The 56,504-nt window shown below is 70.6% G+C and carries 52 protein-coding genes (2 of these 52 running past the window's edge); 31 read left to right on the top strand and 21 right to left on the bottom strand.

Annotated features, from left to right (window positions below; all coding sequences use genetic code 11):
• Positions 1-275, bottom strand: partial view of a pirin family protein gene (locus HRC28_RS01830; protein WP_182378408.1) — the 5' portion only. The gene continues 415 nt to the left of window position 1, outside the view; 275 of the gene's 690 nt are visible here — the first part of the coding sequence; it begins with the start codon at positions 273-275; the stop codon falls past the left edge of the window.
• Positions 276-291: 16 nt separating this feature from the next.
• On the opposite strand from HRC28_RS01830, the gene HRC28_RS01825 reads away from it, so the two are divergent.
• Positions 292-1,707, top strand: coding sequence for a family 1 glycosylhydrolase (locus HRC28_RS01825; RefSeq protein ID WP_182378406.1), 1,416 nt, complete (start codon positions 292-294; stop codon positions 1,705-1,707).
• A 64-nt stretch (positions 1,708-1,771) separates the two neighbouring features.
• A complete protein-coding gene (locus tag HRC28_RS01820; RefSeq protein ID WP_182378405.1) occupies positions 1,772-3,127 on the top strand; it encodes a GH1 family beta-glucosidase in 1,356 nt (451 codons plus the stop codon).
• Positions 3,128-3,140: 13 nt separating this feature from the next.
• Here HRC28_RS01820 and HRC28_RS01815 read toward each other — a convergent pair whose 3' ends face one another.
• Positions 3,141-4,706, bottom strand: a complete 1,566-nt coding sequence (locus HRC28_RS01815; RefSeq protein WP_182378403.1) for a hypothetical protein — start codon at positions 4,704-4,706, stop codon at positions 3,141-3,143.
• An 82-nt stretch (positions 4,707-4,788) separates the two neighbouring features.
• Between HRC28_RS01815 and HRC28_RS01810 the strand changes: the two genes are divergently transcribed.
• Positions 4,789-5,757, top strand: coding sequence for an NADPH:quinone oxidoreductase family protein (locus HRC28_RS01810; protein ID WP_182378401.1), 969 nt, complete (start codon positions 4,789-4,791; stop codon positions 5,755-5,757).
• Between the two features lie 19 nt (positions 5,758-5,776).
• On the opposite strand, the gene HRC28_RS01805 is transcribed toward HRC28_RS01810, so the two are convergent.
• From HRC28_RS01805 to HRC28_RS01795, 3 genes are all read right to left on the bottom strand, one after another.
• Positions 5,777-6,292 (bottom strand): CAP domain-containing protein, encoded by a 516-nt coding sequence (locus HRC28_RS01805; protein WP_182378398.1) that lies wholly within the window; start codon positions 6,290-6,292, stop codon positions 5,777-5,779.
• A 49-nt stretch (positions 6,293-6,341) separates the two neighbouring features.
• Positions 6,342-6,881, bottom strand: coding sequence for a CAP domain-containing protein (locus HRC28_RS01800; RefSeq protein ID WP_182378396.1), 540 nt, complete (start codon positions 6,879-6,881; stop codon positions 6,342-6,344).
• 124 nt (positions 6,882-7,005) lie between these two features.
• On the bottom strand, positions 7,006-7,542 hold the full coding sequence (locus HRC28_RS01795; protein WP_182378394.1) for a CAP domain-containing protein: 537 nt from the start codon (positions 7,540-7,542) through the stop codon (positions 7,006-7,008).
• Between the two features lie 103 nt (positions 7,543-7,645).
• Between HRC28_RS01795 and HRC28_RS01790 the strand changes: the two genes are divergently transcribed.
• Both HRC28_RS01790 and HRC28_RS01785 read left to right on the top strand, forming a co-directional pair.
• The gene (locus tag HRC28_RS01790) at positions 7,646-9,631 is read left to right on the top strand and encodes a M13-type metalloendopeptidase (protein WP_272902658.1); all 1,986 of its coding nucleotides are present in this window, start codon (positions 7,646-7,648) and stop codon (positions 9,629-9,631) included.
• Positions 9,628-10,440, top strand: a complete 813-nt coding sequence (locus tag HRC28_RS01785) for a hypothetical protein (RefSeq protein ID WP_182378392.1) — start codon at positions 9,628-9,630, stop codon at positions 10,438-10,440. The genes HRC28_RS01790 and HRC28_RS01785 overlap by 4 nt, the downstream gene beginning before the upstream one ends.
• A gap of 1 nt (position 10,441) precedes the next feature.
• Here HRC28_RS01785 and HRC28_RS01780 read toward each other — a convergent pair whose 3' ends face one another.
• Positions 10,442-11,017, bottom strand: a complete 576-nt coding sequence (locus HRC28_RS01780) for a hypothetical protein (protein WP_182378390.1) — start codon at positions 11,015-11,017, stop codon at positions 10,442-10,444.
• 98 nt (positions 11,018-11,115) lie between these two features.
• Between HRC28_RS01780 and HRC28_RS01775 the strand changes: the two genes are divergently transcribed.
• The 6 genes from HRC28_RS01775 to HRC28_RS01750 all read left to right on the top strand — a co-directional run bounded on the left by HRC28_RS01775 (position 11,116) and on the right by HRC28_RS01750 (position 20,197).
• Positions 11,116-12,753 (top strand): helix-turn-helix transcriptional regulator, encoded by a 1,638-nt coding sequence (locus tag HRC28_RS01775; RefSeq protein WP_182378388.1) that lies wholly within the window; start codon positions 11,116-11,118, stop codon positions 12,751-12,753.
• A gap of 181 nt (positions 12,754-12,934) precedes the next feature.
• Positions 12,935-14,563, top strand: a complete 1,629-nt coding sequence (locus HRC28_RS01770) for a helix-turn-helix transcriptional regulator (protein ID WP_182378386.1) — start codon at positions 12,935-12,937, stop codon at positions 14,561-14,563.
• A 425-nt stretch (positions 14,564-14,988) separates the two neighbouring features.
• The gene (locus HRC28_RS01765) at positions 14,989-17,124 is read left to right on the top strand and encodes a DEAD/DEAH box helicase (protein ID WP_182378384.1); all 2,136 of its coding nucleotides are present in this window, start codon (positions 14,989-14,991) and stop codon (positions 17,122-17,124) included.
• Positions 17,125-17,173: 49 nt separating this feature from the next.
• Positions 17,174-18,232: a dihydrodipicolinate reductase gene (locus tag HRC28_RS01760; RefSeq protein ID WP_182378382.1), complete on the top strand. Its 1,059-nt coding sequence runs from the start codon at positions 17,174-17,176 to the stop codon at positions 18,230-18,232.
• Between the two features lie 58 nt (positions 18,233-18,290).
• Complete coding sequence (locus tag HRC28_RS01755) at positions 18,291-19,601, top strand: hypothetical protein (RefSeq protein WP_182378381.1); 1,311 nt, start codon at positions 18,291-18,293, stop codon at positions 19,599-19,601.
• Positions 19,598-20,197, top strand: coding sequence for a DUF998 domain-containing protein (locus HRC28_RS01750; protein WP_182378378.1), 600 nt, complete (start codon positions 19,598-19,600; stop codon positions 20,195-20,197). The genes HRC28_RS01755 and HRC28_RS01750 overlap by 4 nt, the downstream gene beginning before the upstream one ends.
• On the opposite strand, the gene HRC28_RS01745 is transcribed toward HRC28_RS01750, so the two are convergent.
• On the bottom strand, positions 20,198-20,941 hold the full coding sequence (locus HRC28_RS01745; RefSeq protein WP_202033195.1) for a TetR family transcriptional regulator: 744 nt from the start codon (positions 20,939-20,941) through the stop codon (positions 20,198-20,200). It lies immediately after the preceding gene.
• Positions 20,942-20,997: 56 nt separating this feature from the next.
• On the opposite strand from HRC28_RS01745, the gene HRC28_RS01740 reads away from it, so the two are divergent.
• The 3 genes from HRC28_RS01740 to HRC28_RS01730 are packed head-to-tail and all read left to right on the top strand — an operon-like array spanning position 20,998 to position 24,967.
• On the top strand, positions 20,998-21,387 hold the full coding sequence (locus tag HRC28_RS01740; protein ID WP_182378375.1) for a VOC family protein: 390 nt from the start codon (positions 20,998-21,000) through the stop codon (positions 21,385-21,387).
• Between the two features lie 44 nt (positions 21,388-21,431).
• Entirely contained in the window at positions 21,432-24,284 is a 2,853-nt protein-coding gene (locus HRC28_RS01735) for a DEAD/DEAH box helicase (protein WP_182378374.1), read from the top strand.
• A complete protein-coding gene (locus tag HRC28_RS01730; RefSeq protein WP_182378372.1) occupies positions 24,284-24,967 on the top strand; it encodes an SWIM zinc finger family protein in 684 nt (227 codons plus the stop codon). Before HRC28_RS01735 ends, HRC28_RS01730 begins: the two co-directional genes overlap by 1 nt.
• Positions 24,968-24,977: 10 nt before the next feature.
• On the opposite strand, the gene HRC28_RS01725 is transcribed toward HRC28_RS01730, so the two are convergent.
• On the bottom strand, positions 24,978-25,706 hold the full coding sequence (locus HRC28_RS01725; RefSeq protein ID WP_182378371.1) for a PaaX family transcriptional regulator C-terminal domain-containing protein: 729 nt from the start codon (positions 25,704-25,706) through the stop codon (positions 24,978-24,980).
• A gap of 75 nt (positions 25,707-25,781) precedes the next feature.
• On the opposite strand from HRC28_RS01725, the gene HRC28_RS01720 reads away from it, so the two are divergent.
• Both HRC28_RS01720 and HRC28_RS01715 read left to right on the top strand, forming a co-directional pair.
• The gene (locus HRC28_RS01720; RefSeq protein WP_182378370.1) at positions 25,782-26,804 is read left to right on the top strand and encodes a crotonase/enoyl-CoA hydratase family protein; all 1,023 of its coding nucleotides are present in this window, start codon (positions 25,782-25,784) and stop codon (positions 26,802-26,804) included.
• 5 nt (positions 26,805-26,809) lie between these two features.
• Positions 26,810-28,435 carry an acyl-CoA dehydrogenase family protein gene (locus tag HRC28_RS01715; protein ID WP_182378369.1) on the top strand — a complete coding sequence of 542 codons (1,626 nt, stop codon included), beginning with the start codon at positions 26,810-26,812 and terminating at the stop codon, positions 28,433-28,435.
• A 7-nt stretch (positions 28,436-28,442) separates the two neighbouring features.
• Here the strand turns inward: HRC28_RS01715 and HRC28_RS01710 are convergent, their stop codons facing one another.
• A complete protein-coding gene (locus HRC28_RS01710; RefSeq protein WP_182378368.1) occupies positions 28,443-29,006 on the bottom strand; it encodes a TetR/AcrR family transcriptional regulator in 564 nt (187 codons plus the stop codon).
• Positions 29,007-29,026: 20 nt separating this feature from the next.
• Positions 29,027-29,401 (bottom strand): hypothetical protein, encoded by a 375-nt coding sequence (locus HRC28_RS01705; RefSeq protein WP_182378367.1) that lies wholly within the window; start codon positions 29,399-29,401, stop codon positions 29,027-29,029.
• Between the two features lie 81 nt (positions 29,402-29,482).
• Between HRC28_RS01705 and HRC28_RS01700 the strand changes: the two genes are divergently transcribed.
• The 5 genes from HRC28_RS01700 (at position 29,483) to HRC28_RS01680 (ending at position 36,324) form a co-directional block, all read left to right on the top strand.
• Positions 29,483-31,045: a carboxyl transferase domain-containing protein gene (locus HRC28_RS01700; RefSeq protein ID WP_237111656.1), complete on the top strand. Its 1,563-nt coding sequence runs from the start codon at positions 29,483-29,485 to the stop codon at positions 31,043-31,045.
• A gap of 5 nt (positions 31,046-31,050) precedes the next feature.
• The gene (locus tag HRC28_RS01695; protein WP_182378365.1) at positions 31,051-32,907 is read left to right on the top strand and encodes a biotin carboxylase N-terminal domain-containing protein; all 1,857 of its coding nucleotides are present in this window, start codon (positions 31,051-31,053) and stop codon (positions 32,905-32,907) included.
• Positions 32,904-33,842, top strand: a complete 939-nt coding sequence (locus tag HRC28_RS01690) for a hydroxymethylglutaryl-CoA lyase (protein ID WP_182378364.1) — start codon at positions 32,904-32,906, stop codon at positions 33,840-33,842. The genes HRC28_RS01695 and HRC28_RS01690 overlap by 4 nt, the downstream gene beginning before the upstream one ends.
• Positions 33,843-33,949: 107 nt before the next feature.
• Positions 33,950-35,101, top strand: coding sequence for a hypothetical protein (locus HRC28_RS01685; protein WP_182378363.1), 1,152 nt, complete (start codon positions 33,950-33,952; stop codon positions 35,099-35,101).
• Positions 35,098-36,324: a hypothetical protein gene (locus HRC28_RS01680; protein WP_182378362.1), complete on the top strand. Its 1,227-nt coding sequence runs from the start codon at positions 35,098-35,100 to the stop codon at positions 36,322-36,324. Before HRC28_RS01685 ends, HRC28_RS01680 begins: the two co-directional genes overlap by 4 nt.
• On the opposite strand, the gene HRC28_RS01675 is transcribed toward HRC28_RS01680, so the two are convergent.
• The gene (locus HRC28_RS01675) at positions 36,285-36,983 is read right to left on the bottom strand and encodes an EcsC family protein (RefSeq protein WP_182378361.1); all 699 of its coding nucleotides are present in this window, start codon (positions 36,981-36,983) and stop codon (positions 36,285-36,287) included. The two genes, HRC28_RS01680 and HRC28_RS01675, sit on opposite strands and share 40 nt — an antisense overlap.
• Before the next feature lie 57 nt (positions 36,984-37,040).
• Here HRC28_RS01675 and aat point away from each other — a divergent pair, with 57 nt between their 5' ends.
• The 3 genes from aat to HRC28_RS01660 all read left to right on the top strand — a co-directional run bounded on the left by aat (position 37,041) and on the right by HRC28_RS01660 (position 38,984).
• Complete coding sequence (gene aat, locus HRC28_RS01670) at positions 37,041-37,769, top strand: leucyl/phenylalanyl-tRNA--protein transferase (protein WP_182378360.1); 729 nt, start codon at positions 37,041-37,043, stop codon at positions 37,767-37,769.
• Positions 37,766-38,200, top strand: coding sequence for a hypothetical protein (locus HRC28_RS01665; RefSeq protein WP_182378359.1), 435 nt, complete (start codon positions 37,766-37,768; stop codon positions 38,198-38,200). Before aat ends, HRC28_RS01665 begins: the two co-directional genes overlap by 4 nt.
• A 196-nt stretch (positions 38,201-38,396) precedes the next feature.
• Positions 38,397-38,984, top strand: coding sequence for a hypothetical protein (locus tag HRC28_RS01660; RefSeq protein WP_182378358.1), 588 nt, complete (start codon positions 38,397-38,399; stop codon positions 38,982-38,984).
• A gap of 6 nt (positions 38,985-38,990) precedes the next feature.
• Here the strand turns inward: HRC28_RS01660 and HRC28_RS01655 are convergent, their stop codons facing one another.
• Both HRC28_RS01655 and HRC28_RS01650 read right to left on the bottom strand, forming a co-directional pair.
• Entirely contained in the window at positions 38,991-39,329 is a 339-nt protein-coding gene (locus tag HRC28_RS01655; RefSeq protein WP_182378357.1) for a rhodanese-like domain-containing protein, read from the bottom strand.
• Between the two features lie 9 nt (positions 39,330-39,338).
• On the bottom strand, positions 39,339-40,217 hold the full coding sequence (locus tag HRC28_RS01650; RefSeq protein ID WP_182378356.1) for an Fpg/Nei family DNA glycosylase: 879 nt from the start codon (positions 40,215-40,217) through the stop codon (positions 39,339-39,341).
• A 145-nt stretch (positions 40,218-40,362) separates the two neighbouring features.
• Between HRC28_RS01650 and HRC28_RS01645 the strand changes: the two genes are divergently transcribed.
• From HRC28_RS01645 to HRC28_RS01635, 3 genes are all read left to right on the top strand, one after another.
• Positions 40,363-41,631 (top strand): LPXTG cell wall anchor domain-containing protein, encoded by a 1,269-nt coding sequence (locus HRC28_RS01645; RefSeq protein WP_182378355.1) that lies wholly within the window; start codon positions 40,363-40,365, stop codon positions 41,629-41,631.
• A gap of 78 nt (positions 41,632-41,709) precedes the next feature.
• Positions 41,710-42,906, top strand: coding sequence for an ATP-binding protein (locus HRC28_RS01640; RefSeq protein ID WP_182378354.1), 1,197 nt, complete (start codon positions 41,710-41,712; stop codon positions 42,904-42,906).
• A gap of 90 nt (positions 42,907-42,996) precedes the next feature.
• Entirely contained in the window at positions 42,997-43,650 is a 654-nt protein-coding gene (locus HRC28_RS01635; protein ID WP_182378353.1) for an SHOCT domain-containing protein, read from the top strand.
• A gap of 12 nt (positions 43,651-43,662) precedes the next feature.
• Here HRC28_RS01635 and HRC28_RS01630 read toward each other — a convergent pair whose 3' ends face one another.
• Genes HRC28_RS01630 through HRC28_RS01610 form a run of 5 tightly spaced genes read right to left on the bottom strand, consistent with a single transcriptional unit; the run spans position 43,663 to position 48,404 of the window.
• Positions 43,663-45,150, bottom strand: a complete 1,488-nt coding sequence (locus tag HRC28_RS01630; protein WP_182378352.1) for an NAD(P)/FAD-dependent oxidoreductase — start codon at positions 45,148-45,150, stop codon at positions 43,663-43,665.
• Positions 45,147-45,644: an FAD-dependent oxidoreductase gene (locus HRC28_RS01625; protein WP_182378351.1), complete on the bottom strand. Its 498-nt coding sequence runs from the start codon at positions 45,642-45,644 to the stop codon at positions 45,147-45,149. Before HRC28_RS01625 ends, HRC28_RS01630 begins: the two co-directional genes overlap by 4 nt.
• Entirely contained in the window at positions 45,641-46,579 is a 939-nt protein-coding gene (locus tag HRC28_RS01620; RefSeq protein WP_182378350.1) for a ferritin-like domain-containing protein, read from the bottom strand. Before HRC28_RS01620 ends, HRC28_RS01625 begins: the two co-directional genes overlap by 4 nt.
• A gap of 8 nt (positions 46,580-46,587) precedes the next feature.
• Positions 46,588-47,409: an SDR family NAD(P)-dependent oxidoreductase gene (locus tag HRC28_RS01615; protein WP_182378349.1), complete on the bottom strand. Its 822-nt coding sequence runs from the start codon at positions 47,407-47,409 to the stop codon at positions 46,588-46,590.
• Positions 47,409-48,404, bottom strand: coding sequence for an alpha/beta hydrolase (locus HRC28_RS01610; RefSeq protein ID WP_202033193.1), 996 nt, complete (start codon positions 48,402-48,404; stop codon positions 47,409-47,411). Before HRC28_RS01610 ends, HRC28_RS01615 begins: the two co-directional genes overlap by 1 nt.
• A 45-nt stretch (positions 48,405-48,449) precedes the next feature.
• Between HRC28_RS01610 and HRC28_RS01605 the strand changes: the two genes are divergently transcribed.
• Entirely contained in the window at positions 48,450-49,094 is a 645-nt protein-coding gene (locus HRC28_RS01605) for a TetR/AcrR family transcriptional regulator (RefSeq protein WP_182378348.1), read from the top strand.
• A 92-nt stretch (positions 49,095-49,186) separates the two neighbouring features.
• Positions 49,187-50,305 (top strand): hypothetical protein, encoded by a 1,119-nt coding sequence (locus HRC28_RS01600; RefSeq protein ID WP_182378347.1) that lies wholly within the window; start codon positions 49,187-49,189, stop codon positions 50,303-50,305.
• Between the two features lie 4 nt (positions 50,306-50,309).
• Here HRC28_RS01600 and HRC28_RS01595 read toward each other — a convergent pair whose 3' ends face one another.
• Positions 50,310-51,182, bottom strand: coding sequence for an Ig-like domain-containing protein (locus HRC28_RS01595; RefSeq protein ID WP_182378346.1), 873 nt, complete (start codon positions 51,180-51,182; stop codon positions 50,310-50,312).
• Positions 51,183-51,304: 122 nt separating this feature from the next.
• On the opposite strand from HRC28_RS01595, the gene HRC28_RS01590 reads away from it, so the two are divergent.
• Positions 51,305-54,226, top strand: coding sequence for a hypothetical protein (locus HRC28_RS01590; RefSeq protein ID WP_182378345.1), 2,922 nt, complete (start codon positions 51,305-51,307; stop codon positions 54,224-54,226).
• On the opposite strand, the gene HRC28_RS01585 is transcribed toward HRC28_RS01590, so the two are convergent.
• Complete coding sequence (locus HRC28_RS01585; RefSeq protein ID WP_182378344.1) at positions 54,207-54,713, bottom strand: hypothetical protein; 507 nt, start codon at positions 54,711-54,713, stop codon at positions 54,207-54,209. The two genes, HRC28_RS01590 and HRC28_RS01585, sit on opposite strands and share 20 nt — an antisense overlap.
• A gap of 104 nt (positions 54,714-54,817) precedes the next feature.
• Positions 54,818-55,375: a sigma-70 family RNA polymerase sigma factor gene (locus HRC28_RS01580; RefSeq protein ID WP_182378343.1), complete on the bottom strand. Its 558-nt coding sequence runs from the start codon at positions 55,373-55,375 to the stop codon at positions 54,818-54,820.
• A 58-nt stretch (positions 55,376-55,433) separates the two neighbouring features.
• Here HRC28_RS01580 and HRC28_RS01575 point away from each other — a divergent pair, with 58 nt between their 5' ends.
• Positions 55,434-56,504 carry the 5' portion of a serine/threonine-protein kinase gene (locus HRC28_RS01575; RefSeq protein ID WP_182378342.1) on the top strand. The gene runs 531 nt beyond the window's last position, so only the first 1,071 of its 1,602 coding nucleotides appear in the window; its start codon is at positions 55,434-55,436; its stop codon lies off the right edge, out of view.

Genomic DNA, 56,504 nt, shown 5'->3' with positions numbered 1-56,504 from the left:
CCGCACTCGCCTGCGCCGAGCGTCACCGAGGCACCGGTGCCGTCGGTGTGCACCACGGACCCGGACACCACCCACGTGATGATGTCGATGGCCTCGTGGGCGTGCTCCTCGAATCCGAGGCCGGGACCGAGCACGTGGTCGTCGTGGCAGACCATCGGCCCGAACGCCAGGCGTTCGGGGTCGAAGTGCGGCCCGAACGAGAAGCCATGCCTGCTGAGCCGCCCGCGCTCGCGCTCGACGAACCGGACTGAACCCCTGCGGATCTCCACGTTCACGTGACAGATTGTGCCGGTGTCCGACGCCGACCTCGCAGCGCGGCTCCCTGCGGGCTTCCGGTTCGGCACGGTGAGTGCTGCCGCCCAGATCGAGGGCGCCGCTGCGAGCGATGGTCGCGGGCCGAGCATTCTCGACACCTTCGCCGCCGTACCCGGCCGGATCCTCGACGGTTCCACGCCCGCGATCGCCTGCGACCACTACCACCGCTTCCGCGAGGACGTCGCGCTCCTGGGCCAGCTCGGTGCGCCGGGCTACCGGTTCAGCATCTCGTGGTCGCGGGTCCAGCCGACCGGCCGCGGTGCGGTCAACGCGCCGGGCCTCGACTTCTACGACCAACTGGTCGACGGCCTGCTCGAGGCGGGCATCGAGCCGATGGTCACGTTGCTGCACGGCGACCTGCCCCAGGGCCTCGAGGACGATGGCGGCTGGCTCAACCGCGACACGGCGGACCGGTTCGGGGAGTACGCAACGATCGTCGGCGACCGCCTCGCGGACCGGGTGAAGGAATGGATCCCGGTCGCCGAGCCAGCGGTCACCGCCTACCTCGGCTACGGCACCGGTGAGCGCGCGCCGGGGCGCCGCCTGCTCTTCGACGCGCTGCCCGCTGCCCACCACCTGTTGCTCGGACACGGCCGCGCCGCCGCCGCCCTGCGGGCCGCAGGAGCCGAACGGATCGGGTGCGCCAACAACCACGCGCCGATGTGGCCGGCCTCCGAGGACCCCGCCGACGTGGGCGCCACCAAGCTCTTCGACGCGCTGTGGAACGGGCTCTTCCTCGAGGGCATGCTGCTCGGTCGCCAACCCCCGGACATCGCCCCGCTGCTGGAGGGCATCGCGCTGCCCGGGGACCACCTGGTGATCCGCCAGCCCCTCGACTTCTACGGCGTCAACTACTACACGCCGCTCCGGGTCGGTGCCGCGTTCGACGATGACGGCGAGGACGTCAACGAGTACGACGGTGGCGAGTACGACGGCGGCGACGACGAGTCACCCTTCCGCTTCCTCGACATCCTCGGTCGGCCGCAGACCGAGACCGGCTGGGCCGTCGTACCCGAGGCCCTCCAGGAGTGGCTGATCATGACGCGTGCCCGCTACCGCGCAGCCCTGCCGCCGCTGGTGATCACCGAGGCGGGTGCGGCCTACACCGTGGCACCCGGCACGGACGGAACCATCGACGACGCCGAGCGGATCGCCTACCTGACCCGCCACCTGGACGCCGTGTCCAACGCGATCGCCCAGGGGGTCGACGTCCGCGGCTTCTACGTCTGGTCGCTCCTCGACACCTGGGAGGGCGGGGACGGGTTCGTGCCCCGCTACGGGTTCGTCGACGTCGACCACGTGACCCAGGCCCGGACCCCCAAGCGGTCCTTCGGTTGGTACGCCGATCTGGTGGCGGCTCACCGAAAAGTGCACGCCGACCGGCCCGCCTGACCGCTGTTCGGAATCCCTTTCCGAACAGCAGACTGGAACAGGTTCCTCATGGGAAAGTGAGCCCATGGCGGACCGGGAGAGGGACCTGGCCGACCGGCTCCCGAAGGAATTCGTCTTCGGAACGAGTACGGCGGCCTACCAGATCGAGGGGGCCGTCGACGCCGACGGACGCGGCCGATCGGTGTGGGACACCTTCACCGCCGAGCCCGGCCGGATCGCCGACGGGTCCACGGGCGCGGAGGCCTGCGACCACTACCACCGCTTCCCCGAGGACATCGCCCTGATGAAGGAGCTCGGTGCTCCGGGGTACCGCTTCTCCATCGCCTGGCCACGCATCCAGCCGACCGGCAGTGGGCCGGCGAACGCTGCGGGTCTCGACTTCTACGACCGCCTCGTCGACGGCCTGCTCGAGGCCGGCCTCCGCCCGATGGCCACGCTCTTCCACTGGGACCTGCCCCAGGCGCTGGAGGACGACGGCGGCTGGCTCAACCGCGTCACGATCGACCGGTTCGCCGACTACGCCGCGATCGTCGGCGAGCGCCTCGGCGACCGGGTCGCCGACTGGGTGCCCGTCAACGAGCCGAATGTCGTCACCCTGATGGGGTACGGCGTCGGGATCCACGCGCCCGGCAAGGAACTCATGTTCGACGCGATGGGCGTCGGCCACCATCTCCTGGTGGCGCACGGACGGGCGGCGATCGCACTGCGCGCTGCCGGGGCGACCAGCGTCGGCTGTGCCAACAACCATGCGCCGATCTGGCCAGCGAGCGACGACCCCGCCGACGTCGGCGCCGCCAAGATCTTCGACCTGATCTGGAACGGGCACTACCTCGAGGGCATGCTGCTCGGCCGCTACTCCGACGACCTGATGATGCTGTGCGAGGACCACGTGCGCGACGGCGACTTCGCGACGATGCGCCAGCCGCTCGACTTCTACGGCATCAACTACTACAACCCGATGCGGATCGGCGCGGCCTCCGAGGACGCGGAGCTCCCGTTCGACTTCCGTGAGGTGCTCGGCTATCCCGTCACCGACTTCGGCTGGCCGGTGGTCCCGGATGCCCTGCGCGAGTGGCTGATCATGTTCCGTGCACGGCTCCGGGCCGCCGTACCCCCGATCGTGATCACGGAGTCCGGGTGCGCCTACAACATGGGACCCGACGAGCAGGGCGTCATCGACGACCAGCCGCGCATCGACTACCACCAGGCCCACCTCACCGCCGTCGCAGAGGCGACGGAGCGCGGCGTCGACGTGCGCGGCTACTACGCGTGGTCGACCATGGACAACTTCGAGTGGGCCGAGGGCTACACCAAGCGGTTCGGCTTCGTGCACGTCGACTACGAGACGCAGGTGCGCACCCCCAAGCGGTCCTTCGGTTGGTACGCCGACCTGGTGGCCCGGCACGCACAGCGCGCCTGACCCCGACGGTCGGTCAGACCCGCTGCTGGAGCGTGTCCCGGACTGCCGAGAGGTGCTCCTGGGCAGCGGCCGCCGCCGTCACGCCGCGGGCCTTGTCGGCCCGGAGCGTCTCGGCCGCGACGGCGAGGTCGCGTTCCGTGGACCGGAGGGTCCGTTCCTTCTCCTCGGCGAGGTCGGTACGTTCGCGGAAGGAGGCGAACAGGGCGCCCGCGCCGCCGAGGATCCCGGCGATGGCCAGCACCAGCCAGCCCGTGGCCACGAAGGTCAGCCCGGCGAACACCAGGCCGAGCATGATCAGGCCCGCACCGATCGGCAGGAGGAAGGGGTTGATCGGATTGCGTCGCGTGACCGCCTCGAGGACGCCCGCCTGCCATGCGGCGGTGGCTCCGGTCGTGTCGACCGTGGCGATCCCGCCGGCGACCTTCACCGGGCGCGTGTCCTCCACGGGCACGGCCGCCTGACGCGCGAGCTGGTCGGCGAGCGGGAGCAGGGTCGGTGTGAGGACCTGGCGCGCGACGGCGAAGCGCGGTGAGTCGGCATCCTCCAGGTCGGACAGGAGCAGGGCGACGACGTCGCCCACGGGCGAGGACCAGTCCGCTGTCATGGTCGCGGTGCGTTCGTCGAGGAAGCCGAGGTCGACGCGCACGGTCGCCATCCGGTCGAGGATGTCGCCCTCAGCAGGAGAACCTTCGTCGACGAGGGAGCGCAGGCAGTCGGCCAGCGGGTCCTCCGACGTGGCGACGGGCGCGGGTTCGGCGGAGCGATCGGCGCGCAGGACCGCCGCGATCATGGAGTCGGGTTCCACGGCGCCGCGGTCACTGCGCGCACCGGAGGCGAGCACCTGGCGCAGGGTGTTCAACTGGGTGGCGGCCTGCTCGGCGGCCAGTGCATCCCGGGTGGTGCCGGCCTCGGCCTGCAGCCACGTTGCCACCTGGTCGGCAGCGTCGGCCTGGGCGGCGACCTGCTGCGTCAGGGCAGCCACGAGCTCGGCGACGGCGTCCGTGTGGGTGGGTGCGAGGCGTCCGTCGGCGATCGCGAGCCAGATCTCGCGCTGCGCGACGGAGATGGCGGGCTGGTCCGGCAGGACCCGCTCCAGCGGGCTCGTCGCCCAGCGCGGGTCGCGGGTCTGGGCGCTCAGCAGGCTCAGGAAGAGAGCGGCCCGCTGGGGATCGCGGTGTCCGGCCTCGGTGAGCAGGGCATCGCCACCGGCATCGCCTCGCGCGGTCGCTGCCACGCCCCGCGCTGCTGCCGCGAGCCAGTAGCCGGGTACGTCGGCCGGGTCGACCGCGCCCCGCAACGCGGCTCCGCCGGTGACGATCACGGTCGACACCACCTCGCGCGCGTAGCGTCGGCAGCCGGCCGCGTCGGCGTACTGACCCAACTCGGCACGGATGTCCTCGTGCTCGACCAGGGCCACCAGGGCGCGGGTGAGCCGGTCGATCTGGCCCTGCAGGTTGCCCTGCTGCGTGCGCATCTGTTCGCTGAGACGGTTGCGGGCGCGGCGTTCGAGGGCGAGCTGTTCCTCCGCTGCGTCGATCCGCTTGTTCTGCTGCCAGTCGGCCCAGTAGTTGTCGCTCACGGGAGTGATGTGCCCGGGGCCGGGCCATGCAAACGCCAAACGCCCGGGGCCGCGCGCTGGCGCCGACCACTAGCCTGCCGGTATGCGTGCCATCCAGGTCCTCACCACCACCGGTCCAGCCGACGTCATCGTCCGCGACGTCGCCGACCCCACCCCCGGCCCGGACGACGTGCTCATCGAGGTGCATGCGGTCGGAGTGTCGTTCCCGGACCTGCTGCTGAGCCGCGGCGAGTACCAGTTGCGTCCCGAGCCGCCCTTCAGCCTCGGCGTCGACTACGCCGGCGTCGTCGTCTCCGGACCCGGCTTCGAGCCGGGCCAGCGCGTCGCGGGCGTCGGTGGGTACGGCGGCGCGGCCGAGCTGGTCATCGGCTCGAGCGAGAACGTGTTCGCCCTGCCCGACTCGATCACCTTCGACGAGGCCGCCGCGCTGCCGATGAACTACCTCACTGCACTGTTCGCACTGGACGAGCGCGGCGGGTTGCGCGCGGGCGACACGGTCCTCGTCCACGGCGCTGCCGGTGGCGTCGGTACGGCGACCCTGCAGGTGGCCAAGGGGCTCGGTGCGCGCACCATCGCCGTGGCGAGCACCGAGGAGAAGCGGCAGTTCGCCCTGGCCGCGGGCGCCGACGAGGCGATCGCCGTCGAGGGCTTCAAGGACGCTGCCCGGGTGCTCACCGGAGGCAAGGGTGTCGACATCGTCCTCGATGTCGTGGGCGGCAGCCTGTTCACCGACTCGTTGCGCTCGCTGGGCAGCCAGGGCCGGGTGCTGGTCGTGGGGTTCGCGGCCGGTGAGGGCATTCCCGAGGTCAAGGTCAACCGGTTGCTCCTCAACAACACCGACGTGCGCGGTGTCGGCTGGGGCGAGTACGCGTTCTCGCACCCGGGCTACATGAACCAGCAGTGGAACCAGTTGCTGCCGATGATCGAGTCCGGTGCGGTGAAGCCGCCGATCGGGAAGGTCTACGGCATCGACGAGTTCGGCCAGGCGCTGGCCGACATGGACGCGCGAGCGACCCTCGGCAAGTCCGTCGTGCGCATCCGCTCGCATTGAATGGCCGAGCGGCTCAGCGTCAGCGACGACCCAAGTCGATGGTCCACCAGCGGTTGCCGTCCGCACTGAGGGCGTACCCGGCACCCACGGCGCGGAACCGGCAGTCGAGCAGCAGCGCCCGGTGAGTCGAGCTGTTCATCCACTTCCGCACGGCCGAGGCGGGCGTCGTCGGTCCGGCGGCCAGAACCTCGCCGAGCATCCGGGCGTTGGTGTAGCCCGCGGCCGAGACCCGGTTGCGCAGCGTCGGCTCGCCCGGCAACCGGTGGGACAGTCGCCGCGCTCGCGCCATCAGCGCGTCGTGCCGCCCCGAGGAGTTCTGCAGTGACGACAGGACGCGCAGGCCGACGCAGCCCTTGCGGGCCCGCGCCCGGTTGATCAGGGTGACGACGTCCCGCTCCATCAGCGCGGCCGTACTGGCCCGGGCCGGCCCCGCCACGGCCGACGCCGCTCCCGGGGGAGCGGCGTTGGCGGACGGTCCGGCGAGCAGTCCCGCAAGGACGGCCGTCGTACCGATCAAGGTAAAGAGCGCGCGCACGGAGACATCATGGTGGCGCGTTGTGCCCTTTCGGGCGACAACAGGAAAATCAGCGTCGGCCGAAGTCCTGGGTCCACCAGATGCGGCCGCCGTAGGGAACGACGCCGATGCCGATCTCGCGCAGCGAGCAGTCGGTGATGTTGCGGCGGTGCGACGGACTGTTCCACCACGCCCGGACGACGAGGCGAGCGGTGCTGAACCCGGCGGCGATGTTCTCGGCGACCTTGCGCCAGCCGGTGTAGCCGGCCAGCGTGACCCGTCGGCCCAGGCGGGGCTCGCCCGACAACTGGTGGGACATGACGCGGTTGCGGCCCATCAGGTACGAGTGCTTGCGGGCGGCCTGGCGCAGGTCGAGGTTGAGCCTCAGCGGCCGGCAGCCGACGGCGACCCGCTTGACGTTGGTGAGCGTCAGGACGGCGCCCTCGAGCACGGCGTTGACCGTGAAGCGCCCGGCGAGCGGTGCGCTCATGACGCTCGTGGTCGGTGCCGGAGCAGCGGTTGCTGCGGTGGTTCCAGCGGTAGATGTGAAGGCGGCTCCGATGACGACGAGCAGGCCGATGACAGTGTTTTTGATCCCCCAGTGACGCATGTGTCAATCGTCACTTCGGGGTACCCCTCGGCACACCGGTGGCGCGTTCGGTCTGCGCTAGTCCGATCGGACTAGCGTTACCCGGCTAACGGCCATCCTGTCGGTATGGGCCCGTCGGTAGGGGTCAGCGACGGCCGAAGTTCTGGGTCCACCACAGTTGGCCGTTGTGCAGGACCACGCCGACACCGAGGTCGCGCAACCGGCAGTTGAGCATGTTGCGGCGGTGGCCGGGGCTCTTCATCCAGGCCTGTACGACGGCGGCGGGGCCGCTGAACCCGCGAGCGACGTTCTCCGCCACCAGCCGCCACCGGGTGTAGCCAGCGCGGGTGATCCGGGTCGAGAACTTCACCTCGCCCGGAAGCTGGTGCGACATCACGCCACGCGTCGCCATGGTCACCGTGTGGCCACGAGCCGCCTTGCGCAGGGCCGCGGAGCCACGGAGCGCGCGGCAGCCGTGGGCGCGCCGCTGGCGGTTGGTCAGGACCAGGACCCGATCCTCCAGGACCCGCTGGACCAGGCCGACCCGGAGCGCGCCGTGGGCAGCGCCCGGCGTCAGGTGTGCTGCGGCCGTCGGGCCGGGCGATGCGTCGGCCGGTGCACCAGCCACGCTGAGCACCAGCCCCAGCACGAGGCAGGGCAGGAGTCCGATCTTCTTCGCCATGGACCACCCATCGACGCCGGGCTCTCCGGATTGAGGTCGACGCGGAAAATCAGGACGATGGTCCTGACTGCTCGCCGTTGCGTCGAGGTCCTAGGCTCGGTCTGTGAGCATCCTTGATGACGCCCGTCCGGGCATGGACCTCGGAACCCGCCCGCAGGACGACCTCTTCGGTCACGTCAACGGCACCTGGCTGACCGAGACGGAGATCCCCGCCGACCGGTCGAGTTGGGGGCCGTTCGTCCAGCTGGCCGACCAGGCCGAGGAGGACGTGCGCGCGATCATCACCGAGCTGGCGGTCTCGACGGACTCGACCACCGGCGCAGGATCGACCACGTCGACCGAGGACGCCCGCAAGATCGCCGATCTCTACAACTCGTTCATGGCCACCGACCGGGTGGAGGCGGCCGGGCTCGCTCCCGTGCAGCACCTCGTCGACGCGGTCGCCGGCCTGCGCGACGTCCGGGATGTCGCCGCCTTCCTGGGCGAGTTCGAGCGGATCGGTGGCTACGGCCTCTTCGGGTCCTACGTCGACACCGACGACCGCCAGTCCGACCGCTACCTGTTCCACCTCGTCCAGGGCGGCCTGGGCCTGCCCGACGAGTCGTACTACCGCGAGGAGAAGTTCGCCGAGATCCGCGAGGCCTACCTCGCCTACCTCGACCGGCTGCTCACCCTCGGCGGTCACACCGATGCCGCCGATGCCGCGCAGCGGATCCTCGACCTCGACACCGCGCTCGCCCTGGGCCACTGGGAGCGTTCCGAGACGCGCGACGTGCAGAAGACCTACAACCGGCTGACCGGCGACGAGCTCCGCGCCCTGTGCCCCGCGTTCGACTGGAACGCCTATGTCACGAACCTCGGCGGGCAGCTCACCGGTCCGCAGGCCACGATTGCCGAGGTCGTGGTCCGCCAGCCGTCGTACCTCGAGCACCTCTCGAAGGTCCTCGACGAGACGCCGATCGAGACCTGGCGCGACTGGTTCACCTCGCGCGTGCTGCGCTCCGCGGCGCCGTACCTCTCGGACGACTTCGTGCAGACCAACTTCGACTTCTACGGCCGCACGCTGTCCGGGACCCCCGAGCTGCGGGCCCGCTGGAAGCGCGCCGTGTCGTTCGTCGAGGGTGCGATGGGTGAGGCCGTCGGCAAGGAGTACGTCGACCGGCACTTCCCGCCGACGTCGAAGGCGATGATGGACGACCTCGTCGTCAACCTGCTGGCGGCGTACAAGACGTCCATCGGCAAGCTCGACTGGATGACCGAGGAGACCAAGCAGAAGGCGTACGACAAGATCGCGACCTTCCGCCCGAAGATCGGTTACCCGACGAAGTTCCGCGACTACAGCGCACTGACCGTGGTCGGCGACGACCTGGTCGCCAATGCGCAGTCCTCGGCCGGTTTCGAGACCGACCGCCAGCTCGCGAAGATCGGTGCGCCGGTCGACCGCGACGAGTGGTTCATGCTGCCGCAGACGGTCAACGCCTACTACAACCCGGGCACCAACGAGATCTGCTTCCCGGCCGGCATCCTGCAGAAGCCGTTCTTCAGCCCCGACGCCCTCCCGGCCGAGAACTACGGCGGCATCGGCGCCGTGATCGGCCACGAGGTCGGCCACGGCTTCGACGACCAGGGTGCGCAGTACGACGGCGAGGGCAACCTCAACGACTGGTGGACCGCCGACGACAAGGCCGCCTTCGAGGTGAAGTCGAAGGCGCTCATCGAGCAGTACGACGCCTTCTCCCCGCGCAACCTGCCCGACGAGAAGGTCAACGGCGCGCTCACGGTCGGCGAGAACATCGGCGACCTCGGTGGCCTGACCATCGCGCACACCGCGTTCCTGATCGCGGCCGAGGCCGCCGGCACCGAGGCAACGCTGGAGGACCGCAAGACGCTGTTCTTCAACTGGGCCTACGTGTGGCGCACCAAGCGCCGGATCGAGCAGGAGACGCAGTACCTCACCATCGACCCGCACAGCCCGCCGGAGTTCCGCGCGAACATCGTGCGCAACCTGGATGAGTTCCACGAGGTCTTCGCGACCACGCCCGGCGACGGGCTGTGGCTGGAGCCCGAGGCGCGCGTCCGGATCTGGTGAGCGGCGAGGACCTCGGCCCGATCTCGGCACGTTCGGAGAGGTGGCCTCGGTACCTCCGGCCCGGCCGGGACGAGGTGCTGGAGGAGCATCTCGACGGGGACGGCCTGTCGCTGCCGGTCGAGGGCGAGATCGACCCGGTGGCCGAAGAGGCCGTACGTCGCGGCCAGGAACGACGTACGCGGAACAAGTGGATCCGGCTGGGCGTCTTCGTTGCGGCGGTCTCGGTCTGGGGTGCGGTGGACCGTCCGGGTGGCGAGGACGCGCCCGGGCTGCTGCCGTCGGAGCAGCGGTACGAACCGATCGCGACCCCTCAGGGGCTCGCCGATCTCCGGGCAGCCCTGACGGACGCAACGGGTGCCACCCGCGTCCTCATGCTGCGCACCTACGGCGTCGACGAAGCCCAGGTGACGGTCCCACCCGCCGAGCCGGGTGATCTCGCCGAGGTGTGGCGGTGGGATGGCGAGGTCCTGGAGAAGTGGATGGGCGAGACGGTCCGTGACCGCCTCGCCTTCGATCTGACGCAGGTGGACGCTGGTGTGCTGGTCGCCGTCGACGAGGAGGCCCGGCGGCGCAGCGATGGCCGCATCAGCGACAGCCGGATCACTGTCACGAGGCCGGCGGATGCCGGCGGCTCCTGGCTTCAGGCGCACGTGGACGAGGTCGACCGCGGCGGCGTGACCCTGTGGTCTGACCTCGACGGCAGTGTCGAGTCGGAGCTGGTCAATGAGAGCTCGGCCGACTCGAACGGGCGAGAGCAACGTGGGGGTCGCTCTCACCCGCACGACTCGACCAGAGCGGATGCCCGATGAATCAGGCGGCGTCGACCAGCAGCTTCAGCAGCTTCTCGGCGATGGCGACGAGTTCGCCGTCCGTCATGCCGGACGCCTGTGACAGGTTCACGGTGTAGACCGTGCCGCCCACCAGGACGCCCCCTGCGGTCTGCAGGCTCTCGCCGCCGCCGAAGGTGCCGGTGGTGACGAAGGCGTCGTCGCCGAGACCGTCGATGGGATGATTGGTCAGGTTGCCGAGGGACGCGCTGATTCCGGACTGATAGCCCTCGAAGCCGCCGTTGCCGGTGTCGACCTCGACCGCGCCCACGGACCCGCTGACGGCGCGGGGGTCTTCCTGATCGAACTCGCAGGCGTCGAACGGCCCGGTGACCAGGGTGACCGCAGCCCCCACAGCCGCGGCCACCTGATCAGTCGTGAGGAGGTCGCAGAACTTCGGCAGCTCGGCGGCGTCGGTGCCCTCCGAGTCGTCCCCGTTCGACTCCGCTGCGCTCGTGTTGTCGCCGGCATCCCCGGCGTCGTTGCTGTCGCCGTCGCCCCCGCAGCCTGCTGCGAGTGCACCGACGACCATCAGGCCAGCCAACCAAGCGCGCTTCATGCACGTCCCCCTCATAGGTAACGCCCGACTTTCCCGTGCGGCGGCGGGACGCGGTAGTAGGGGATCGTCGTAATCGCGGATCGACTAGGTTGCCCACCATGGATCGGGCCGGCTGGGTGGGCGAGGTGTTTGCCCATCTCGGCCACGGCACGGCCCCCGTTGCGGCCACCGAGTGCGCTGCCGCGTGGGACGCGGACCGTGATCCGGTGGCGGCCGCCCTCGCCGCCGTCTGCGGGTTCTGGCAGGGCGACTTCGCCGGCGCGACCGCCTGGGCCGAACGCGCCCTGGCCGAGTCGGGGGACGACGAGACGCGGGCACTGGCGCTGGCGGCCGCAGCACTTGCCTCGGCCGGCGACCCGGACGCCCGTCCGGAGCCGGCCTGGAGTACGGCGTGGGCACTCCTCGAAGCCGCCCCTGACGCGGACTCGGCGTGGTGGACGTCGATTCGCTACCTGCTGGCGGAGTCCGCACTGGTCGGCGCCCGGTTGGCCGATGCGCAACGCGTGGTGGCCTCGGGTCCGATGGTGGGTACGGCGTGGGCCGGCCACCCGTTCGCCGCGATGATGGTGGCCTGCGCGGTGCGGACAGCCGTGTTCTCCGGGCAGATCGACCGGGCCACTGCCCTGATCGAGCCGATGCGTGCGGCGACCGAACCCGGGTCGCGTCTCGAGGGCGTCGTGGAAGCGGTGGCGGGCCTGGTCCTCGGCAACGCCGACGACGCCAGCGGGGTGTCGCGGAGCCGTGAACTGACGCCCGTCGTGGGCGACGGCGACCGCGACTTCGTCGACCGCGGAGTGCTGCTCCTCCTCGCCTTCGGTGCGATCGCGATCGGCGACATACCGACGGCCGCACGCCTGGTCTTCCAGGCCGGCGACGACGGCGACCTCGGCGCCTGCACGATCATCGACCGGGCGCTGGGGCTGGAGATGCTCGTCGTCGCCGCGCTCGCCGAGGAGGACCTGCCAGCGGCGGAGACCTGGCTCGCGAACCTGATGACCCTGGCCGAGCACCCGACGTCGGCGCCGACGGTCGACCGGGTGCGCAGTCGCTATCTGCTCGTCGTCGGTGACGTGGAGGCGGCCGTGGCCGCGGCCACGGCGAGCATCGAGGCGTGTCGCGCGCAGGGCCGGGGAATCGAAGCAGCGGAGGGCGAGATCGTGCTCGCCCGGGCCCGGATCGCCGGCAACGACGTCGCCGGCGCGAGCCGCGACCTCCGGGCCCTGGTCAACGCATCGGACGCCAGCGGCCACCGCGCCGTACGACGATCGGCAGCCTCGACGCTCCAGCCGGCCCGGCGTCGCCTGCCCCCCGTCGCCGGTGGCGGCTGGGAGGCGTTGTCCGAGCGGGAGCGGGAGATCGCGCGGTGCGTGCTGGACGGCCTCGAGGTCGACCAGATCGCCACGGACCTGTTCCTGTCACCAGCCACGGTGCGGACCCACGTCTCCCGCGTGCTCTGCGCGTTCGGCGTACCGACCCGGATCGGCTTGCTGGCTGCCGTGGGGGAGGGCCGGGTCGCACCTGCGAGCGTCCCGACGCCGCTGAGCCCCCGCCAGTCCGAGGTCGCACGGCTGGTCGCGGGTGGGGCGAGCAACCAGCAGGTGGCCGACGAGCTGGGCATCTCGGTCAAGGGCGTCGAGAAGCACGTGGGCGACATCCTGGAGCGGTGGAACGCCGGGTCGCGGTTCGAGGTGGCCCGTATCTGGTGGGGCTCCGGCGCGGGCCAGCGCGGCGCGTAGCGCCGGACAAGAAGACGGGCGGGTCCGTCCCGGGTGTTGAACCACCGCAACCCCCACAATTGCGGCACCCGGTGACGCGACCGGCCACGCGTCAACTGTCCCGGTTCTGCCCCGGGGGCGGCGATGGGGTTTTGGCATAATTTTCCCCTCGGAGTCGGGCCGTCGTGGCACGCTGCTCGCCATGGACCGGGGGGCCTTGATGGCGGACGTGCTCGACCACCTTGCTGCGGGGACGGCCGAGGTGGCGATCGATGAGTGTGTCGCCGCGTGGGATGCGCACGGAGATCCGGCTGCGCTCGGCCTGGCCGGTCTCGCGGGGTTCTGGCGGGGCGACTTCGCCGATGCCACGGCACGCGCGGCTGAGGGACTGGCGGCGGCGGGCGACGACGACGCCCGGGCGGTGTGCGCTGCCGCGCTGTCGCTCGCTGCTACCGGTGACGAGTTCACCGACCCGGGTGACGCCTGGGACGTGGCCCGCGGCCTGGCCGCCGCAGCCACGGAGCCGGAGTCGCGGTGGTCGTCCTGTGTCCGTTACGTCGTCGCGGAGGCCGCCATGGTCAGCGTCCGCATCGACGACACCGCTGCCGTCCACCGGAGCGGCCCGGCGCCGGCCGCGGCCTGGGCGGGCCATCCCTTCGCTCCGCTGATGGTGATCTGCCAGGTGCGGGAGGCCGCCTTCTCCGGCCGCGTCGACGATGCCCTCCGGTTGCTCGGGCCGATGATGGCCTCGGTGGTCCCGGGCACTCGTGTCGAGAGCGTCATCGGTTCGGTCGCCGCACTCGTCCACGGCTTCGCCGGTGACAACGCGGGTGTCGAGGTCTCGCTTCCCGCGGCCCGGCACGTGCCCGAGACGCCCCACGACTACATCGACCGCGGTGCCCTGATGCTGATGGCCTACGGTGCGATGGCGGTCGGCGACGCGACCACGGCCGCCGCGATGACCTTCCGGGCGGGGGCCGACGAGGACCTCAGCCGGTGCACGGTCATCGACCGCGCGCTCGGTCTGGAGATCCTGCTGATCGCCGCTCTCGAAGAGGGTGACGACGAGGCAGCCGCCGCCTGGCTCGTCGGACTCGGACGCCTCGCGGGCCATCCGATTGCGGACACCGTCGTGTTGCGGGGGCAGGCCCGGCACGCGCTGGCGAGTGGTGACCCCGATGCGGCGATCGGGTTCGCGAAGCGCAGTGTCGAGTTGTCCGTGGCCGCGGGCCGGCAGTTCGAGGTGGCCGACGGAGACCTCCTGATCGCGCGCGCCCAACTGGCCCGGAGCGACGTCGGAGCGGCGTCGCGCACCCTCCGGAACCTGGTCGCCGAGAGCGACCGCACCGGCTACGCCGCCGTACGCCGCTCGGCGACCGCCGCGCTCGCCGCCTCGGGGCGCCGCCTTCCCCCGATCGCCGGCGGCGGCTGGACCGCCCTGTCGGCACGCGAGGCGGAGGTGGCGCGGGCGATCCTCGCCGGTCAGGGCGTCGAGGAGATCGCCGCGTCGTTGTACGTCTCGCCGGGCACCGTCCGGTTGCACATCTCCCGCGTGCTGTGCGCCTTCGGCGTCGCGACCCGCGTGGGCCTGCTCGCCGCCGTCGGCCAGGTCGAGGGCGCTCCGCCTCCGCCCAGCCAGGCGCTGAGTCCCCGCCAGGCGGAGGTGGCGGCCCTGGTCGCCGCCGGTCGCACGAACAAGCAGGTCGCCGAGGAGCTGGGCATCGCCGTGAAGAGCGTGGAGAAGCACGTCGGCGACATCCTGTTGCGCTGGGGAGCCGCCTCCCGGTTCGACGTGGCCCGGATCTGGTGGGGCACCGAAGCAGCGCAGTAGGCGTCTCGATACACCGCTCGTTCCTCGCGGCACTCGACGAACCTGGGCCGGCGAAGCCAACGCCCAAAAGTCTTGCCGCCCGACCAACCCAGCGAACGCAAGACCCAGGCGAACTGGCTTGCCGCCAGACCAAACCCAGCGAACGCAAGACCCAGGCGAACTGGCTTGCCGCCAGACCAAAGCCAACCGGAGCGCAAGCCAACTGCGCGCGCGGCAGCGCGGCGAGAGCTGTACTCCGGCGAGCTTGCTCGCCCGCAGCGTCAGCGGAGACGCGATCGCGCCAGACAAAAAAGGTGCAGCCGCAAGAGTCTCGGGTCTCCTGCGGCTGCAATCAGAAGATTAGCGGGAGGGTGGTGGGCTGTCCTGCGATTGTCCAGATTCGTTGAGGAAAATGTCTGGTCGGTCCTCGCTGGTAGACACGACCCATGACGTCACCGACCGCGGCCGTGCCCGGGACCGACCCGCGGGAGCGGGCCGAGGAGCACCTGCGCGCGCTGGTGGGGCGCCCCGATGCCACCTTGTACGACGACCAGTGGGCCGCGATCGCGGCGCTGGTCGAGGACCGCCGTCGTGCGCTGGTCGTGCAGCGCACGGGCTGGGGGAAGTCGGCGGTCTATTTCGTGGCGACGTTGTTGTTGCGCGAGCGGGGGGCCGGTCCGACGGTGATCATCTCGCCGCTGCTGGCGCTGATGCGCAACCAGATCGCCGCCGCGGAGCGGGCCGGGATCCGGGCGGTCACGGTCAACTCCACGAACGTGGAGCAGTGGGACCAGGTGCACCAGGCGATCCAGGCCGGGGAGATCGACGTACTGCTGGTGAGTCCCGAGCGGCTCAACAACCCGGGCTTCCGCGACGAGGTGCTGCCGCGGCTGGCGGCGACGTGTGGCCTGTTGGTGATCGACGAGGCGCACTGCATCTCGGACTGGGGTCACGACTTCCGGCCTGACTACCGCCGGATCCGCACGCTGCTGCAGGACCTGCCGACCGGCATTCCCGTCCTGGCGACCACCGCGACCGCCAACCAGCGCGTGACCGACGACGTGTCCGAGCAGCTCGGTGCAGACACCTTGGTGCTGCGTGGGTCCCTCGACCGCGAGTCGCTCCGCCTCGGCGTCGTACGCCTCAAGACCGCGGAGCAGCGGCTCGCGTGGCTGGCCGACCACCTGTCGGAGCAGCCGGGCAGCGGGATCGTCTACACGCTGACGGTCGCTGCGACCCAGGAAGTGGCGGGCTATCTCCGTTCGCGCGGGCACAACGTGGCGGCGTACTCCGGACAGACCGAACAGACCGAGCGCCTGGCGCTCGAGCAGGCGCTGCTCGACGGTGAGGTCAAGGCCCTGGTGGCGACCAGCGCCCTCGGCATGGGGTTCGACGCGTCGCTGGGGTTCGTGGTCAATCTCGGGGCGCCGAGTAGTCCGGTCGCCTACTACCAGCAGGTCGGCCGTGCCGGCCGTGGCGTGAACCTGCCCCCCGAGGGTGCCTCGGTGGTGCTGCTGCCGGCGATCGAGGACCGTGACATCTGGGCGTACTTCGCTTCGCTGGCCTTCCCGCGTGAGGAACTGGTGCGCGAGACGCTTGCCGTCCTTGCCGAGGAGGGCCGGGCGCTGAGCACCGCCGCGATCGAGCCGCGGGTCGACCTGTCCCGCACCCGGTTGGAGACGATGCTCAAGGTGCTGGACGTCGACGGGGCCGTTCGCCGCGTGCGCGGCGGCTGGGAGTCAACGGGCCAGGAGTGGTCCTACGACGCCGACCGCTATGCGCGGGTGGCAGCTTCCCGGGCGGCCGAGCAGCAGGCGATGCTCGACTACCTCGGCTCGGACGAGTGCCGGATGCGGTTCCTGCGCGGACAACTGGACGACCCCGAAGTGGTGGCCGACCCGGCCTGGCGCTGCGGACGCTGCGACAACTGTGGCGGCCTGTCCCTGTCGACGGACGTGTCCGAGGCAGCCGTCGAGGAGGCTGCCGATCGGCTCGCCCGCCCGGGCGTTGCGATGGAGCCGCGCAAGCTCTGGCCGACGGGTCTGTCGGCCATCGGCGTCAGCTTCTCCGGCAAGATCCGCCAGCCGGCCGAGACGGGCCGGGCGATCGCGCGGGCGACCGACCTGGGCCACGGTGCCGCGCTGCGGGGACTCTTCGCGATCGACGCCGAGGACGGTCCGGTCCCCGTCTCGCTGGCCCGCGCGATGGTGACGATGCTGCAGGACTGGCAGCCCAAGGTCGACGCGATCGTGGTCAGCGAGTCGGAGCGTCGTCCGCAGTTGACCGCGGACCTGGCCAGCGGGCTGTCCCGCTTCCTCCAGATCCCGGTCGTCGGTCGTTGGGCGATCGTCGACCTCTCCGTCGGCCCCGACCGCGGTGCCACCAACTCTGCCCAGCGGGTCGCCGCGGTGTCCCGGCGCTGCGCGCTGCAACTCGACGATCCCGCGGCCGTCCGTGACGCCCGGGTCCTGCTCGTCGACGACCGGAGCGTGACCGGGTGGTCGGTGACCCTCGGTGCGGCGGCGTTGTACGACGCGGGGGCGGCGGCCGTCGTACCGCTGGTGCTCGGGCTGACCAACTGAGGCGCGTCTCCCCCTCGACAGAAACTAGAACGCGTTCTACTGTCGCGCCATGAGTGTGCCCCGCTTCGATCGTCCCCTCAAGGTCATCCAGTGGACGACCGGCAACATCGGCCGCAGGTCAGCGCACGCCATCCTCAGTCGCCCCGACCTTGAGCTCGTCGGTGTCTATGCGCACGGCGCGGACAAGGTCGGCAAGGACGCGGCCGAGCTGTGTGACTGGCCCGAGCCGACCGGGGTGATCGCCACCAACGACATCGCTGCCCTGCTCGCGCTGAAGCCCGATGCGTGTTGCTACAACCCGCTCTGGCCGGACATCGATGAACTGGTCGCGCTCCTGGAGGCGGGGGTCAACGTGTGCACGAGCGCCGCCTGGATCACCGGCGGCAAGCAGTCACCGGAGGACCGGGCTCGCATCGAGAAGGCCTGCGTCGAGGGCAACGCAACGATCTTCGGCAGCGGCGCGCACCCGGGCATGACCAACGTGATCGCGATGACGCTCAGCGGATCGTGCGAGCAGGTCGACGAGGTCCGGATCACCGAGTCCGTCGACTGCTCGACCTATGAGTCCGCCGAGACCCAGACCGCGATGGGCTTCTCGCAGGACCCGGCGACGCCCGGCCTCGCCGAGAACGTGCGCCGCGAGAGCGAGGTCTTCGCCGAGTCCGCCGCGATGATGGCCGACGCGATGGGCGTGACCCTGGACCGGATGACGTTCGACGTCACCTTCACGGCCGCGACCGGTGACTCCGACCTCGGCTTCATGCAGATCCCCGAGGGCACCGTTGCCGGGGTGCTCGGCTACCACCGCGGCTGGGTCGGCGACCGCAATGTCGTCAGCGTCGGCTTCAACTGGACGATGGGCAGCCACGTCGCGCCCCCGAAGCCGCTCGCCCACGGCCACGTGATCCAGGTCTTCGGCGTCCCCAACATGCGCACCGTCCTGCACTGCCTGCCCCCGGAAGGATGGACCGAAGAGGGCTTCATGGGGCTCGGCATGATCTACACGGCGCTCCCCGTGACCAACGCCGTGCCGTACGTCGTCTCTGCCGCACCCGGCATCGTCACGCTCGCCGACCTGCCGCCGATCACCGGGCGGATGCGCGCCTGATCGCGTCCGGGCCGCAGCGTCCCCCGATCGACGCCTCCTCGCGCCTAGATTGGCGAGCATGAACGACGACGCTCCCACTCCTGGCACGCCGGATCCCGCAGCGGACTCGAGCGCCGCGCCGCCGCCTCCGCCACCGGCGCCGCCGGTCCCGCCGCAGTTCCAGCCCGACAAGACCGTGATGCGGCCCGCGGACCCCCAGCCCGACGAGACCGTGCTGGTGACGCCCGGAGCGCACGACGGCGGACACGGCGGAGCGCACGCAGGCCCGCCCGCCCCCGAGTCGCCCGACGACACCGGCCTGCTCCCGTTCGGTGCGTTCGAGGGCCCAGACGCAGCGGCCCAGCCCGGCGGGCCGATCCACCCGGAGTTCCCGACCAAGGCCTCGAAGGCCGGCAGTACGGGTGCGCTGATCGCCGTCGGGACCGGCCTCCTCGGCGCGGCCGTCGGCATCTCCGCGATCCGCAGTCGCGACACCGATGACGGCTCCCTCGACTGGTCCAACTTCGGCGTCGGCCTCGGCGCCACCGCGGTGCTGCTGCTCGTGGCCATCCTCGGCGCGGTCGTGGCCCGTCGTCGTACGGGCGGGCGGGCGCGCGAAGAGGTCGTCACCTGGCCGGGCGTGATCGGGATCCTCGCCACCGCTGTGGTCCTCAACGTCGGCATCGACAGCGACGACACCTGGATGGGCTACCTCACCGGCGCCGTCCTCGTCGTGCTCGCGATCATCGGGTACGTCGCCGCGAGGCGGGCCGCGTTCGTGGTCGTCGCCATCGCGGGTCTGGCGATCATCTATGCCCTGGCCTTCGATGACTTCGTCGCCGACAGCGTTGATGGGAACGAGCAGGTCATCGGGGCAGTCCTGGTCGCCGTGTTCGTCGTGTCCGTCACCCTGCTCGGTTGGGCGCTCCCGAGCCGGGCCGTGAGTGGTGTCGCTGTCGGCGTGGCCGGTCTGGTCGGCTTCGTCGGGATCATGGCGACGTTCGTGGTGACCCGTCTCCTCGGCGACTTCTTCGGCAGCATGTTCGGTGGCTACCAGGACATGGACATGTATGACGACGTCGAGTCCTCCGAGAGCTACCTGACCGTCGAGGAGGTGGGCTTCCACGAGTCCGACGTGTGGTGGGTCCTGGCCTTCGCTGCGCTCCTCACGGTGCTGTGGGCCCTCGCTGCGGCCATCTCGAACCACTCCGGCTTCTCGCTCCTGGCGATCGCGATGCCGATGCTCATGGTGCCGCTGGCTTCCGTCGCGCTGGCGGCCGAGCGCCCCAGTCAGTGGTCGGGTGCGCTGGCCGCCTCCGGCGCCGTACTCCTTCTCGGTGGGGTGGGGTTGACCCGCCTGCGCGGCAAGAAGGTCGCCAAGGCGATGTGATCAACCCACGACCGTTCCCGGCGACGACGTGGCTCCTCCAGGGGTGCTACGTCGTCGCCGAGGTCGTGATCGGCCTGAACGTCACCGGCTACTCATTCGTCGACGACACGATCAGTGATCTCGGTGCGACGACGTCGCCCGGTCACGCCGCGATGAACGTGGTGTTCGTGGTCTTCGGTGTCTCGCTCGGACTGGGCGCGTGGTTGCTGCGGGACTCCCGGCCGCCGGGGCGCCTCGCGACGGCGTCGCTGGTGCTGTGGATCGTGGCCGGCATCAGCTCGGTGGCCGTCGGGCTGACGCCGAACAACCTCCATCCCGGCCTGCACGGTGGCGTCGCGGCGTGGGTCTTCGTCGCCCAGCCCCTGGCCCTGGTCCTCCTTGGTCTGAGCCTGCGCGAGCGGCACCGTCGTTTCGCTGCGGCCACCGTGGCGGTGGGCGTCGCCAGCTTCGTCGGCTCGCTCGGCTTCCTGGTCCTGCTCAACGCCGACCACGGGGCAGGGGCGTTCGAGCGCCTTGCGCTGTGGCCGGGCTATCTCTGGGTCACGGTCCTCGCGTGGTCCGCGTGGTCCGCGTGGACGGTGGAACCGCAGGACTGATCAGGGGCGCAGTGCGGCCAGTGCGTCCAGCACCCTGGCCAGTCCGAAGTCCCAGGCGTGCAACGGGCTGGAGGCCGCCCCCATCGCCTCGCCGGCGGCGGCGCCCACGGTCTGCGCCAACGGGAAGTCGTCGCCGAGGTAGGCGCCGAGTCGCCCGCTCCACTCCGGCCAGTGCTCGGCCATCTCGCCGGCACGCGGGTCGGGCCGCAGCGCACGCGCAGAAGCCCTGACGAAGTCGAGGGCGAAGGTCAGGGCGGCGTCGCAGGTCACCGGGTCGAGGCCGAGCGGCACCAGTGCGGCCAGTTCGTGGTCGTACTTCGCGATCGTGCCGGGGCCCAGCGCCGTCCGGTCGTCGTCGATGTCGTGCAGCCACGGGCGTCCGCGGAGGAGGGCCAGGTTCGCCTCGGCCACCCGTTGCACGCGGCTGCGCCAGCCGAGGCGTCCGTACGACGGCCGCTCCATCTGGGCATGCGCGGCGTCGGCCATCAGTACGAGCAGGTCGTCGCGGCCATTGACGTGCGTGTAGATCGACATCGTCGACACGTCGAGGGCCTCGGCGAGCCGCCGGATCGTGACGGCCGCCAGCCCGGAGGCGTCGGCCAGTTGCATCGCCGTTTCGACGACGTCCCCGGTCGAGACGCGCGCCCGTGGTCCGCGGATGCCTCCGGTCGGGGCGTCGGGGTGGTCCCGCCAGAGCAGGTCGATCAGCGAGCGCGGCAACTTTTCCTCCTGGTGGGGAATCATCTTATAACACTGTACGTTGTACGTCGTACAAGGTTAAACGCACAGAGGAGTTCCCGATGCAGGTCACATCCACCGCCATCTCCCTCAACGTCCCCGACGTCGAGGCATCCGCCCGCTTCGCCACCGACCACTTCGGCTTCACCGAGGCCATGTCGGCCGACGGCTTCGTGTCGCTGGAGCACCCGTCCGCTGCGCTCAACGTGATCTTCCTGCGTACCGGACTGGAGACCTTCCGGCCTGCAGAGATCGCCGGGTCCGCCGGGCAGGGGCTCCTGCTGGTGTTGGTCGTCGAGGACCTCGACGACCAGTTCGCCCGGATCTCCGCCGCCGGGGCGAAGGTCGTCACGCCGCCCGAGACCGAGCCGTGGGGCGAGCGGTACTGCCAGTTCGCAGACGGCAACGGCCTCGTCTGGCAGCTCGTGCAGTGGATGGTGACGCCTGAGTGACCGCCCGCGAACAGCTGTCGGCCCCGGGGATTACTGTCGCTCCGGTGAGCTTCGTTCCCGTCACCGGCCCGGCAACATTCCGGGCCGGCGACCCACCGACGATCGAGTTCACCGACAAGGTCCCCGGCGCCCGAACGATCGCGCTCCCGGTCAACGCCGCGTTGCCCGTGCTCAGCCGGGCGCACACCCGCGACGACGCCCATCCCAGTGTCGCCCTGCTGAGCGGCGCGGCCCTGCTGGCGTTGCGCTTCGTCGCCGCCGGCAAGGTCGCGCCGGCGCCCGACGGAGCCACCGGGTGGCGGGTGGACGGCCTCGACGAACGCGACCACGACGCCGTACGACGCCTCGCCGAGGCCCGGTCGTACGACGACCTGCCGGCCGCCGACGCGGTCGGAATCGTCCGCCAGGTGCTCGATGCCGTCGCCGACACGATGCCGCGCGCTGCGCCAGCAGTGCGGGCGCGTCCGAAGCCGGTCGAGGGAGACGCACCGCGCGAGCCGGAGGCCTTCGCCGAGCGGGTGCGCCAGCGCCTGGCCGAGCGAACAGCTCGCCAGCGGACCGCCAACACCGAGGCGGGGCTGGCCGAGGACGGCACGCCCCTGCCCGAGCTCGTGCGGATCTCGCTCCGCGTGGAGGCGGCCGAGGAAGAACTCGTCGCGGGTGCCGTCCGGGTGGTGCTGCAGGTCCACGACGAACGCGATCCGCTGCACGTCGCCGACGCGGCGCTGTTGTGGACCACCGGCGCTGCCGAACACGGCTTCGGGGCCCGGGCGCGGATCCACGCGAGCATCGCACTCCGGGCCGCGGCGGACGTGTGGCCGACCCTTGACCGGTTGCTCGCGCTGTCCGTGCCCGACCAGTTGACGCTCGACGGCGAGGAGATCTCCAGCCTGCTCGACCACGTCGGGCCGCTGCGCAGCGCCCGCGTCGACGTCCACTGGCCGCGCGCCCTCGGTCCCGAGCTGACCGCGCGCGCGGTGCTCGACCGGCGCCCCGACGCTGCGGACAAGGGGGGCAGGGGCGGCAAGATCGAGCGCAACCCCGAGTTGCCGCTCCAGGACAGCCCGTTCTCGACCGAGGGCCTGTTCTCGTTCTCCTGGCAGATCGCCCTGCACGGCGACCCCCTCACCGAGGACGAGATGACCGAACTGGCCGCCGCGGCCAGCCCGATCATCAAGCTCCGCGGCGCCTGGACCGTGGTCGATCCGACGACCGCACAGCGCGCCCGCAAGCGACTGATCCGCAAGGCCACTGGTGCCCAGGCGCTGGCCGCTGCGCTCACCGGCGTCACGGACCTCCCCGCCACCGAGGCCACGGCCACCCAGCCGGCCGAGCCCGCGACCGCACAGGTCATCGTCGGAGCCTCGCTGCTCAAGGTGCGCGAGCAGGTGCTGGCGGCTGCAACCCGCGATCCGCTGGCCGCACCGGAGGGTCTGGACGCGACGCTGCGTGACTACCAGCGCCACGGGCTGACCTGGCTGGCCGACCTGACCGGGCTCGGCCTCGGCGCGTGCCTCGCCGACGACATGGGGCTCGGCAAGACGATCACCTTGATCTCGTTGCACCTGCACCGCCTCGAGAGCGGCGCCTCGGCAGGTGGTCCGACCCTCGTCGTGTGCCCGGCCAGCCTGCTCGGCAACTGGCAGAGCGAGATCCAGCGGTTCGCGCCCGGTCTTGCGGTGCGCCGGTTCCACGGCGGAGCGCGTTCACTCGAGGGTCTCGACGGTGGGTTCGTGCTGACGACGTACGGCACGCTCCGGAGCGATCCCGCCAGCCTGGCCGCGATCGAGTGGGACCTCGTCGTCGCCGACGAGGCGCAGCACGTGAAGAACTCCCGCACATCGACCGCCCGCGCACTGCGCCAGGTGCCGAGTCGGGCGCGGGTCGCGCTCACCGGCACGCCGGTCGAGAACGACCTCACCGAACTCTGGTCGATCCTCGACTGGTGCGTGCCCGGCCTGCTCGGCAGCCGCCAGGCGTTCCGCCGGGTGTGGGCGGCGCCGATCGAGTCCGGCGCGGAGCCGACTAAGGCGCGCCAGTTCGCCGACCTGATCGGCCCGTTCCTCCTGCGGCGCCGCAAGTCCGACCCGGGCATCGCGCCGGAGTTGCCGCCGAAGACCGAGACCGATCACCTGCTGGGCCTGACCCGCGAGCAGGTCGTCCTCTACGAAGCCTTCGTGAAGGACTCGATGGAGCGCATCGAGCGCGCCGACGAGGAGACCCGCCGCGGCCTCGTCCTCGCCCTGCTCACCGGGCTCAAGCAGATCTGCAACCACCCCGCGCAGTTCCTCAAACAGGGCGCCGGCGCGCGCCTGAGCGGCCGCTCGGAGAAGTTCGAACTGCTCGACGAACTGGTCGCCACCGTCCTCGCCGAGGACGGCGCCGTCCTCGTCTTCACGCAGTACGTCGCCATGGCCCGCCTGATCGAACAGCACCTCACCGCCGCCGGCGTGCCGCACCAGTTCCTGCACGGCGGGACGCCCGTCAGCGCCCGTGAGGCGATGGTGCGACGGTTCCAGGCGGACGACGAACAGGGCGTCCCGGTCTTCCTGCTCTCGCTGAAGGCCGGCGGTACGGGCCTCAACCTGACCCGCGCCGACCACGTCATCCACGTCGACCGCTGGTGGAACCCCGCCGTCGAGGACCAGGCCACCGACCGGGCTTACCGGATCGGCCAGACCAAGCCGGTCCAGGTGCACCGGATGGTCACCCGCGGCACCATCGAGGAACGCGTCGCCGCGCTCCTCGACCGCAAGCGCAACCTCGCCGACGCCGTGCTCGCCCGCGGTGACGCCGCGCTGACCGAGCTCAACAACGAGGAACTCCGCGACCTCGTGACCCTGCGCAAGGAGCAGCGCCGCGAGGCGCTGCTGTCCGCCGACGAGCGGGACGACTGATGCGCACCACCTTCGTGCGCCAGACGCTGCCGCGGCGCGGGGTGCGGTCGTGGTGGGGCAAGGCGTGGCAACGGGCTGTCGAAGAGGCGGCCTACTCCGACGCCGAGCTGCGCCCCGGCCGGGTCAGCGCGCGCCGCGGTGACGTCGGCGGCATCAGCATCGACGCGGGCAACCTGCTGGCCGCGGTCCGCGCCGGCGATGACGCCTGGACGGTCGAGGTCGTCGTACCCACGCTGGAGGCGAGTGCCCGCAGGGCGCTCATCGACGTCGTGGCTGCGGAGTCCGGCCGGATCGCCGAACTGCTGGCCGGCAACCTGCCGCACGACTTCGTCGAGCACGTCGAAGAGGTCGGCGTCGAGCTCCTGCCGTACGGCGGCGAGTTCTCCGCGACCTGCACGTGCCCGCACTACCTCGACCCGTGTGCCCATGCGCTGGCGGTGTTGTTCCAGGTTGGGTGGCTCGTCGACGCCGACCCGCTGGTGCTCTTCGCGTTGCGCGGCCTGGATCGCGAGTCCCTGTTGTCCGAACTCCACGAACGAGACACCGCACAGGGCACGTCGATCGAGCGACCGATCGCCGACCTCGCTGACGACGTCGAGATCGTGGTGGACGCAGCGATGCGGGCGCAGCGTGCGCTCGAGTTGTTCGAGTGGGGCGAGGACCTGCCCGAAGGCCTGGTCTGACCGCAGCAGGTCACTCGGGCAGGGCGAGGACGCGCAACTCGGACTGGTAGGCGGCGTACGTCTTCCGCATCTCGTCCGCCGGCCAGTTGCGGGGCAGCAGCGCCTCCGGCAGCAACGGATCGCTGGCGAGGTGGCGCACCAGCGACGCCGCCACGGCCAGGCGCGCCGCCGGAGCGGTGGCCTTCGACAGCATGCGCAGCAGGGTGCGCCCGTCCTTGGCCCAGCCGGTCAGGTCCCACAGGTCGGCGGCCAGATTCGCCGGGTCGCCGTCGGGTCGCGCGGAGAAGGTGGTGAGGACGACGTCGTCGGCGTACCCGCGTGCGCGGCTCAGGTTGGCCGGACGCGTCCACACGCCCTCGCGGACTTCGGCGAGGCGGTGCGCAGTCAGCTGGTCGCGGAGGGCGGCGCGCTCGGGCCCGGAGCGACCGGACACGACCACGACGGCCATCTCCCAGGAGCCGTCCCACGGGATCTCGTCGTCGAGGACGGCCTCGTCCTGGTGCTGCTGGCGCCGGGCCAGTCGCGCGCCGAGGGCGTAGTCGCCGTCGGCTCGGCGCAGGTCTCCGGCGGCCACCGCGCGGGTCAGCGCGACCCGCACGGTCGAGGCCGGGATGTCGAAGTGTTCGCCCGCGCGGACCAGGGCAGCGGGACTCATCCGGTCCGGGTGCGAGCCGAGCAGCATGCTGAGCAGCACCGACCGTGCCGACAGATGCGGCAGCGACGTGGGATCGGGGGGCACTCCGTCACCCTCCCACGAGCCCGTGACTGTTACAACGATGGACACAGTTGTCTTGATAGATGTAACGTGTTCGACATGACCGACGAGGCTGCCTGGCGGCGTTCTGCGTACGACGGACCCGCGTCGCCGTATCGCGATGCTCCGGCGCCGGGTGAGCAGGTGCCGTCGTACCGGACGCTCACCTACGAAGTCGACGGCCGCGTGGCGCGCCTGGTCTTCAATCGCCCCGAACAGGGCAACTCGATCACTCCGGACACACCCGTCGAACTCGCGGACGCCGTCGAGCGCGCCGACCTGGACCCGCGCGTGCACGTCATCGTCCTCAGCGGTCGCGGGAAGGGCTTCTGTGGTGGGTACGACCTGGCCGCCTCGGCAGAGGGGCTGATGGACGGGGGTCTCGACAAGCTCGACCACCGGGTGGGCAACGTCCCGACGACTGGCACCGTGCTCGACCCGACCGTGCAGATGTGGAATCACGATCCCGAAGGCACATGGGACCCGATGGTCGACTACGCGATGATGAGCCGCTTCACCCGTGGTTTCGCCAGCCTGCTCCATGCGAACAAGCCGACCGTTGCGAGCATCCACGGCTTCTGTGTGGCTGGCGGCACCGACATCGCGTTGCACTGCGACCAGATCCTGATCGCGGCCGACGCCAAGATCGGCTACCCACCCACCCGCGTCTGGGGCGTCCCGTCGGCCGGACTCTGGGCGCACCGCCTCGGTGACCAGCGCGCCAAGCGACTCCTGTTCACGGGAGACTGCCTCTCCGGCCGCGAAGCCGCGGAGTGGGGCCTGGCCATCGAAGCGCCCGAAGCCGCCGACCTCGAGGAACGCACCGAGATCCTGGTGCAGCGGATCGCCGCCATGCCGCTCAACCAACTGATGATGGCCAAGCTCGCGCTCAACTCCGCCCTCCTCGCGCAGGGCGTCCAGAACAGCCAGATGATCTCGACCGTCTTCGACGGCATCTCGCGCCACACCCGCGAGGGTTACGCCTTCCAGCAACGTGCCGCCGAGGCCGGCTTCCGGCAGGCCGTACGTGAGCGGGATGCAGCGCCGTACGACGACTTCGGACCTTCGACGAACAAGGGATGACCGAAATGACGACCCACGAAGTGTTCAACCAGGTTCCGCCGCTGGTCGGCCACGACACGGCCGCCGACCCGGCGCTGCTCGAGGGCATCGAGCGCGAGGGTGCCGGGTGGGCGCTCGACGAGATCCACGAGGTCGGCCGACTGGCCGGCACCGAAGAGGCCCGCGAGTGGGGTCGGCTCGCGGAGCGGGTGCCGCCGCGCCTGCACACCCACGACCGTTACGGGCGTCGTATCGACGAGGTCGAGTACGTGCCGTCGTACCACCGGCTGATGGAGACGGCCGTCTCCCACGGCATCCACGCGGCTCCGTGGGCCGACGACCGGGCGGGCGCCCACGTCGCCCGGGCAGCGAAGTTCTACGCCTGGAACGTCGACGCCGGCCACGGTTGCCCCATCTCGATGACGTACGCCGTCGTCCCGGCCCTGCGCGCGAACCCGGAACTCGCGGCACGGTTCGAGCCGCTGCTCACCAACCGCTCCTACGACTTCGGCCTGCGCGACCCGGAGACCAAGACCGGCCTGATCGCCGGCATGTCGATGACCGAGAAGCAGGGCGGATCCGACGTCCGCGCCAACACGACCACCGCCGTCGTGCAGCCGGACGGGACGTACCGGATCGTCGGGCACAAGTGGTTCACGTCGGCCCCGATGTCCGACATGTTCCTGACGCTCGCACAGGCGCCGGGCGGGCTCTCCTGCTTCCTGCTGCCGCGGGTGCTGCCGGGCGGCGACGCCAACCCGATTCGCTTCCTGCGGCTCAAGGACAAGCTGGGCAACAAGTCCAATGCGTCGTCCGAGATCGAGTACGACAACGCGATCGGCTGGCTGGTCGGCGAGGAGGGCAAGGGCGTCAAGACCATCGTCGAGATGGTCAACATGACCCGCCTGGACTGCGTCATCGGCAGCGCCTCGGGCATGCGGTCCGCGCTCGTGCAGGCCACCCACCACGCCCAGCACCGCTCTGCGTTCGGCAAGCACCTCATCGACCAGCCGCTGATGCGCAACGTGCTGGCCGACCTCGCGCTCGAGTCGGAAGCCGCGACGACCGCGATGATGCGGCTGGCCGGCGCCAACGACCGCGCGATCCAGGGCGATGAGGGAGAGGCCGCGCTGCGCCGCCTCGCACTCGCCGCGACGAAGTACTACGTCTGCAAGCGCGGCCCGGCCGTCGCGGGTGAGGCGCTCGAATGCCTCGGCGGCAACGGCTACATCGAGGACTTCGACCTCGCCCGGATCTACCGCGAACTCCCGCTGCTCTCCATCTGGGAGGGCTCCGGCAACGTCGCGGCCCTCGACGCCCTGCGCGCGATCGGCCGCGAGCCGTTGGCCCTCGACGCGTTCTTCACCGAGGCCGACCTGGCCGCCGGTGCCGATCCGCGGTACGACGACGCGGTCGCGTCGCTCAAGAAGGAACTAACCAGCTTCGACGACCTCGAGCTCCGCGCCCGCCGGATCGTCGAGCAGATCGCGGTCGTGTTCCAGGCCGGCCTGCTGCTGCGCCACGCACCGTCCGCGGTGTCCGACGCGTTCTGCGCGAGCCGCCTGTCGCGCGACTGGGGCAGCGCCTTCGGCACCCTGCCCGCCGGCCTCGACCTCGCCCCGATCCTGGAGCGCGCCGTCCCGGGCTTCTGACCCGGGACTAGGGAACGTCGAGAGCGGCCAGCGCCATCGACCCCAGCAGTGCCCGCAGTTCGGCGTCCGGGATGTCGTGGCCGGCGCGCGGCGTGGAGTTGAGCAGGCCGAACGCGGCCTGGATCGCGGCGTGCGCGGCCGGGCGGCTCAAGGCGGGCCGCAGGGCCTGCAGCTCGTCGGCCCACAGATTGATGTAGGAGCGCTGGAGGCGTCGTACCTGCGCCCTGGCGTCCTCGGGCAGTGACTCCCAGTCCCGGTCCTGTACGACGATGAGTGGGCGGTGCGACGTGGCGAACTCGACGTGCCAGTCGACCAGCCCGCGCAGGGCCGCGGCGGCGTCCCCGGCGCCCGCGTCGACCCGCTCGCGGCCGACGTCGAGCAGGCGCTCACTGATCGAGGTCAGCATCTCGGCGAGCATCGCCTGCTTGGACGTGAAGTGCTTGTAGAGCGCCGGACCGGAGATGCCGCAGGCCGCGCCGAGGTCGGCAACAGAGACGCCGTGGAACCCGCGGGCCGCGAAGAGATCGGCCGCGGTGTCCAGGATCTGTTCCCGCCGACTGACCTCGCTCATCCCCGAAGGCTAGCGACCTGTCACCTGCAGTGGTCGCTGATGTACTCGCCGACGGCGTCCGACGTGGGCGGGTCGGCCTCGACGGCGGTCTGGAACGCCTCGACGGAATCGCTCTTCCGGACCAGGCCCTCGACGTGCTCGAGCTCGGCAGGTCCCGGAGCGGGCAGGTTGTCGGGCACGCCCACCTCGTCGAGGGTGTCGAAGGCGGTCACGATGCGCTTCCACGAGTCTTCGTCGTCCGGCTTTGCCCCGTCGATCGCGGCATCGACCTCGGCGAGGGCGTCGCAGAAGCTGGTGGTGGAGCTGGCCTTGGAATCGTCATCGCCGTCCCCGGAGCAGCCGCTGAGTGCCACGGCGAGGAGCAGGGCCACGCAGGCGGAGAGGGGTGTACGCATGGACGGGAGTATGGCCGTTGTGATCCTGTCGTCGGTCACGGGGCATTGCATCGGAGGTTAATGATCGTTAACCTCGGACTCGTGTCCGAGACCTCCACCAGTGACCCCACCCTCGGGGAGTTGACCGCCGAGCTGCGCGAGCGGCTTGCCCGTGTCCGTCTGGGCGGCAGCGAAGCGGCCCGCACCAAGCACACCGACCGCGGCAAGCTCCTCCCGCGCGACCGGGTGGACGGCCTGCTCGACCCGGGCAGCCCCTTCCTCGAGATCGCCCCGCTGGCCGGCTTCGGCATGTACGGGAAGGACGGCGACGACTACGCCGTCCCGTCTGCCGGCATGGTCGCCGGCGTGGGCCGGGTCCAGGGCCGCAACGTCCTCGTCATCGCGAACGACGCGACGGTCAAGGGCGGCACCTACTACCCGATCTCGGTGAAGAAGCACCTGCGCGCGCAGACCATCGCCGCCGAGAACAACCTGCCGTGCCTCTACCTCGTCGACTCCGGCGGCGCCTTCTTGCCCAAGCAGGACGAGGTGTTCCCCGATCGCGAGCACTTCGGCCGGATCTTCTTCAACCAGGCCAACATGTCGGCCCGCGGCATCCCGCAACTGGCCGCGGTCATGGGCTCCTGCACCGCCGGTGGCGCCTACGTCCCCGCGATGTCCGACGAGACCGTCATCGTGAAGAACCAGGGCACCATCTTCCTCGGCGGCCCGCCGCTGGTGAAGGCGGCGACCGGCGAGATCGTCACGGCCGAGGACCTCGGTGGCGGTGACGTGCACGCCCGCAAGAGCGGTGTGGTCGACCACCTCGCTGACGACGACGCGCACGCGCTGCAGATCCTCCGCGGCATCGTCAGCACCCTCCCGGTCTCGACAGGCTCGACCACCGGAGGGGACCTCGCGCCTGTCGAGGACCCGCTCGAGCCGCCCGAGAGCCTGTACGACGTCGTCCCGAGCAGCACCCGGACGCCGTACGACGTGCGCGAGGTGATCCGGCGCCTCGTCGACGGCAGCCGCCTCGCCGAGTTCAAGCAGTTGTACGGCGAGACGCTGGTCTGCGGCTTTGCCCGCATCCACGGGCACCGGGTCGGGATCGTCGCCAACAACGGCATCTTGTTCAGCGAGTCGGCACTCAAGGGCGCGCACTTCGTGGAGCTCTGCAACCAGCGCGGCATCCCGCTGTTGTTCCTGCAGAACATCTCCGGCTTCATGGTCGGGCGCGAGTACGAGAACCGTGGCATCGCCCGCGACGGCGCCAAGCTCGTCACCGCGGTCGCCTGCTCGGTCGTGCCGAAGTTCACCGTCGTCATCGGCGGCTCGTTCGGCGCCGGCAACTACGGCATGTGCGGCCGCGCCTACGACCCGCGGTTCCTGTGGATGTGGCCCAACTCCCGGATCTCCGTGATGGGTGGTGAGCAGGCCGCCGGCGTGCTCGCGACCGTCGCCGGACGTGAGGACGACGAGGACTTCAAGCAGCCGATCCGCGACCAGTACGAGACGCAGGGGTCGCCGTACTACGCCACGGCGCGGCTCTGGGACGACGGAGTCATCGACCCCGCCGACACGCGACGCATCCTCGGCATGGCGCTCGACATCACGTCCGCCGTGCCGACGCCTGCGCCCAACTACGGCATCTTCCGGATGTGATGACGATGACCGACACGAGCAACACCGTGATCAACACCGTCCTGGTTGCCAACCGCGGCGAGATCGCCCGCCGGGTGTTCCGCACCTGCAAGGACCTCGGGATCCGCACCGTCGCGATCCACACCGACGTCGACGCCACGGCGCTGCACGTGCGCGATGCCGATGTCACGATCCGGATCCCGAGTTACCTCGACGCCGACGCCGTCCTGGCTGCCGCGAAGGAGGCCGGTGCCGACGCGATCCACCCCGGCTACGGCTTCCTGTCCGAGAATGCCGGGTTCGCCCGTGCCGTCACCGGCGCCGGCATCGCCTGGGTCGGTCCGTCGCCGACCGTCATCGAGCAGATGGGCCGCAAGGACGCTGCCCGCGACCTCGCCGTCGCCGCGGGCGTCCCGGTCGTGCCGTCGTACGAACTGACGGACGATCCGACCTCGTTCGTCTATCCGGTGTTGGTCAAGGCCGCCGCCGGTGGCGGTGGCAAGGGCATGCGCGTCGTCCGGTCCGCCGCCGAGCTCGAGCCCGCGATCGCCGCTGCGAAGCGCGAGGCCGCCAGCGCGTTCGGCGACGACACGATGATCATCGAGAAGTACGTCGAGCGCGGTCGCCACATCGAGGTCCAGGTGCTCGGCGACGCCCACGGCCACGTCGTCCACCTCGGCACCCGCGAGTGCTCCGTGCAGCGACGGCACCAGAAGGTCATCGAGGAGGCGCCCGCGCCGGCCCTCGCCGACGAGCTGCGGGGCCGGATCCACGACTCCGCGGTCGCCCTCTCAGCGGCGGTCGCCTACAGCAACGCCGGCACCATCGAGTTCCTCCTCGACGCGTCCACGGGCGACTTCTACTTCCTGGAGATGAACACGCGCCTGCAGGTGGAGCACCCGGTCACCGAGATCCACAGCGGCACGGACCTGGTGGCCCTGCAGTTGTCGGTCGCAGCGGGGGAGCCGCTGCCGTTCGACCAGGCGGGCGTCGCATTCGGCGACCACGCCCTGGAGGCCCGGATCTACGCCGAGGACGCGTTCGGCGGCTTCCTTCCGCAGGCCGGTACCGCGACGACGGTGCGCTGGCCCGACTCGGTGGTTGAGGTGCGAGCGGAGCGAGCCTCGAAACCCCGTGTCGACCACGCCCTCGAGTCGGGGCAGGTCGTCAGTACGTCGTACGACCCGATGCTGGGCAAGGTCATCGTCCGCGGCAAAGACCGTGAGACCGCTCGACGCCGGCTCGTCGTGGCCCTCGATGACACCGTGATTCTCGGACTGACCACCAACACCGGCTTCCTGCGGGCGCTGGCCGATAGCCCCGAGTTCGCCGAGCCCGGCGGGATCGACACCGCCTGGCTGGACCGCCACGAAGTGCCGCGACCGGACCCGACTCCGGCACGAGAGATCGCTGCCCGGCTGTGGCTCGATGCGAACAGCGCTGCCGACGGCCCGTTCGTCGGCGACGGCTTCCGGATGGGTTCCGCTCCCGTCATTCCCACGGTCGAGTTCGACGAGCGCGCCACGCCCGTCGCCCGCGTCCCGGAGGGAACCGTCGCTCGCGTCGACCTGCACGGCGTGGAGCTCGCGCACCACGGCCAGCGCTACGTCTTCGTCCGTCCCGACGCGACCACCGATCACGGTGCCGCGGCCAGCGACGGCACGATCCTCGCCCCGATGCCCGGCACCGTCCTCGACGTCCGGGTCGCCGAGGGAGACCAGGTCACCGAGGGCACCGTGCTGGGCGTGATCGAGGCGATGAAGATGGAGCTCGCGCTCAAGGCGCCGTACGACGGCACGGTGGCCAGCGTCGCCGCCGTGACCGGCCAGCAGGTGGCCCTGGGAGCCATGCTCTTCGTTGTCGAAGCGGAGGAGCCCGCATGACCGCCCTGCCGATGGTGGTTCACGAGCCCGGCCTGCCGCCGAAGGTCACCATCTACGAGGTCGGTCCGCGCGACGGCCTGCAGAACGAGAAGGCGATCGTGCCGACCGAGGTGAAGGCGGCGTTCGTGCAGCGCCTGCTCGCGGCCGGGCTGCCGATCGTCGAGGCGACCAGTTTCGTCCACCCGAAGTGGGTGCCCCAGCTCGCTGACGCGGCCGACCTGATGACCGGCCTGAAGGCCGAGCTCGGCGACGCTGCCCTGCAACTCCCCGTCCTGGTCCCCAACGAGCGGGGCCTCGATCGCGCCGTCGACCTCGGGCTGCGCCACGTCGCCGTCTTCGCTTCGGCCACCGAGACGTTCGCGCAGAAGAACCTGAACCGCACGATCGAGACCCAGTTCGAGATGTTCGACCCCACGATCGGCCGTGCCCTGGAGTCGGGGATGGACGTCCGTGGCTACGTCTCGATGTGCTTCGGCGACCCGTGGGAGGGACCTGTCCCGATCGAACAGGTCGTCGCCGTGGGCCAGCGCCTGCTCGACCTCGGCGTTGGCCAGCTCAGCCTCGGGGACACCATCGGTGTCGCCACCGCCGGTCACGTCCGCACGCTCGTCAACGCGTTCACCGACGCGGGGATCAGCCCCGATCGGCTCGCGCTGCACTTCCACGACACCTACGGCCAGGCGCTCACCAACGTGCACGCAGGCCTCCAGGCCGGCGTGACGACGTACGACGCCAGCGCCGGTGGTCTCGGCGGGTGCCCCTATGCCAAGAGCGCCACGGGCAACCTCGCCACCGAGGACCTGGTCTGGTTCCTCACCGGTCTGGGCATCGAGCACGGCGTCGATCTCGACGCCGTCGTGCAGACCAGTGGCTGGATGGCCCAGCAATTGGGGCGTCCGAGCCCCTCCGCCGTCGTCCGGGCCCTGCTGCACTGATTGGCCGAGCGTGTCTTCGGCGCAGCGAGGGCAGCAAGCTGCCGCCGACGCCTCTCGCCACGCTGCCGGCTGATTCGCACCAATTGAGCCAGCGCTACGGTTGGACCATGAGTGGTCAACGGCGTGCCTGGGGGTGGGCCGCTGCGCTGCGCAGCGGGAGCACCACGCCGTGGCAGGACTGGCTGAACACGGCGGATCCCGGCGAGGCCGACCCGTTCTCGTCGTACCTGCCGGGAGCCCAGCAACTCGGCCTGCTGCGGCGCGCGAACCTTGCCGCCGAAGCGACGGGACGGAAGCTCCCGCGCGCCACCGCCGACCGGATTCTGGCTGCGGGCGTCACCGGCCGCGGCCGCGGTGACCTGCCCGTCGCTGGCGACGGCGAGCCGCAGCGGTTCGGACCACGTCCGGTCGATCCGGACACGTTGCCCGAGCACGAGTTCCTCCGCGTCGCAGCCGGACTGATCGCCGACGACATCGCCGCGATCGAGGAGGCCCCGCCGCAGCGGCGCGGCCTGGTCGACCGGGTGCGCGACGCGCGACGCCCCCAGGAACAGCCCTTCGTGATCGTCGGAGTTCCCTGGCGGGCCCGCGCGATGAGCGCCGCTCTCGCGGCGCAGGGTCTGCGTCCCGGCGGGCGCGGGGCGACGGCGTACCTCCTTGCCGATGACCTCGGCACGGTCGTGGCCGACGCCTGGACTGCCCGCGCCTTCGACCAGGGCGGTCCGACCTGGCCGGAGTTCGTGGAGATCTTCGCGACCGCCGGCCGGTTGCCCCCGCGGGCCGACCTGCCGAGGATGGCCAACGCCGCCGTGCAGCGGTACGGCGCCGCGCAGGTCCGGGTCGTCCTCGACCCGTCGGCGCTGGCCGCCGAACTCGGTGTCGCATCCGTTCCTGAGCCGCCCCGGCTCGGCGCGAACGCCGTCGACCTGGTCCGCCGCGTGGGTCAGCCGCTCGGTGGGATGGTTCCGTCCGAGGCCCGTCCCCGCCTGCTCCGCGCCGCCCTCGTCGGGCGGCTCGACGGCCGCGGTGGCCCGGCGCTGACCGTCCCTCCGGGCTGGGAGACCTGGCTCGCGACACAGGCTGAACGCACCCACCACGAGATCGCTGCTGCTGGCTACCCTGTGCTCGGCGATCTCGATCGAATGTTGCCCGGTCCGCTCGCGGCGGACCCCGTCGAACCTGTCGCCGCCGAGGTCCTGGCGCTCGCGCTGGGCCTGCTGCTCGATCCTGTGCGCCCGCCCGTGAAGGAGGCATCGTGAGTCGCCGGGTCCTCCTCCATGTCGGGACACCCAAGACGGGGACGTCGTACCTCCAGGAGGTGCTGTTCCAGAACCGGGAGCGCCTCCTCGAGCAGGGCGTGAACTATCCGGCGGACCGTTTCGACGCCCACTTCCTGGCCGCACTGGACCTGATGCGGCTGCCGTGGGGCGGGCTCGAGCAGGAAGCCGTCGGCGCGTGGGACCGACTGGCCGAGACGGTGCGCGAGCACGACGGCATCTCGATCATCAGCCACGAGATCCTCGCCACCGCCTCGCGCACCCAGGTGGAGCGGGCGTTGTCCTCGCTCGGCCACGAGCCCGACGGCAGCGGTGCCGAGGTGCACCTGATCGTTTCGGCGCGCGATCTGGTGCGCCAGATTCCTGCCGAGTGGCAGGAGAACGTCAAGCACCGGGCGAAGTTCCGGTTCTCGCGCTTCCTCGACCTGATCCGCGATCCCGAACGCAGTGACCGGGTGGGGTCGTGGTTCTGGGGGGTCCAGGAGATCCCCGACATCCTGGCCCGCTGGGGCGCGACGATTCCCCCCGAACGGATCCACATCGTCACCGTGCCGCGCCCCGGCGGTGCGCCGGAGGTGCTGTGGCAGCGCTTCAGTGCGGCCTTCGGTCTCGACGACCTGGACCTCGACCTCGGCGCGGATCGCGCCAACGTCAGCCTCGGCGTGCCGGAGACGGCGCTCGTACGACGCATCAACCGGGCGGCCGCCGGCGACCTGCGGGCCCACCACTACCGCTACCTGGTCCGCGAACTGCTCGCCCACCGCACCCTGTCCGCGCGCACCGATTCACCGCGGTTGGCTCTCCCGCCGGACCAGTTCGACTGGATCGCCGAGCTCACCGAGGAGTGGATCGCCGAGCTCGCGGACAAGAAGTACGACGTCGTGGGCGACCTCGCCGATCTCCGGGGAACCCGGCCGAAGGCCGAGAAGTGGTCCGACCCGGACCGGCCGTCCGAGCGTCAGGTCGCCAGCGCGGCGGTGGATGCGTTGCGGACCCTGCTGGTCGAGTCGGTCCAGCGGGAGAACGAGCTCGACCGGCTCCGCGGCGAGATCGACGACCTGCAGCGCGAACTGGCCGAGGCACGGGTCTCCAGGACGCGGCGCTCGATGGAGCGCACGGTGCAGCGGCTCGAGAGCAGCCGCAGCGGCAGCAAGGTCCTCGGGGCCTACCGGACGGTGCGGGGCAGGAACTCCCGGCCGGCGTAGCGGCCGACCTTCCAGGTGCTCCAGCCATCGGTGGCTGCCCCGACGGCGCCGCCGACGACGGGCACGCGCTTGCCGAGGGTGGTCGCCATCCGCTTGCCGATCACCCGCGTGATCATCTCGGTGGCCAGCGCGGAGGACACCGTGCGGTCGAGCTCCGGGTCGTGCTGGGGTGCGGTGGCGATCGCCATCGGCGGAGCCGGCAGCAACTTGCGCTTGACCATCTTGACCACCGCGTCGTCGCCCAGGACCGTCACCAGGATCGCGTTGCGCACCCGCGGGTCGTCGAGGTCATAGCCACGCAGGTGCGCGATGCCCGCGACCATCCGGCACTGGATGAGGGCGAGTCCGGCGATGCTGGCGGGAGCCACGATCGTGGCCGTGATCAAGCCGCCGAGGTTGGTGGTCAGACCTTCGACACCCGCGTAGGCGACGTGGTTCTGGATGAGTTCGCGGATGGCCTTGTCGACGTTCCCGTTCTGCTCGCGCAGCTGGGTCTCCGCGGCCTGGGCCGCGGGAGGCAACGGACCGGCGCCGGCGATCGCCCGGTTCAGCGCCTCGCGCACGAACGACTGGGTCAGTCCCGGCGCCATGTGGGTGATCCTGGGCGCGACCTTCCGGGCTGCCTCGACCGCGAGACCCTTCTTCAGACGAGATGCCATGGTTCGATCCTAGGCGGACGGCAAGCTGCGCCTCAGCGGCCTCGTAGGGTGACGTGCGTGCCCGTCGAACCGCCGCCCACTCCGTGGGAGTTCCCGAGTCGGGCGGACCTGGCGGCGCTGCCCGCGCAGGGCCCCGTCGAGGGGTACGGCGACGACGGCTCCGCCGACGCCAGCGACCTGGTCGGCATGGGGGCCGACCTCCAACCCGGCACCCTGCTCGCGGCCTACCGGACCGGCCTGTTCCCGATGCCCGAAGGACGTAGCGTCGGCTGGTGGAGCCCGGCGCGCCGCGGTGTCCTCCCGCTCGACGAACTGAAGGTGTCGCGGTCGATGCGCCGCGCGGCGCGCGGTTTCGAGATCCGCGTCGACACCGCCTTCGACGACGTCGTCACCGCGTGCGCCGACCCGCGGCGGCCGCACGGCTGGATCGACAAGCGGATCGCGCGGGCCTACGGCGCCCTGCACCGACTCGGATGGGCGCACTCCGTCGAGACCTGGCGCGAGGGCCGCCTCGTCGGTGGCCTGTACGGCGTCGCGATCGGCGGCCTTTTTGCCGGGGAGTCGATGTTCCACCACGAGACCGATGCGTCGAAGGTGGCGCTGATGGGCCTCGTCGAAGGGCTGCGGGCCGACCCGGCCGGCGCAGCGGGGGAGCGCCTGATCGACGTCCAGTGGGCCACCGCCCACCTGCAGGGGCTCGGTGTGCGCGAGATCCCGCGGGCGTCGTACATCGGAAGGCTCGAGGGCTTGCTCAACGTGGCGTGGCCTGACATGTTCGCGCCATGACTTCGATCAAGCGCCCGCTGGCCACCCTGGGCGCCAGCGTCCTCCTCGCTCTCTCCCTCACCGCCTGTGGCGGGGGCTACCCGTCCGACGCCTCGTCGAAGGACTTCTGCGGCGGCATCACCGACGTCGTCACGAAGTCCAGCGACCTGGCCGGCGAGGAGCCGACGGAGGACGAGTGGAAGGACATCCAGGGCGCCTACGCCGACCTGGGTGACATCGGCACGCCCGAGAAGATCAGCGACGAAGAGCGCGAGGGCTTCGAGATCGTGGTCGACGTGGTCACCGACCTGGACTACGAAGAGGCACAGAAGGAGTTCGGGGACAAGGGCGGCGAGGACAACTTGCCCGGGGTCTCCGATGACGAGAACAAGAAGGTCGAGAAGTTCTTCGAGTACGCACAGAAGGAATGTGCCGACGCGATCGCCGAATGACCGGTTGATCCCTCGCAGAACCCTTCCCAGCACCCTTCACAGATGGCCGGCCAACCGCCGGCCATCTGGCGTTTTCCTAACCTGTGAATAGTCTGAGACTGACAGGGCAGGGTGTGGTGGGCAGTTGGCTCACAGCCGCTGCCCTGTCCGCGGGCACAGCTCGGTGACCCGTGACTCCAGGAAAGGAATCACCCTGATGACCTCGATCAAGCGCCCCGTGGCTGCCGCAGGTGCCGCTGTCCTGCTTGCCCTCTCGCTCACTGCCTGTGGTGGCGGTGCTCCCGCCGACGCCTCCAAGGAGGACTACTGCAAGGCAGTCGGAGACGCCGGCAGCGAGGAGTTCGGCAAGGCGATCACCGACAAGGACTACGACAAGGCGGTCGACCTGATCAAGGAGAGCGCCGAGAAGATCGAAGAGGTCGGCACCCCCGAGGACATCTCGGACGAGGAGCGTGAGGGCTTCGAGATCCAGCTCGACGCCGTCAAGGGCCTCAGCGGAGACGACCTCAAGGAGGCCTTCGAGGCCGAGGAGGGCGAGGACCCGTTCGAGGCCGACCTGTCCAAGGACGAGAAGGAGAAGGTCGAGGCGTACAACAAGTACGAGACCGAGACCTGCTCCGAGGACAGCTCGGACGAGGGCTCCGACGACGGCGCGGGCAGCGACCCGGGAACGGACCTGCCGTCCGACGTCCCCTCGGGCATCCCCACGGACATCTCTCCCGAGGACCTCGCCAGCCTTCAGGAGGAGCTGGAGAACCTCACCGAGGGCGTCCCGACCCAGTGACCCTGGTCAGATGACGGTGGGCGGCTGGCCGGTGTCCGCAACCATGGCCCGGCCAGCCCGCTCCCACCCGATCATTCCGTCGATCAGGTTCACGACCTCGTAGCCCTGCTGGGCCAGGTAGGCACCCGCCCGCGCGGACCGTCCTCCGGCCTTGCACACGATCAGCGTCTGCTCCGGCTCGAGTTCCACGAACTCGCCCAGGCGCACGGGCAGGTCTCCGAGGGGAATGTGCACGGCACCGTCGATGTGTCCGGCAGCCCACTCGTCGTCCTCGCGGACGTCGAGGACCAGCAGGCCCGCGGGAATCGGGTTCGGCACACCATCGGTCTCGACTGAGGGGATCATGCGCTCAGTCTATTTCAGGAGCTTGCTCATGCGCCTGTCGGCGAGCGGCTTGCCGCCCGTCTGGCACGTTGCGCAGTACTGCAGGCTGGAGTCGGCGAAGGACACCTCGCGGACGATGTCGCCGCACACCGGGCAGGGCTTGCCGGTCTGTCCGTGCACGGCGAGGTTCGACTTCTTCTCGGCCTTGAGTTCGCTGGCGTGCAGGCCCCGCGACCGTTCGACCGCGTCGCCGAGGGTGGTGCGTACGGCGGCGTAGAGGATCGCGAGTTCCTCGTCGGTCAGGCCATCGGACGGCTTGAACGGCGACATCCGCGCGGCGTGCAGGATCTCGTCGGAGTAGGCGTTGCCGATGCCGGCGATGGTGCCCTGCTGGCGCAGCACCCCCTTGAGTTGCTTGCGTCCTGCGTCCTTGAGGATCCCGGCCAGCCGCTCGAGCGTGAACTCGTCGGCGAGCGGGTCCGGTCCGAGCGACGCGACCCGGGGGACGTCGAGCGGGTCGCGCACCAGGAACAGGGCGAGGGACTTCTTGGTGCCGGCCTCGGTGATGTCGAGGCCGGGCGTCAGGCCGTCCTGTTCGTCGAGGACCACCCGGACGGCGAGCGGCGACTTCGCGTTCGGTCGCGGCGGCAGCGCCGGTACGTCGTCCTTCCAGCGGATCCACCCGGCGCGCGCCAGGTGCAGCACGAGGTGCAGGCCGCTGGCTTCGATGTCGAGGAACTTGCCGTGTCGTCGTACGTCGTCGACGAGGGCACCCTCGATCGCGGCCAGGGGCGGGTCGTAGGTCTTGAGGGCGCTGAACGCGGCGATGTGGACGCGGGTGATGGCGCGCCCCGCGAGCCGGCTCCTCAGGTCCAGGGCCAGCGCCTCGACTTCGGGCAACTCGGGCACGGGAGAAGCCTAGATCCCCGTCCGGACAGGACCCGGGACCTTCGTCCTGATTGTGGCCGGCGGCAGTGACTTCGACTGGTGCGGCCCGGTTGGTCGGTCATTCGCACTCGGGCGCGATCCACCCCCCAACATTCTGAGGTCCCCCATGAACAAGCGCCTGCTCGCACCGCTTTCCCTCGCTGCCGCGGCCGTCCTCGGCTTCGCACCGTCCTCCGCCTCGGCCGCCGAGGACGCCTCCTGCGGCCAGCCGGCCGTCCCGGCCGTGTACTCCCAGGTCGACCACCCGGCCGTGGTCACCACGATCGGCGAGGTCACCCACGTCGAGTGGTTGTGGCAGCGGTCGATCCCGACGACCGAGTTCGAGTACGCCCGGACCGTCACCCCGGCCCAGGGCACCTGGTCGTGGAGCCGTCAGGTCGAGGCGATCGAGCGGGCCTGGGTCCAGACCGTGATCGACCGGGCGTTCGTGCCCGCGATCCCCGAGGTGGGCCACGAGGAGACGCAGGTCGTCACCCCCGCTGTCACGCGCACGGAGGCCGAGTTCGTCCACCAGCAGAGCGGTCGTACCCGGTGGGAGATCGCGGGATGGAACGCCGACGAAGGCGGCAAGGGTTGGTCGCCGACCGGCGCGACGCGCGTGATCGAGGTGACCCCGGCCGTCACGAAGACCGTGTGGATCGTCGACCAGGCCGCCGTACCCGCCGTGTCCGAGCTCTCCCACGTGGAGAAGACGTGGGTCGCCGACGGAACCTCTGGTCCGGCCGGATCGACCTCCACCGACGAGACCAGGGTCGTGAGTACGTCGACCGAGACGGCCGAGCTCGCTGCTGGTGACGAGCCGGCCGGTGCCGGTTGGGTCAAGGGCGACTTCACGCAGACCGCCGCCGCGATCATCGACAGTGTCTGGGCCGGCACGGCTCCGGATGGCTACGACCCGACCGGCGCCGAGCGGGCCGGTACGCCGACCGTCGAGCAGACGGACGTCGTCTCCGCGGCCGCGCCTGCCGGTGACGGCTGGGCGCAGGTCGACGGATCCGGCGTGACCGTCGTCGACGCGGCTTCGCACGACGTGGAGACCGCTGCCGCCTGGACCGAGATGGTGCTGGTGACCCCCGAGTTCCCGGCCACCGCGGCGTGCGTGGACGACCCGGATGACACGGACGACCCGGACGACGACGGCACGGATGACGACACCGACATCGAGAACGTCGTGGACACCGGCGACGACCTCGGCGACGTCGACGGTCTCGGTGACGAGGTCCCCGGCGAGGTCCTGGGCGCGGCCGAAACGCAGTCGGATGCGGTCCTGCCCGCCACCGGTGCCGTGGTCGAGCCGTGGCTCCTGGCCCTCGGTGCCGGCAGTGTCTTCGCCGGTGTCGGTGTCCTCTACCGGGGCCGTCACCGCAAGAGCTGACCTGCCGGTCGACGGGGATCGATCCGACACGCTAGCGGGATCTAAGGCTGAGGCTAGAGATCCCGATAGCGTCGGATCATGGATCCGATCCGCAACCCGTACGCCCCTGGCGCCGGTCAGCGTCCCCCTGAGCTGGCCGGCCGCGATGAGCAGCTCTCGGCGTTCGATGTGGTGCTCGAGCGCGTCTCGCGCGGTCGGCCTGAACGATCCCTGGTGCTGACCGGCCTGCGCGGTGTCGGCAAGACGGTGCTCCTCAACGCGCTCCGGTCGGCGGCGGTCCGCAAGGGCTGGGGGACCGGCAAGCTGGAGGCCCGGCCCGACCAGTCACTGCGCCGCCCGCTGTCCTCGGCGTTGCACCAGGCGGTCCGCGAACTCGGGCATCCCGAGGCCTCCGAGGCTGATCACGTCCTCGGCGTGATCCGCTCGTTCGCCCAGCGCGACGCGGGTGTGGACGCCAAGCTGCGTGACCGCTGGAGCCCGGGTATTGACGCACCGGTGGTGCGGGGACGGGCCGATTCCGGCGACATCGAGATCGACCTGGTCGAACTGCTCACCGACGTCGGCGGGCTCGCGGCCGATGTCGGCAAGGGCGTCGGCATCTTCATCGATGAAATGCAGGACCTCGGCCCCGACGACATCTCCGCACTGTGCGCCGCCTGTCACGAGCTGAGCCAGAACGGCCTGCCCGTCATTGTCGTCGGCGCCGGCCTCCCGCACCTCCCGGCCGTGCTGTCGGCCAGCAAGTCCTACTCCGAGCGGCTGTTCTCCTACCAGCGCATCGACCGCCTCTCCCGCGACGCCGCCGACCGTGCCCTCGTCGCTCCGGCGTCCGAGGAGGAGGCCGAGTTCACGGCCGAGGCCCTGTCCGCGATGTACGACGCCACCCGCGGCTACCCCTACTTCATCCAGGCCTACGGCCGCTCCGTCTGGGACCTCGCCCCGCGCACCCCGATCACCGCCGAGGACGTGGCCGTCGCCAGCCCCGAAGCCGAGCGCGAACTGGCCGTCGGGTTCTTCGGCTCCCGCTTCGAACGCGCCACCCCCGCCGAGCGCGACTACCTCCGCGCCATGGCCGACGCCACCACCGAGGAGGCCGACGACCCGGTCGGTTCCGTCGCCACGTCCGACGTGGCCGTCGTACTCGGGAAGAAGCCGCAGTCGCTCTCCCCGGCCCGCGACTCGTTGTTGAAGAAGGGGCTCATCTACTCCGGCGAGCGTGGCCGGATCGCGTTCACGGTGCCGCACTTCGGGCGGTACCTGCGCTCGCAGGCGTAGCAAATCGGTGGTTGAGGTGCGAGCGCACGCGTAGCAAATCGGTGGTTGAGGTGCGAGCGCAGCGAGCCTCGAAACCCCTACGCTGGCCCCGTGAGTCTCGCTCCCGAGGAAGCGCCGCGCCCCCCATCCGTGCTCCGCGCCTACGTACCGATCGTGCTGTTCATGTTCGTCTGCGGCATCGTGGGCCCGATCTTCCTGATCATGGGCCTGGTCGTGGATGACGAGCCGGGTACCGAGTGGCTGCTGCCGACGGGTATCGGCATCACACTCCTGGACCTCGCGATCGGCCTGCTGATCGGCACGACTCGCTACAAGTCGCAGATGAAGGTCTACCGGCTGAAGCAGGGGGGCCGGCCGGCCCAGGCGCAGGTGCTGTCGTTCGAGCAGACGGGGGTGGAGATCAACAGCGAACCGCTGATCTCGCTGAAGCTGCGGATCCACGGCGACGACATCGCGCCCTTCGAGGTGGAGGCCAAGAAGATCATCCCGGCGATGCGGATGCCCTTGCTGTACGTCGGCGAACTCCCCGTGCTCGTCGACCCCGAGTCGAAGGACTGGGAGTTCGACTGGGCCTCGGCGCGCCCGATCGCACCGATGACCTTTCCCCCCGCGGCACCCGTCGCCCCCGCGGAGACCCGGACGGCCGGGGAGCGGCTCGCCGAACTCGACGACCTGCTGCGCCGCGACCTCGTCAGTCGCGACGAGTACGACGCCAGCCGGGCCCGGATCATCGCGGAGCTCTGACAGGCGTTCGATTCAGTCGCTGAACGCGTAGTGGTCGAGCGGGAACCGCCGCGACGACCACATGGTCTCCAAGGTGGTGGCGGCCCGGAACGGCACATCGCCGTTGGCGTCGAAGTAGTAGCTGTTCGCCTGGCTGCAGGAGTCCTGGAAGAACACCTGGTGCTTGCGCCGGCCCAGTGACTGCGCGAAGTAGTTCTCATTGGCGTCGGCGGTCACCTCGACCCGGGTCGCTCCGTCGCGACGGGCGCGACGGAGGCAGCGCAGGATGTGGGCGCTCTGCGTCTCGATCAGGTTGAAGTACGACGACCCGTTGTAGCCGTACGGTCCGAGGATGGTGAAGAAGTTGGGGAACCCGGGAACGCTGACGCCCTGGTAGGCCTGGAAACGGTTCTCCTCCCACCACTTCTCCAGATCGAGGCCGTTCGCCCCGCGCACGATGAACGGCGGCATGTTGCCCTTCTCGAACACCTTGAAGCCGGTGGCGAGGACCAGGGTGTCGACCTCGTGCTCGGTGCCGTCGGTCGTCCGGACACCGGTCGCCGTGACCGCAGCGATGCCGGCCGTCTCCAGGGTCACGTTCGACCGGTTGAACGTGGGCAGGTAGGCGTTGGAGAAGCTGGGGCGCTTGCAGCCCAGGGCGTAGCGCGGGGTGAGTTTGTCGCGGACCTCTGGATCGCGCACGGCCTGGCGGAGGTATGCATGGCCGATCCGTTCGCCAACGCTCGCGATCGGGACGATGCCTGCGAAGTGGGCAGCGACCGGGAAGGTCGCCTCGACGAACGACTGGCTGGCCAGCCGGGCGAGGCGTCCGGCGCCGGGCAGCACCCGCAGGCCGGCGCGCGCCGGCCAGGGGAGCGCCGCGTCCGGCTTCGGCAGGCACCAGATGGGGGTCCGCTGGAAGACGGTGAGGTGCGCGGCCTGCTCGGCGATCTTCGGGATGGCCTGCACGGCGGAGGCGCCCGTGCCGATCACCGCCACCCGACGGCCGGTGAGGTCGACCTCGTGGTCCCAGCGCGCCGTGTGCATGACGGTGCCCGTGAAGTCGGCGAGACCCTCGATGTCGGGCAGCTTGGGCTGGGTCAGGACGCCCGTCGCGCTGACCACGTGGCGGGCCGTGATCACCTCGCCCGCGGCGGTGTCGAGTCGCCAGACGTGGGCGTCGTCGTCGAAGGTCGCCGCGACCACGGAGGTCCGCAAGCGGGTGCGGCGCCGGACGTCGTACTTGTCGACACAGTGCTCGGCATAGGCCTTCAGTTCGCTGCCGGGCGCGTACACCCGGGACCAGCCAGCCATCTGCTCGAAGGAGAACTGGTAGCTGAAGGAGGGGATGTCGACCGCAACGCCGGGGTAGGTGTTCCAGTGCCACGCGCCGCCGAGACCGTCGCCGGCCTCGAGCAGCAGGTAGTCGGCGAAGCCCGCCTTGTCGAGCAGGATGGCGGCACCGATGCCGGAGAAGCCGCCGCCGATGATCACGACCTCGTGGTCGGGGGTCGTGGTCATGCGTGGGCGTCCTCTCGGGAGCTGGTGCTGGCGAACGCGGACGACGTCCCCAGGATGATGCAGTCCACGTGGTGCTCGATGCCCTCGGCGCTGCGTACGCCGCCGGGCACGAACGCGTAGACCGGCCAGGTGATCAGGGTGCAGTGCGGTTGCTGCAGGGCGGCGTAGTAGCGCCCGTCGATGCGCGGACGGTGCCTGTTGAAGCGGCCGTCCGGCGTGAGTCGGCGCCGGGTCCAGGGATCGCGGACACCGAGCCGCAGGTGGAGGCGGGCGGCCGGCTGCACCAGCGCCCGGGGGAGCGCGATCGGCCACGGCACCAGCCAGTCGGGTTCCTCCTGGAACACCTTGACGGCGGCGGCGGTCCGCACGATCTCCGGTGCGATCACGGCGGCCTCACGGCCGGGGGCCAGGATCGCGACCCGCTGTCCCGTGAACGCCTGGCCGCGCCATTGCGACCCGCGCAGGAGCAGTCCTTCGAAGGGGCCGGTGCTCACGAGGCCACCGGTTCGTGGGTGAGTTCGTCCACCCATGCCTGGGGCTTGCCCAGGAGGCGTACGGGGATGTGCGAGGTCAGCTTCACCATCGGGTCGGCGAGCAGGCGGTGGTACGGCGAGGTGCGGTCCACCACCATCGCGGCCTGGGCGCGCAGCACGTGGTACGCCGGGATCCGCTGGGTGAAGTCGCCCCGTGACCCGATCGTGGCGAAGCGCTTCACCGCGTTGTAGAGCTTCTGCTCGGGCATGCCCATCGCCACGATGTTGTCGCGCATCTTGTTGATCAGCGGCACGAACACCACGATCAGGCCGAGGACGACCTGCGGCTTGAGCAGTGCGACCGATTCGATGATCAGCTTGTGCAGCGGGCCGGCGCCGATCAGCTCGAGCACCTGGAAGTCCACCGTGATGTGGCGTGCCTCGTCGGAGTTGATGTGCCGGAAGACCTGATGGCAGACGGGGTCGCTGACCTCGTCCAGCAGGAACTTCACGAGCGCACCGTCGAGCGCGCACTCCAGGAGCGGGATCAAGGTCGCCAGCCCGGTCAGGGGCAGGCTGTCGCCGTAGTCGTCGAGGACCTTGATCGCCAGCTTGACGTTGATGTTCGGCTCCGGGGGCTTGCCGTCCTCGTCCAGCATCCCCCAGCGCTTCATCAACGCCAGTTCGGCGTTGGCGTGCTTCTGCTCCTCAGCGTGGAAGTACTCGTAGATGCGGCGGATCGTCGGCGTCGGTGCCTTGGTCGCCAGCGACGCGAAACCGCGAGCCCCGACGTGCTCGATCCACACCAGGTCGGCCATGAACGGCATCATCTTGGCCCGGAGTTCGTCGGTGACCGTCTCTGCGCCGGGCGCGTCCCAGTCGATGTCGGCGAGCGACCACTGCTTGTCCTTGATCGTCTGCAACATCGCGTCGAAGTCGAACGTCGTGGATGTCATGGTCTTCCTCACTCGTCAGGAACGAACCGGCCGAGGAGGCCGGCCGCCCGGGTGTACGGCGCGGGCAGGAGTCGTTTGGTGCGCCAGAGCAGCTGCGCGTCGAGCTGGGGTACGACGTACAGGCGGCCCTTGTCGTGCGCGTCGAGCGTGGTGCGGGCCACCCGGTCGGCAGAGAATCCGGCGACGCGGGCGATCTTGCGGGCGAGCCCTGCCGCGCCGGCGTCGATGAGTTCGCCGTCGAAGATGTTGGTCTTGACGAAGGTCGGGCAGAGCACGGTGACGGCGATCCTGCTGCCGGCGAGTTCGGCGGCCAGGGTCTCGGACAGGCTGACGACGCCCGCCTTGCTCACGTTGTAGGCGCCCATCCGCGGCGCAGCCGTGAACCCGGCGGCGGAGGCCACGTTGATCACGCCGCCCCGGCCGGCTTCGCGCAGCGTCGGCACGAACACGTGGCAGCCGTGGATGACGCCCCACAGGTTGACGCCGATGGTCTGCTGCCAGTCGGCCATCGGCGCTTCGCCGACGACCTTGCCGCCGGCACCGATCCCGGCGTTGTTGATGACCAGGTGCGGTGCGTGGCCGAGCCAGTCGACGGCCGTGTCGTGCAGGGCCTGCACCTGGCCGAGGTCGCGGACGTCGCACCCGACGGCGACGGCCTCTCCTCCGGCGGAGGCAATCAGGTCGACCGTCTCCTTGAGCCCGATCTCGTCCACGTCGGAGCAGACCACCCGGCCGTCCCGGCGGGCGAGCTCCCGGGCGAAGGCCCGGCCGATCCCGCTGCCGGCGCCGGTCACGACGGCTCCCGCGTTGCGTGTCCGCTGACGTCCCATCACGCCTCCCTCACGAGCTTCAGTTCGCCGCGGCGGCTCTGGGCCTCCAGTTCGGCGTCGACGAAGGCGGCCGCCCGCTTCAGGGCACGGTCTGCCTCGGGCACCAGACGCGGCAGCGCCTGGAAGACATGCATCTGTTCGGGCCACACCTCCAGCTGGCAACGGGCTCCTGCCGACTCGAGGCAGCGGGCCAGCTCGATGGCGTCGCCGGCGAGCATCTCCCGGCCTCCGGCCTGGACCAGCGTGGGTGGGAACCGGTCGGCCCCGTCGAAGGTGAAGCGCAGGCGCGGGTGGGTCTCGCCGGCGACGTACAGGTCGACCAGGCGGGCGGCCTTGGATGCCGAGGTCATCGGGTCCCGGCGCATCCGTTCGCGGGACGCGGCCAGCGCCATGGTCAGGTCGAGGACGGGCGAGAACGCGACGAGGGCGACCGGAGGGGTCCGGCCCTCGCGGATCAACTCGAGGGCGAGGTCGACCGCGAGGTGGCCCCCAGCCGAGTCGCCGGCCAGGACGATCCGGTCGGCGGGGTGACCCTCGCCGAGCAGCCACTCGTACGCCGCCCGCACGTCGTCCGCGGCGCTGGGGAAGCGGTGGGAAGGCGCGAGCCGGTAGTCGCAGGCGAACACGGGGAGTCCGGTCTTCGCGGACAGTCGCGTGGTGATGCCGCGGTGGGTCCGGGCCGAGCAGATCGTGTAGGCGCTGCCGTGGATGTAGAGGATCACGGCGTCCTCGCGGTCGGCACCGGGCGCCCGCACCCACTCGCCGCGCGGGCTCGGTCCGGTGGCCACCGGTTTGGCGACCCGACTGATCCTGCTCCCGCGAACCGGTGGGCCGACGGCGGCCATGAAGGTCGCGACGAGGCCCCGGGTGAACCGGATGCCGGGGGTGTTCAGCGGGATCGCCAGGGTCAGCGGGCGGAGAGTGACGGCCGTCAGGTCGGCCGTCATCCTGCTGCGAAGCGAGCCGCGTCGTCGAGGCTCAATCTGAAGGCGCATGCCGTCAGATTGCATTCTGAGGGCACCTGCCGTCAAGATGTTCGTGTGGAAAGTTCCCCTGCCCCCCGCCGGAGTTACGGCGGAAAGTCGGCCGACCAGCGCCGCGCCGAGCGACGCGAGGCGGTGCTCGCGGCCGCGCTGGAGATCTGGCAGGAGAACGGCTGGGCGGCGGTGACCATGCGCGGTGTCTGCGCGCGGGCGGGGCTGACCGACAGGTACTTCTACGAGAGTTTCACCGACCGCGACGCGCTCCTGGCCGCGATCTGGGACCAGATGCGCGACGAGACCCTGGCGATGCTGCTCGGGGCGATCACGCCGTACGCCGACGACGACCCGGTCGAGCAACTGCATGCCGCGCTGGTGGCCATTGTCCACCACGTCGGTGACGAGCCGCGGCGCGCGCAGATCATCTTCGGCGACCACTCCGGCAGCGCCGTCCTCGAGCAACGTCGGCGCGACACGATCCAGTTGGCCGTCGGCCTGGTCATCGATCTCGCCCGGCCCTACCTGCGGGCCGATGTCGACGAGATCGCGTTCCGGGTGAGCGTCCTGGTCGGCATCGGCGGGTTCGTGGAGACGATCCTGGCCTGGCGGTCCGGTCTGATCACGGTGGACACCGATGCCCTCGTCGAGCATCTCGCCGGCGTGAGCATCGACCTCGCACCGCGGTTCCTGCGTCCCTGGAACTGAGCCCGGGCTGAGGGCCGCTGCGAGACTGGCGGCAACCAAAAGCCGATCTCGCGCATCACACCAGGCAGAACTTCGCTCGGAAAGGGCCTGCCATGAACCGTCTGACCATCGTCTCCCTCACTGCCGCCGCCGTCCTCGGGTCGGCGGGTGGGGTCACCCTCGCCGTTGCCAGTGGGGGCGACGACGACAGCACCGGACGTGACGGCTCGTCGCAGTCGACGGCGGGAGATGGCTCCAGCAAGCCCACGGACGGACCGGCGGATGCTGGCCTCTTCTACTACGCCGACGGCGCGATCCATGACGGCGACCAGAACGTCGCCGTCCCCACCGGCGTCGGGACCGGCGAGGTCGTCGCGCTCCAGCGAGTCAAGGGTGGATGGCTCTTCATCGAGGCAGCCGAGGACGGCAGTGGCGACCCGTTGCGCGTCGGAACCTTCATCGCCACCGACGGCAGGAGCTGGCGGATCGGCGAATGGCGCGGGCAGTGGGACGTCTCGGCCGCGAGGGACCGGGTGGTCTACGGCAACGGTGTGAGCTGGAAGTCTGCAGAGTTCGCGACCCGCAAGGCGACGCCGCTCGACATCATCGACGGTCCCGGCGAGGAGCACGAGTACATGGTCGGCGCCGACACGCTCCCCGGAATCGCGATCACCGCGAAGGGCGTGTTGACCGGGTGGAAGGTCCGCGACGAGAACCTGATCGTCGAGACCAACTCCGAGCACTGGTCGCACGAACTCCTCGTCCTGCCGCGCGACATCGACGTCCCGCAGACGTCCGGCAACGGGAAGTACGCCGCCGGCAGCACCCCCAACCCCGAGACCGCCCCCGACAACCCGGTCGGCTCCTGCCTGACCGGCGGCCGGCTCGACGCGGTCGAGCAGTGGTGGGAGCAGTGCGAGCGCCGCGCGGCCTCCGCGTCGCCGTACTCCAGCGACGGCGAACAGCTGCTCGTCGGCATCGCCACCGGCGACGGCCCGTCCCCGTCGAACCTGGAGGTCGTCGACTCCACGACCGGCAACCTGCTGCACGAGTTCGATCCGGGCGGCTACCTGATCGGTGCCGAGTGGGCCGGTGAGGAGAACACCGTCGTCACCCTCACCGGGCAGGACAACACGTCCGCACTGTCGATCCAGCGCTGCGTCATCACGACGGCGAAGTGCACGAGCGTGCTGAAGGTCGAGGGCACCGTGGTGCTCGGCTCGTCGACCTGAGCGCTCAGTCCTTCGGGCAGCCCGCTCTGATGAGCAGGTCGCCGACTGGGCGGCTGACCGTTCCGCCCGCACCGACGGCCTGCACGCTCACGCCGTGGGTTCCGATCGCGCCCGGGTCGTAGCCCGAGGGAAGGGTGGCCGTCCAAGAACTGCCGCTCGCGGTCATGGCGAAGGTGCGTGGGACGCCGGCAATGAGCACGGTGACCCTGGTCGCGTTCCGGACCCGAGCTGTCACCTGCACCGTGTATGTCGGGCAATAGTTGCCCTGGTAGACAGTCGGAGGCTCCCCTGCAATCGACGCGGCGTCGATCACCGGCGCCGGCTTCGGTTCGGGCTTCGGCGTCGGCTTCTTCGTTGGCTTGGGTTCGGGCTTCGGTTCGGGGGTCGGGGTCGCGCTCTCCGACGGCGTCTCCGACTCACTCGGGGTCTCGGACGGGCTGGGCTTCTCTGACGGCTTCTCGCTCGGCGTCGGCGTGGGCTCTTCGGCCGGACCGGGGTCGGACGGTGTGCCGATGTACACCAGGCGTTCGGCCGAGTCGGCACCGTCGCCGCCCTCCTGGCTCACGACCAGCACGTGCACGCCTTCGGGGGCGTCCCACTGGAACGTGCCGTACACCAGCTTGTCGCTGCGATCGAGGTCCGTGGCCGTGGCGACGTCCTTGCCGTCGACGGTGAGGACCAGGCTGGTGATCTCGTCGTCCGCGGTGGCGTGCGCGCTGACCAGGATCTCGCCGGGCACCAGCGTCGCGTCGACCGTCGGGCTGTCGATCCAGACGTTCGGTTCCCCGGCGGATGCGGACATCGAGAGTCCGACGACGGTGGCGCCGACACCGACGGCGGCTGCCAGGCCCGAGGCAGTAGCAGTGATCCAGCCCATGGCCCGACCCTAGGGTCCCGTCGGCCGAAGGTCAGCCGGATCGGGTGTCATCCCTGTGTCATCCTCGTGTCATCCCGGCCGATTCGGTTCTGCGCCGGTCCCCGACTCCCTATGTTCAGCCCATGACGCGACGGGTCTCGGGCTGGCTTGCCCATGTGCTCGCCTGGTCCCTTCTGGTGACCGGCATGGCGGTGCTCTACCTGCGCCACCAGGACCGCGAGGACGCGGAGCCTGCGAAGGCGACCACCTCGACGTACGCGACGATGCCGTTCCCGAGCACCCTCTCGCTCCAGGGTGCCGACCGGGGGCGGGTCGGGTCCGCCTTCCAGTTCGCAGCCGAAGGATTCAGCGCCGTCGGCGTCGCCTCCGTGACGTTGTACGACGGCGCGCGGGCCGTGGACACCGTCGCACCTGACGGCACGGGCCAGATCCCGCTGGTGCTGCCAGCGCTGAGCGTGGGCCGCCACACGGTGCATGCAGCCGTGACCGACAAGGACGGAAAGGTCTCCGACACCGCTCCGGTGCAGGTGCTCGTCGGGGTCGCGCCCGGCAAGGAGGACGTGCCGGTCGAGGTGCCCGTGCTCCCTGGCGAGACGCCGACCGACGTGTCCGAACGGCTCGGGGTCCCCGTCGAGAACCTGCTGACCGGTGCACGGAAGATCGACCCGAAGGCAGCGCTGCCGGCAGGGGTGCGGGTGGTCGCCGTCGTACCGCCGGACGCCGGGATCGACGTGCTGCGTGGCGATTCCCCCGTCGTCACCGCGGGCCACGACCCCGGCCCGCTGACCCTCACCGCCCAGGAGCACCCGTGCGGCGTGGAACTGACGGCCAAGGGTGTCGACGGCAAGGTGACCTTCTTCCGGGGGAGCGGCGGCACCGGGGGCTGGGTCCAGATCGGCCGCCCCCAGGGGGACGGCAAGACCACGATCGACGGGCTCACTCCGGGCCAGCACGTGTTCTTCGCCCGGGCAGATCAGGGCGCGGGCTACGTCACCTCGGGGCAGGTGTCGGTCATCTTCCCCGACAACTGTGGCGACGATGACGGCTGGACGGGCACTGCCTCCATCGAGGACGGCGACCTGATCATCCCGAAGGATGCTCCCGGAGCGTTCGTGTTGCTGTCGGTGAACGGCACGACCTGGCACCGGGTTCCCGCGTCCCAGGACGAGTTCTTCTACGCCCATCAGCGCACCTCGTTGGCGCACCTGTTGCCCTCCTTGGCCGGCAACAGGCTCCAACTGCAGGTGTTCTCGGTGACCAACGACATCGGACCGATGCAGGTGGCCTCGGGCGAGCTCCGGGTGCCGACCGACCGCACCATCGCGTCCTACATCGGCGAACCGTCGGCCGTTTCCCTGACGGTCGACACCACGTCCGGACCCGCGAGCGGGATCACCCTGGAGTCCACGGACAAGAAGCTCGATTTCACCTGGAACGGAGCGTCGAAGGCCACCACCCGGGTCCGGTGGCAGGTGCTGACGACGCGCACCACCGCCTCGGACCTGAGCCTGAACCCGCCGGGCCTGCTGGCGTCCGGCGTGTCCGAGGCGTCGGACACGAGCAACCTCGGCGAGCGCTCCGGCACGTTCTCGATCGACACCGCCAGCATTCCTCGCGCCGATCGGGAAGCGCCCGGGATCAAGGGTTCGGGCACTGCCGTCGCGCTCAGGCCGCCCGCGATCGGTGGCGTGCTGAACACCGAGCCCGCGTACGCGTCGATCGTCCCGGTGTCGGACCTGACCGAGGCGGCAGCGCCGGTGGACCTGCCGGTTGAGGGCAGCACCGTCTTCGTGCGGGTGGTCCCCGAGACCGGGCCTGCGGCGGCCTCGCCCAGCGTGTTCGTGTCGCTGCCGGCGCACCAGTCCGTCAAGAAGGGCGTCGACTTCAATGTCAACACGGTCAAGGTCGACGCCGGCCGGGCCGCCAACCCGAAGTTCGCGGGCTGTGCCCAGGTCGAGGTGCCGTGGGGGAAGTTCCTGCCGCCGGACCCGTTCACCAGTGGCGACGGGGTGGGGACTGCGGAGGAGTTCGACCGGTACTACGCCGGCTACCACTACCCACAGTCGGGCCTCTACTGCCCGGGCGACTGGCCACCGCCCGAGGAATGCGATGAGTGGTACTGCGAGGTTGGCGAGTTCCTCTACGACGCCGCCGGGGTGCTGATCGGCTTCGTCGTCGAGGTCTATTCGATCGTCTCGCACGTCTACAACGGCCTGATCGACGGCGTGGTCAACGTGCTGACCGAGCTCAACCCGATCTGTGCCGCGCTGGGTGCCGGGGGCGCGGGCAAGGCAGCGAAGTCGTGCAAGACGGTCACCGGGTTCGCCACCAAGGCCGCGATCTCGGCGGTGCTGACCACCGTGGGTCTGCCGCCGTCGCTGCCGTCGATCGAGGAACTCGAAGCGATCGCCAGCGGCGAGCTGGACGCGCTGGCGGTCGAGCTGATGAAGGGCCTGGGCGTTCCGTGTGACGCGGTGACTCCGCCTGACGGATTCGACGACGCCCTCGCCGTGGCCGGTGAGAAGCTCAACGCGCCGGTGCTGTCCGCGGCAGCCGACCCGTGCCTGGCCGTCGCGCACCTGTTGATCGCGAACGTGCGCAAGACCGCGGTCGCGAGCGCCCAGCAGGGGCTGGCCGCCAGCAGTGGCATGCCGGACTTCCCGGACATCGAGGGGTTGACGATGAAGGCCGACCAGCGCGGGTTGTCCGACCCGATGAAGGTCGAGGTTTCGATCACGGTCCGCGACGTCGACGCGGACACGACGGGGCTCGACTGCTCTGCGGTGGCCTACCGCCCGGCCACGGCCGGGGGCCCCGGGTACGGGCTGCAGTCGATCGGTCCTTACGGGTTCTTCCGGTTCACGCTGTCTCCCACCAACGCCACGGGGCGCACGTTCAAGGGCACGGGGGTGCGCTATCCGATCGACGGTGGGGTCGTGGCCGAAGGTGCGCAGTTCCCGGTCACCGTGAGCCCGAACCAGCCGACCGGCTGCCGGTTCGCCACCACCGTCGAGACCGGGACGGTCAGAGCGCCTGACCAGTGAGGGTCAGCAGACGCACCCGGCCCCGGCGCAGGGTGCGGTAGTACGTCGACCGGCTCATGTGCAGGTCGCGGTGAGCGGACTGGTGGCCCGCCGCGTCGAAGTAGCCCCGCACGAAGGTCGCGTGCAGCAACCGCTCGGACGACGACGTACCGAAGCAGGCATCGACCTGGTCGCGGATCAACCGGCGTACCACCCGGAGCCGGGTGGCCAGGTCGCCGTCGCCGACCTGGCTGAGCGGGCAGGCCGCGAGCCACTCGTCGTCGCGGTAGTGGCGCACGGCGTCGAGGAGTTCCTCGCCAGCCAGATGGGACGCCGCGCCGTGCCAGCCGGCGAACAGCGCAACGAGGGCGTCGGCCGCCCGTTCGAGACGCCGTGGGTCGACGTCGCCGAGGATCTCGTGCAGGCGTGCGTGGACCTCGGAATGAAGCGTCCCGTCCAGTGCGAGCCCGACAGGTGCGTCGGCTTCGTCGGCTGGAGCAGAGGTCATGACACCAGCATGACGCGTCAGGAGTCTTGACAATCCCGGATGGATGGTAGTGATTCGACGTAATCTTCAGGGGGCCGTTGCCTGCGGGCCGAGCTCGTTCTGCGCTAGTCCTGCACGCGCAGCAGCGGGCGAATCGCCTGCCGGGCGTGGTGAATCCGGGCCTTGATGGTGCCGAGCGGGGTGTCCAGCAGCCGCGCGATCTCGTTGTAGTCGAGCTCCTGCACGTCGCGCAGCACCAGCGCTTCCGCCTGGTCCGGCGAACTCGCGGCCAGGACCTCGAGCGCGTCCAGCAGGTCCAGGCGACTGCCCGCGATCACGCTCGTGGTGCGCGGGTCGGCGTACACGGGGAGCTCGTCGACGGCGTGTTCGGAGGCCCGCCGCTTCAGTGAGCGGTACGTCGACCGGGCGCTGTTGGACGCCACGGCATGCAGCCACGTGGTGAACCTGCTGCGCCCGCCGAACGTGTGGATCTTCGTCGCGACGAGGAGCAGCGCGTCCTGGGTCGCCTCCTCGGCGTCCTGGGGATGCAGCAGCATCCGGCCGCAGATACGGCGTACCCGCGGCTGGATGGCGGCGAGCAGGTCCTCGATCGCGGCGCTGTCACCGGCGGCGGCGCGCAGCGCCAACTCGTCCAGGTCGACCTGACCGGTCTGGTCCTCCACCACCCACGCCTCCGAGTCGTCGCGTTTCCCTGCATTCCTGTGAGGCACAATACGCAGCGTGTCCTTGCCGGAGCGTCTCGGGAGACTCCGCCGGATCGACCGGATCGGAGCTGGTGGTTTCGCGACCGTCTGGCTCTACCAGGACGATGAACTGGACTCGCTGGTCGCCGTCAAGGCGCTCGCCGACAACTGGGCGATCCGTGAGGACGTCTGTGACCGGTTCCTCGAAGAGGCGCGGATCCTGCGCCGCGCGGACTCCGACCACGTCGTCCGCGTCTATGACATCGGCGAGGTCGACGGCACGCCGTACTTCGTCATGTCCTACGCCGATCGCGGTTCGGTGGCGGATCTCGTCCAGCCCGGCGAATCGTTGCCGCCCGCCCGGGTGGTCGACCTGCTGGCGCAAGCGGGCGACGGCATCGCGGTGTTGCACCGCCACGGCGTCATCCACCGCGACATCAAGCCGCAGAACCTCCTGCTGCGCTCCACGCCCGAGGGCGGAGAGAAGGTACTGGTCGCCGACCTGGGTGTCGCGAAGGCGATGCTGCACGCGAGCGGGCTGACCCAGGTCGTCGGCACGCCCGCCTACATGGCGCCCGAACAGGCGATCGGCATCGGCCTCGACTTCCGCGCCGACGTGCACGCCCTCGGCGCCGTCGGCTACCACCTGCTCACCGGCCGCCTGGTCCGCGACGGCGGCTTCGGTGCCCTGTTGGCACCGACCCTGCCGCCTCCTCCCTCCGCGATCGCGGCGGTGCCGTCGTCGTACGACGGGGTGGTGATGCGTGCGCTCGCGACCAATCCCGACGACCGGTGGCCCGACGTGCCGTCGTTCGTCGCGGCACTCCGCGAGGCCGAACGATCCGCCGGTCAGCCCTCGCCGGTCACCGTGCAGGTGGCTCCGCCGCAAGTTCGTCGAGTAGCGCCGAGCGCCAGCGAGGCGCGTATCGAGACGCTCGAGGACGAGCAGAAGGGCAGCGCGCTCCGCCTGGCCGGTCTCGCCCTGCTCGTGCTCCTCGTTGCCTTCGGTGCTGCGTACGGCGTCACGCGGGTCCTCGACCGCAACCCGACCGCCGAAGACCCCAAGGGACAAGGGGAATCGCCGTCGGGCGAAGGCGAGTCGCCGACG

The sequence above is a fragment of the Nocardioides sp. WS12 genome, assembly GCF_014108865.1.
Taxonomy (GTDB): domain Bacteria; phylum Actinomycetota; class Actinomycetes; order Propionibacteriales; family Nocardioidaceae; genus Nocardioides.
This window is presented reverse-complemented; position numbering and strand designations above follow the sequence as displayed.

Excerpts from the sequence above, each read along its gene's own strand:
- HRC28_RS01820 (WP_182378405.1), top strand. The coding sequence starts at position 1,772 with ATGGCGGACCGGGAGAGGGACCTGGCCGACCGGCTCCCGAAGGAATTC.
- HRC28_RS01810 (WP_182378401.1), top strand. The coding sequence starts at position 4,789 with ATGCGTGCCATCCAGGTCCTCACCACCACCGGTCCAGCCGACGTCATC.
- HRC28_RS01800 (WP_182378396.1), bottom strand. The coding sequence starts at position 6,881 with ATGCGTCACTGGGGGATCAAAAACACTGTCATCGGCCTGCTCGTCGTC.
- HRC28_RS01795 (WP_182378394.1), bottom strand. The coding sequence starts at position 7,542 with ATGGCGAAGAAGATCGGACTCCTGCCCTGCCTCGTGCTGGGGCTGGTG.
- HRC28_RS01780 (WP_182378390.1), bottom strand. The coding sequence starts at position 11,017 with ATGAAGCGCGCTTGGTTGGCTGGCCTGATGGTCGTCGGTGCACTCGCA.
- HRC28_RS01775 (WP_182378388.1), top strand. The coding sequence starts at position 11,116 with ATGGATCGGGCCGGCTGGGTGGGCGAGGTGTTTGCCCATCTCGGCCAC.
- HRC28_RS01770 (WP_182378386.1), top strand. The coding sequence starts at position 12,935 with ATGGACCGGGGGGCCTTGATGGCGGACGTGCTCGACCACCTTGCTGCG.
- HRC28_RS01765 (WP_182378384.1), top strand. The coding sequence starts at position 14,989 with ATGACGTCACCGACCGCGGCCGTGCCCGGGACCGACCCGCGGGAGCGG.
- HRC28_RS01760 (WP_182378382.1), top strand. The coding sequence starts at position 17,174 with ATGAGTGTGCCCCGCTTCGATCGTCCCCTCAAGGTCATCCAGTGGACG.
- HRC28_RS01755 (WP_182378381.1), top strand. The coding sequence starts at position 18,291 with ATGAACGACGACGCTCCCACTCCTGGCACGCCGGATCCCGCAGCGGAC.
- HRC28_RS01745 (WP_202033195.1), bottom strand. The coding sequence starts at position 20,941 with ATGATTCCCCACCAGGAGGAAAAGTTGCCGCGCTCGCTGATCGACCTG.
- HRC28_RS01740 (WP_182378375.1), top strand. The coding sequence starts at position 20,998 with ATGCAGGTCACATCCACCGCCATCTCCCTCAACGTCCCCGACGTCGAG.
- HRC28_RS01730 (WP_182378372.1), top strand. The coding sequence starts at position 24,284 with ATGCGCACCACCTTCGTGCGCCAGACGCTGCCGCGGCGCGGGGTGCGG.
- HRC28_RS01720 (WP_182378370.1), top strand. The coding sequence starts at position 25,782 with ATGACCGACGAGGCTGCCTGGCGGCGTTCTGCGTACGACGGACCCGCG.
- HRC28_RS01715 (WP_182378369.1), top strand. The coding sequence starts at position 26,810 with ATGACGACCCACGAAGTGTTCAACCAGGTTCCGCCGCTGGTCGGCCAC.
- HRC28_RS01710 (WP_182378368.1), bottom strand. The coding sequence starts at position 29,006 with ATGAGCGAGGTCAGTCGGCGGGAACAGATCCTGGACACCGCGGCCGAT.
- HRC28_RS01705 (WP_182378367.1), bottom strand. The coding sequence starts at position 29,401 with ATGCGTACACCCCTCTCCGCCTGCGTGGCCCTGCTCCTCGCCGTGGCA.
- HRC28_RS01695 (WP_182378365.1), top strand. The coding sequence starts at position 31,051 with ATGACCGACACGAGCAACACCGTGATCAACACCGTCCTGGTTGCCAAC.
- HRC28_RS01690 (WP_182378364.1), top strand. The coding sequence starts at position 32,904 with ATGACCGCCCTGCCGATGGTGGTTCACGAGCCCGGCCTGCCGCCGAAG.
- HRC28_RS01685 (WP_182378363.1), top strand. The coding sequence starts at position 33,950 with ATGAGTGGTCAACGGCGTGCCTGGGGGTGGGCCGCTGCGCTGCGCAGC.
- HRC28_RS01675 (WP_182378361.1), bottom strand. The coding sequence starts at position 36,983 with ATGGCATCTCGTCTGAAGAAGGGTCTCGCGGTCGAGGCAGCCCGGAAG.
- HRC28_RS01665 (WP_182378359.1), top strand. The coding sequence starts at position 37,766 with ATGACTTCGATCAAGCGCCCGCTGGCCACCCTGGGCGCCAGCGTCCTC.
- HRC28_RS01660 (WP_182378358.1), top strand. The coding sequence starts at position 38,397 with ATGACCTCGATCAAGCGCCCCGTGGCTGCCGCAGGTGCCGCTGTCCTG.
- HRC28_RS01655 (WP_182378357.1), bottom strand. The coding sequence starts at position 39,329 with ATGATCCCCTCAGTCGAGACCGATGGTGTGCCGAACCCGATTCCCGCG.
- HRC28_RS01645 (WP_182378355.1), top strand. The coding sequence starts at position 40,363 with ATGAACAAGCGCCTGCTCGCACCGCTTTCCCTCGCTGCCGCGGCCGTC.
- HRC28_RS01640 (WP_182378354.1), top strand. The coding sequence starts at position 41,710 with ATGGATCCGATCCGCAACCCGTACGCCCCTGGCGCCGGTCAGCGTCCC.
- HRC28_RS01630 (WP_182378352.1), bottom strand. The coding sequence starts at position 45,150 with ATGACCACGACCCCCGACCACGAGGTCGTGATCATCGGCGGCGGCTTC.
- HRC28_RS01620 (WP_182378350.1), bottom strand. The coding sequence starts at position 46,579 with ATGACATCCACGACGTTCGACTTCGACGCGATGTTGCAGACGATCAAG.
- HRC28_RS01615 (WP_182378349.1), bottom strand. The coding sequence starts at position 47,409 with ATGGGACGTCAGCGGACACGCAACGCGGGAGCCGTCGTGACCGGCGCC.
- HRC28_RS01610 (WP_202033193.1), bottom strand. The coding sequence starts at position 48,404 with ATGCGCCTTCAGATTGAGCCTCGACGACGCGGCTCGCTTCGCAGCAGG.
- HRC28_RS01600 (WP_182378347.1), top strand. The coding sequence starts at position 49,187 with ATGAACCGTCTGACCATCGTCTCCCTCACTGCCGCCGCCGTCCTCGGG.
- HRC28_RS01595 (WP_182378346.1), bottom strand. The coding sequence starts at position 51,182 with ATGGGCTGGATCACTGCTACTGCCTCGGGCCTGGCAGCCGCCGTCGGT.
- HRC28_RS01590 (WP_182378345.1), top strand. The coding sequence starts at position 51,305 with ATGACGCGACGGGTCTCGGGCTGGCTTGCCCATGTGCTCGCCTGGTCC.
- HRC28_RS01585 (WP_182378344.1), bottom strand. The coding sequence starts at position 54,713 with ATGACCTCTGCTCCAGCCGACGAAGCCGACGCACCTGTCGGGCTCGCA.